This window comes from Actinoplanes hulinensis, assembly GCF_019429605.1.
In the GTDB taxonomy this organism is placed as follows: domain Bacteria; phylum Actinomycetota; class Actinomycetes; order Mycobacteriales; family Micromonosporaceae; genus Actinoplanes; species Actinoplanes campanulatus.
Genome location: NZ_JAHXZI010000002.1, coordinates 1 through 56867 on the forward strand (window position 1 = coordinate 1; position 56867 = coordinate 56867).

General features: G+C 71.3%; 53 protein-coding genes, 1 tRNA gene and 1 pseudogene (1 of these 55 running past the window's edge). 37 read left to right on the top strand and 18 right to left on the bottom strand.

All coding sequences use genetic code 11. The features are described 5' to 3' along the window. A pseudogene (locus KZ829_RS03645) lies at nt 1–351 on the top strand (hypothetical protein); the annotation flags it as partial. 4 nt (nt 352–355) lie between these two features. Here the strand turns inward: KZ829_RS03645 and KZ829_RS03650 are convergent. Together KZ829_RS03650 and KZ829_RS03655 are read right to left on the bottom strand one after the other, a co-directional pair. Next, nucleotides 356–1480, bottom strand: coding sequence for an NADH-quinone oxidoreductase subunit D (locus KZ829_RS03650; RefSeq protein WP_372453840.1), 1125 nt, complete (start codon nt 1478–1480; stop codon nt 356–358). Between the two features lie 17 nt (nt 1481–1497). Beyond that, entirely contained in the window at nt 1498–2478 is a 981-nt protein-coding gene (locus tag KZ829_RS03655; protein WP_220142440.1) for an SAM-dependent methyltransferase, read from the bottom strand. A gap of 312 nt (nt 2479–2790) precedes the next feature. On the opposite strand from KZ829_RS03655, the gene KZ829_RS03660 reads away from it, so the two are divergent. From KZ829_RS03660 to KZ829_RS03705, 10 genes are all read left to right on the top strand, one after another. Next, the gene (locus KZ829_RS03660; RefSeq protein ID WP_220142441.1) at nt 2791–3648 is read left to right on the top strand and encodes a Rossmann-like and DUF2520 domain-containing protein; all 858 of its coding nucleotides are present in this window, start codon (nt 2791–2793) and stop codon (nt 3646–3648) included. Between the two features lie 114 nt (nt 3649–3762). Beyond that, complete coding sequence (gene panC / locus KZ829_RS03665) at nt 3763–4596, top strand: pantoate--beta-alanine ligase (protein WP_220142442.1); 834 nt, start codon at nt 3763–3765, stop codon at nt 4594–4596. Beyond that, nucleotides 4596–5024 carry an aspartate 1-decarboxylase gene (panD, locus tag KZ829_RS03670; RefSeq protein WP_183224399.1) on the top strand — a complete coding sequence of 143 codons (429 nt, stop codon included), beginning with the start codon at nt 4596–4598 and terminating at the stop codon, nt 5022–5024. The genes panC and panD overlap by 1 nt, the downstream gene beginning before the upstream one ends. A gap of 92 nt (nt 5025–5116) precedes the next feature. Then, the gene (locus KZ829_RS03675) at nt 5117–6022 is read left to right on the top strand and encodes a septum formation family protein (RefSeq protein WP_220142443.1); all 906 of its coding nucleotides are present in this window, start codon (nt 5117–5119) and stop codon (nt 6020–6022) included. Nucleotides 6023–6084: 62 nt separating this feature from the next. Further along, nucleotides 6085–7734, top strand: a complete 1650-nt coding sequence (locus tag KZ829_RS03680; protein WP_220142444.1) for an L-aspartate oxidase — start codon at nt 6085–6087, stop codon at nt 7732–7734. Next, nucleotides 7731–8588 carry a carboxylating nicotinate-nucleotide diphosphorylase gene (nadC, locus tag KZ829_RS03685; protein WP_308285321.1) on the top strand — a complete coding sequence of 286 codons (858 nt, stop codon included), beginning with the start codon at nt 7731–7733 and terminating at the stop codon, nt 8586–8588. Before KZ829_RS03680 ends, nadC begins: the two co-directional genes overlap by 4 nt. A 64-nt stretch (nt 8589–8652) precedes the next feature. Beyond that, entirely contained in the window at nt 8653–9411 is a 759-nt protein-coding gene (locus tag KZ829_RS03690) for a type III pantothenate kinase (protein WP_183224407.1), read from the top strand. A gap of 55 nt (nt 9412–9466) precedes the next feature. After that, complete coding sequence (gene lysS, locus KZ829_RS03695; RefSeq protein ID WP_220142446.1) at nt 9467–10975, top strand: lysine--tRNA ligase; 1509 nt, start codon at nt 9467–9469, stop codon at nt 10973–10975. A 95-nt stretch (nt 10976–11070) separates the two neighbouring features. Beyond that, a complete protein-coding gene (locus KZ829_RS03700) occupies nt 11071–11427 on the top strand; it encodes a histone-like nucleoid-structuring protein Lsr2 (protein ID WP_183224411.1) in 357 nt (118 codons plus the stop codon). A 348-nt stretch (nt 11428–11775) separates the two neighbouring features. After that, on the top strand, nt 11776–14301 hold the full coding sequence (locus tag KZ829_RS03705; protein WP_220142447.1) for an ATP-dependent Clp protease ATP-binding subunit: 2526 nt from the start codon (nt 11776–11778) through the stop codon (nt 14299–14301). Between the two features lie 48 nt (nt 14302–14349). On the opposite strand, the gene KZ829_RS03710 is transcribed toward KZ829_RS03705, so the two are convergent. Next, nucleotides 14350–15234, bottom strand: coding sequence for an HhH-GPD family protein (locus KZ829_RS03710; protein ID WP_220142448.1), 885 nt, complete (start codon nt 15232–15234; stop codon nt 14350–14352). Between the two features lie 20 nt (nt 15235–15254). On the opposite strand from KZ829_RS03710, the gene KZ829_RS03715 reads away from it, so the two are divergent. The 4 genes from KZ829_RS03715 (at nt 15255) to KZ829_RS03730 (ending at nt 17596) form a co-directional block, all read left to right on the top strand. After that, on the top strand, nt 15255–15764 hold the full coding sequence (locus KZ829_RS03715; RefSeq protein ID WP_183222378.1) for a glycine cleavage system transcriptional repressor: 510 nt from the start codon (nt 15255–15257) through the stop codon (nt 15762–15764). Beyond that, nucleotides 15761–16258, top strand: coding sequence for a peptide deformylase (locus KZ829_RS03720; protein ID WP_220142449.1), 498 nt, complete (start codon nt 15761–15763; stop codon nt 16256–16258). Before KZ829_RS03715 ends, KZ829_RS03720 begins: the two co-directional genes overlap by 4 nt. 82 nt (nt 16259–16340) lie before the next feature. Further along, nucleotides 16341–17081: an adhesin gene (locus KZ829_RS03725; RefSeq protein WP_220142450.1), complete on the top strand. Its 741-nt coding sequence runs from the start codon at nt 16341–16343 to the stop codon at nt 17079–17081. A gap of 5 nt (nt 17082–17086) precedes the next feature. Then, the gene (locus KZ829_RS03730) at nt 17087–17596 is read left to right on the top strand and encodes a 2'-5' RNA ligase family protein (protein ID WP_220142451.1); all 510 of its coding nucleotides are present in this window, start codon (nt 17087–17089) and stop codon (nt 17594–17596) included. A gap of 552 nt (nt 17597–18148) precedes the next feature. On the opposite strand, the gene disA is transcribed toward KZ829_RS03730, so the two are convergent. From disA to KZ829_RS03750, 4 genes are all read right to left on the bottom strand, one after another. Then, nucleotides 18149–19330: a DNA integrity scanning diadenylate cyclase DisA gene (disA, locus tag KZ829_RS03735; protein WP_188120121.1), complete on the bottom strand. Its 1182-nt coding sequence runs from the start codon at nt 19328–19330 to the stop codon at nt 18149–18151. Between the two features lie 83 nt (nt 19331–19413). Continuing rightward, nucleotides 19414–20829 carry a DNA repair protein RadA gene (radA, locus tag KZ829_RS03740; RefSeq protein ID WP_220142452.1) on the bottom strand — a complete coding sequence of 472 codons (1416 nt, stop codon included), beginning with the start codon at nt 20827–20829 and terminating at the stop codon, nt 19414–19416. Between the two features lie 35 nt (nt 20830–20864). Then, a complete protein-coding gene (locus tag KZ829_RS03745) occupies nt 20865–21530 on the bottom strand; it encodes a hypothetical protein (protein ID WP_220142453.1) in 666 nt (221 codons plus the stop codon). Nucleotides 21531–21622: 92 nt separating this feature from the next. Then, a complete protein-coding gene (locus tag KZ829_RS03750) occupies nt 21623–22450 on the bottom strand; it encodes a UbiA family prenyltransferase (RefSeq protein ID WP_220142454.1) in 828 nt (275 codons plus the stop codon). A gap of 48 nt (nt 22451–22498) precedes the next feature. Here KZ829_RS03750 and KZ829_RS03755 point away from each other — a divergent pair, with 48 nt between their 5' ends. Genes KZ829_RS03755 through KZ829_RS03770 form a run of 4 tightly spaced genes read left to right on the top strand, consistent with a single transcriptional unit; the run spans nt 22499 to nt 25875 of the window. After that, nucleotides 22499–23206 carry a methyltransferase domain-containing protein gene (locus KZ829_RS03755; RefSeq protein WP_220142455.1) on the top strand — a complete coding sequence of 236 codons (708 nt, stop codon included), beginning with the start codon at nt 22499–22501 and terminating at the stop codon, nt 23204–23206. Next, nucleotides 23196–24350 (top strand): acyl-CoA dehydrogenase family protein, encoded by a 1155-nt coding sequence (locus tag KZ829_RS03760; RefSeq protein ID WP_220142456.1) that lies wholly within the window; start codon nt 23196–23198, stop codon nt 24348–24350. The genes KZ829_RS03755 and KZ829_RS03760 overlap by 11 nt, the downstream gene beginning before the upstream one ends. 11 nt (nt 24351–24361) lie before the next feature. Further along, a complete protein-coding gene (locus tag KZ829_RS03765) occupies nt 24362–25426 on the top strand; it encodes a type III polyketide synthase (RefSeq protein ID WP_220142457.1) in 1065 nt (354 codons plus the stop codon). After that, the gene (locus KZ829_RS03770; protein ID WP_220142458.1) at nt 25423–25875 is read left to right on the top strand and encodes a DUF6023 family protein; all 453 of its coding nucleotides are present in this window, start codon (nt 25423–25425) and stop codon (nt 25873–25875) included. The genes KZ829_RS03765 and KZ829_RS03770 overlap by 4 nt, the downstream gene beginning before the upstream one ends. Before the next feature lie 59 nt (nt 25876–25934). Here the strand turns inward: KZ829_RS03770 and KZ829_RS03775 are convergent, their stop codons facing one another. Further along, nucleotides 25935–26717: a hypothetical protein gene (locus tag KZ829_RS03775; RefSeq protein WP_220142459.1), complete on the bottom strand. Its 783-nt coding sequence runs from the start codon at nt 26715–26717 to the stop codon at nt 25935–25937. 350 nt (nt 26718–27067) lie between these two features. Here KZ829_RS03775 and KZ829_RS03780 point away from each other — a divergent pair, with 350 nt between their 5' ends. Genes KZ829_RS03780 through KZ829_RS03805 form a run of 6 tightly spaced genes read left to right on the top strand, consistent with a single transcriptional unit; the run spans nt 27068 to nt 31970 of the window. Next, complete coding sequence (locus KZ829_RS03780; RefSeq protein WP_183222390.1) at nt 27068–27553, top strand: CarD family transcriptional regulator; 486 nt, start codon at nt 27068–27070, stop codon at nt 27551–27553. Nucleotides 27554–27595: 42 nt separating this feature from the next. Beyond that, entirely contained in the window at nt 27596–28291 is a 696-nt protein-coding gene (gene ispD, locus KZ829_RS03785; RefSeq protein WP_220142863.1) for a 2-C-methyl-D-erythritol 4-phosphate cytidylyltransferase, read from the top strand. Beyond that, the gene (ispF, locus tag KZ829_RS03790) at nt 28288–28776 is read left to right on the top strand and encodes a 2-C-methyl-D-erythritol 2,4-cyclodiphosphate synthase (RefSeq protein WP_220142460.1); all 489 of its coding nucleotides are present in this window, start codon (nt 28288–28290) and stop codon (nt 28774–28776) included. Before ispD ends, ispF begins: the two co-directional genes overlap by 4 nt. A 30-nt stretch (nt 28777–28806) precedes the next feature. Next, nucleotides 28807–29907 carry a tetratricopeptide repeat protein gene (locus KZ829_RS03795; RefSeq protein ID WP_308285322.1) on the top strand — a complete coding sequence of 367 codons (1101 nt, stop codon included), beginning with the start codon at nt 28807–28809 and terminating at the stop codon, nt 29905–29907. 39 nt (nt 29908–29946) lie between these two features. Further along, nucleotides 29947–30789, top strand: a complete 843-nt coding sequence (locus tag KZ829_RS03800; protein ID WP_220142461.1) for a hypothetical protein — start codon at nt 29947–29949, stop codon at nt 30787–30789. A 29-nt stretch (nt 30790–30818) separates the two neighbouring features. Beyond that, nucleotides 30819–31970, top strand: coding sequence for an outer membrane protein assembly factor BamB family protein (locus tag KZ829_RS03805; protein ID WP_220142462.1), 1152 nt, complete (start codon nt 30819–30821; stop codon nt 31968–31970). Between the two features lie 13 nt (nt 31971–31983). Here the strand turns inward: KZ829_RS03805 and hisC are convergent, their stop codons facing one another. Both hisC and KZ829_RS03815 read right to left on the bottom strand, forming a co-directional pair. Next, complete coding sequence (hisC, locus tag KZ829_RS03810; RefSeq protein WP_220142463.1) at nt 31984–33072, bottom strand: histidinol-phosphate transaminase; 1089 nt, start codon at nt 33070–33072, stop codon at nt 31984–31986. Next, nucleotides 33069–34013 carry an RDD family protein gene (locus KZ829_RS03815; protein WP_220142464.1) on the bottom strand — a complete coding sequence of 315 codons (945 nt, stop codon included), beginning with the start codon at nt 34011–34013 and terminating at the stop codon, nt 33069–33071. The genes hisC and KZ829_RS03815 overlap by 4 nt, the downstream gene beginning before the upstream one ends. Before the next feature lie 222 nt (nt 34014–34235). Between KZ829_RS03815 and KZ829_RS03820 the strand changes: the two genes are divergently transcribed. From KZ829_RS03820 to KZ829_RS03830, 3 genes are all read left to right on the top strand, one after another. Next, the gene (locus KZ829_RS03820) at nt 34236–34730 is read left to right on the top strand and encodes an Lrp/AsnC family transcriptional regulator (RefSeq protein WP_220142465.1); all 495 of its coding nucleotides are present in this window, start codon (nt 34236–34238) and stop codon (nt 34728–34730) included. A 57-nt stretch (nt 34731–34787) separates the two neighbouring features. Continuing rightward, nucleotides 34788–36080: a PQQ-binding-like beta-propeller repeat protein gene (locus tag KZ829_RS03825; RefSeq protein ID WP_220142466.1), complete on the top strand. Its 1293-nt coding sequence runs from the start codon at nt 34788–34790 to the stop codon at nt 36078–36080. 62 nt (nt 36081–36142) lie between these two features. Beyond that, nucleotides 36143–37801, top strand: coding sequence for a fumarate hydratase (locus KZ829_RS03830; RefSeq protein ID WP_220142467.1), 1659 nt, complete (start codon nt 36143–36145; stop codon nt 37799–37801). A gap of 15 nt (nt 37802–37816) precedes the next feature. Here the strand turns inward: KZ829_RS03830 and KZ829_RS03835 are convergent, their stop codons facing one another. Continuing rightward, on the bottom strand, nt 37817–38341 hold the full coding sequence (locus tag KZ829_RS03835; RefSeq protein ID WP_220142468.1) for a hypothetical protein: 525 nt from the start codon (nt 38339–38341) through the stop codon (nt 37817–37819). 150 nt (nt 38342–38491) lie between these two features. On the opposite strand from KZ829_RS03835, the gene KZ829_RS03840 reads away from it, so the two are divergent. Genes KZ829_RS03840 through rlmB form a run of 3 tightly spaced genes read left to right on the top strand, consistent with a single transcriptional unit; the run spans nt 38492 to nt 42455 of the window. Continuing rightward, nucleotides 38492–39889, top strand: a complete 1398-nt coding sequence (locus tag KZ829_RS03840) for a class II fumarate hydratase (protein WP_220142469.1) — start codon at nt 38492–38494, stop codon at nt 39887–39889. Between the two features lie 23 nt (nt 39890–39912). After that, nucleotides 39913–41328: a cysteine--tRNA ligase gene (gene cysS / locus KZ829_RS03845; RefSeq protein ID WP_220142470.1), complete on the top strand. Its 1416-nt coding sequence runs from the start codon at nt 39913–39915 to the stop codon at nt 41326–41328. Beyond that, complete coding sequence (gene rlmB, locus KZ829_RS03850) at nt 41328–42455, top strand: 23S rRNA (guanosine(2251)-2'-O)-methyltransferase RlmB (RefSeq protein WP_220142471.1); 1128 nt, start codon at nt 41328–41330, stop codon at nt 42453–42455. Before cysS ends, rlmB begins: the two co-directional genes overlap by 1 nt. Before the next feature lie 6 nt (nt 42456–42461). Here the strand turns inward: rlmB and KZ829_RS03855 are convergent, their stop codons facing one another. After that, complete coding sequence (locus KZ829_RS03855; protein WP_220142472.1) at nt 42462–43577, bottom strand: outer membrane protein assembly factor BamB family protein; 1116 nt, start codon at nt 43575–43577, stop codon at nt 42462–42464. A 175-nt stretch (nt 43578–43752) separates the two neighbouring features. Here KZ829_RS03855 and KZ829_RS03860 point away from each other — a divergent pair, with 175 nt between their 5' ends. Beyond that, nucleotides 43753–45777 carry a YncE family protein gene (locus KZ829_RS03860; protein WP_220142473.1) on the top strand — a complete coding sequence of 675 codons (2025 nt, stop codon included), beginning with the start codon at nt 43753–43755 and terminating at the stop codon, nt 45775–45777. A 49-nt stretch (nt 45778–45826) separates the two neighbouring features. Here KZ829_RS03860 and KZ829_RS03865 read toward each other — a convergent pair. After that, nucleotides 45827–45900 (bottom strand) — tRNA-Thr (locus tag KZ829_RS03865). Nucleotides 45901–46038: 138 nt separating this feature from the next. Between KZ829_RS03865 and KZ829_RS03870 the strand changes: the two genes are divergently transcribed. Beyond that, nucleotides 46039–47127 (top strand): ABC transporter ATP-binding protein, encoded by a 1089-nt coding sequence (locus KZ829_RS03870; RefSeq protein ID WP_220142474.1) that lies wholly within the window; start codon nt 46039–46041, stop codon nt 47125–47127. A 52-nt stretch (nt 47128–47179) separates the two neighbouring features. Here KZ829_RS03870 and KZ829_RS03875 read toward each other — a convergent pair whose 3' ends face one another. Continuing rightward, nucleotides 47180–48700 carry an outer membrane protein assembly factor BamB family protein gene (locus KZ829_RS03875; RefSeq protein WP_220142475.1) on the bottom strand — a complete coding sequence of 507 codons (1521 nt, stop codon included), beginning with the start codon at nt 48698–48700 and terminating at the stop codon, nt 47180–47182. Nucleotides 48701–48802: 102 nt separating this feature from the next. Here KZ829_RS03875 and KZ829_RS03880 point away from each other — a divergent pair, with 102 nt between their 5' ends. Further along, a complete protein-coding gene (locus tag KZ829_RS03880; RefSeq protein WP_220142476.1) occupies nt 48803–49222 on the top strand; it encodes a GNAT family N-acetyltransferase in 420 nt (139 codons plus the stop codon). Between the two features lie 58 nt (nt 49223–49280). Here KZ829_RS03880 and KZ829_RS03885 read toward each other — a convergent pair whose 3' ends face one another. After that, nucleotides 49281–50246: a hypothetical protein gene (locus KZ829_RS03885; protein ID WP_220142477.1), complete on the bottom strand. Its 966-nt coding sequence runs from the start codon at nt 50244–50246 to the stop codon at nt 49281–49283. 123 nt (nt 50247–50369) lie between these two features. On the opposite strand from KZ829_RS03885, the gene KZ829_RS03890 reads away from it, so the two are divergent. Next, a complete protein-coding gene (locus KZ829_RS03890; RefSeq protein ID WP_308285323.1) occupies nt 50370–52133 on the top strand; it encodes an NAD-binding protein in 1764 nt (587 codons plus the stop codon). On the opposite strand, the gene KZ829_RS03895 is transcribed toward KZ829_RS03890, so the two are convergent. After that, nucleotides 52113–53333, bottom strand: coding sequence for a DUF4032 domain-containing protein (locus tag KZ829_RS03895; protein WP_220142478.1), 1221 nt, complete (start codon nt 53331–53333; stop codon nt 52113–52115). The two genes, KZ829_RS03890 and KZ829_RS03895, sit on opposite strands and share 21 nt — an antisense overlap. 423 nt (nt 53334–53756) lie before the next feature. Here KZ829_RS03895 and KZ829_RS03900 point away from each other — a divergent pair, with 423 nt between their 5' ends. Both KZ829_RS03900 and KZ829_RS03905 read left to right on the top strand, forming a co-directional pair. Then, on the top strand, nt 53757–54764 hold the full coding sequence (locus tag KZ829_RS03900) for a trypsin-like serine peptidase (RefSeq protein ID WP_308285324.1): 1008 nt from the start codon (nt 53757–53759) through the stop codon (nt 54762–54764). Nucleotides 54765–54773: 9 nt separating this feature from the next. Then, entirely contained in the window at nt 54774–55499 is a 726-nt protein-coding gene (locus KZ829_RS03905; RefSeq protein ID WP_308285325.1) for a phosphatase PAP2 family protein, read from the top strand. Here the strand turns inward: KZ829_RS03905 and nagA are convergent. After that, nucleotides 55425–56519, bottom strand: coding sequence for an N-acetylglucosamine-6-phosphate deacetylase (nagA, locus tag KZ829_RS03910; RefSeq protein WP_220142480.1), 1095 nt, complete (start codon nt 56517–56519; stop codon nt 55425–55427). The two genes, KZ829_RS03905 and nagA, sit on opposite strands and share 75 nt — an antisense overlap. Further along, a protein-coding gene (locus tag KZ829_RS03915; RefSeq protein ID WP_220142481.1) for an ROK family protein crosses the window boundary here: on the bottom strand, nt 56516–56867 show its 3' portion. The gene runs 581 nt beyond the window's last position; only the last 352 of its 933 coding nucleotides appear in the window; its start codon lies off the right edge, out of view; its stop codon occupies nt 56516–56518. Before KZ829_RS03915 ends, nagA begins: the two co-directional genes overlap by 4 nt.

Sequence of the window (56867 nt, forward strand, 5' to 3'; positions counted from 1 at the left end):
GCGGCCGCCGTCCCGATGCCCGGCACCGCGCCGGTCGCCGCCGCCGCGGTCGCGCCGCCGCAACGGCCCCGAGCCGCCGCCGCGGTCGTTCCACCCGGCCCGAACGGCATGATGGCGCCCCCGGCCGCCCGAGCCGCCGCCGCGGTCCGGCCCGGTCCGCAGTACGGCCGCCCCGAGGCCCCGGACGACGACTTCGGCGCCGCCGACGGCTACGCCGGAGCCAACGGCTACGAGGAGCCGACCGCCGACTACAAGGCCCGCCGCCACCGCCCGTCCGCGAACGACACCAACGTCGGCACCCTCGCCGATTTCGCGAACTACCCCGGCTACAGCAACCAGGACAGCTGGTAGACGGCTACTTGTCGATGTCGCCGACCACGAAGAACATCGACCCGAGGACGGCGATCAGGTCGGGGACCAGGCAGCCCGGGATGAGCGTGGCCAGCGCCTGCACGTTGGCGTAGGAGGCGGTCCGCAGCTTGAGCCGCCACGGCGTCTTCTCGCCCCGCGACACCAGGTAGTAGCCGTTCACCCCGAGCGGGTTCTCGGTCCACGCGTAGGTGTGCCCCTCCGGCGCCTTCACCACCTTGGGCAGCCGCACGTTGACCGGGCCGCCGATCCGCTCCACCCGGTCCAGGCAGGCGTCGATCAGATCGAGGGAGACGTACACCTGCTCCAGCAGCACCTCGAAGCGGGCGTGGCAGTCCCCGGCGGTCTTGGTCACCACCGGCACCCGCAACTCCTCATAGAAGAGGTAGGGCTCGTCCCGGCGTACGTCGAAATCAAGACCACTCGCCCGGGCGACCGGCCCGGAGGCGCCGTAGGCGGCCGCGTCCTCGGCGCTGAGCACGCCGACCCCGACCGTCCGGGCCATGAAGATGTCGTTGCGGTGGATGATGCCGTCGAGGTCGGGCATCCGCTTGCGGACCGCCGCGACGGCCTGCCGGGCCCGCTTGGTCCAGCCGGCCGGGACCTCCTCCTTCAGGCCGCCGACCCGGTTGAACATGTAGTGGATCCGGCCGCCGGAGACCTCCTCCATCACCGCCTGCAACGTCTCCCGCTCGCGGAAGGCGTAGAACATCGGCGTGATCGCGCCGATCTCCAGCGGGTAGGAGCCGAGGAACATCAGGTGGTTGAGCACCCGGTTCAGCTCGGCGAGGGCCATCCGCAGCCAGGTGGCCCGCTCCGGCACCTCGATGCCCATCAGCCGCTCCACGGCCAGGACCACGCCCAGCTCGTTGGAGAAGGCGGACAACCAGTCGTGCCGGTTCGCCAGCATGATGATCTGCCGGTAGTCGCGCACCTCGAACAGCTTCTCGGCGCCACGGTGCATGTAGCCGACGATCGGCTCGCAGGCGACCACCCGCTCGCCGTCCAGGGTCAGCTTCAGCCGCAGCACGCCGTGCGTGGAGGGGTGTTGCGGCCCGATGTTGAGCACCATGTCGGCGGTGTCGAGCCCAGAGCCGGTCCCGACGGTCATCTCCCGCAGCGTCTCGGTCACCAGAGCATCGTGCCATGGTCGCCGAGCCCGACACCGTGCCAGAGCCACCAGTGTCCGCCGAGTCCGGCCGGATCGGTCAACTCGGCCGCCGCCCCCGCCGCGGAGAGCGCCCGCAGATAGCCCGCCGGATCGGTCCGGGCCGTCTCCAGCGAGGGCCGGGCACCGTCCACACCGAGCGCCCGCAGCGCCTCCCGCTGCCGGACCATCCGATGGGGAACACCGGCCGCCGCGGCCACCGCGTCCATCGCCACGTGCGCCGTGACGTCACAGCCGCCGTCCGGCACCGGTGGGACCTGCCGCCCCCGCCGGAATCCGGTCAGCGTCCCGAACATCGGCCGCTCCGCTTTCACGTGCCCGTAGTCGATGCAGAGCGCGGCACCCCGCTCGATCGCGCTGACCGCTTCCGCCCACGCCTCGTCGCGGGGCCGGCCCACCTCGATCCGGCCGCCTCCCGGCCACCAGCGGCCGGCCCAGGAACGATCAGCCGGGTCCGCTTCCGGGCCGAGCGTCTCGGCGCCGGTCGCCCGGTCCACGAGAACCGTCCGCAGCCGCCCGTCGTCGTCCGTCTCGAGCACGTCGAGCGGCACGTTGTCCAGCCATTCCGTCGCCACCAGCAGGCCGGTGATCCGTTCCGGCAGCTCCTGCCGCCATCGAACCGCGGAATCCAGCCCCGCGGGCCGCGGCGCGATCTCCACCGCGGTGGCCCGCACCCGCCCGGCCAGATCCTCCGGCAGCGCCGCCGGCAGCGCGGTGATCAACTCCCCGCGCCCGGCCCCGACATCCACCAGATCGAACGCCTCCGGATGCCCCAGCGCCTCGTCCACCCGGGCGACCAGCCGGGCGATCGCCCCGGCGAACAGCGGCGACGAGTGCACGCTGGTCCGGAAGTGATCACGAGGTCCCTCACTCTCCCGCACGAAGAACCCGCCACTCCCATAGAGCGCCGCCTGCATGGCCGACCGCCACCCCAACCCCATGAAACCCATCCTTTCGTACGCCTACCCGTACCGCCGTGGGCGGTCGCGACCGCCTGCAACACCGGGCCGTAGCGCCCGCATCCGGGCGTGAGCGGGTGCTCGGGCTCAACCCGAGGACAGAGCCGCCGATCGACTTGTCAGTGGAAACGGCACACCGACCCTCAGTGGGGCGGCGGTGCACTCGACGTCCCCCGCAAAACGCCTGCCTCGACACCGGTGACAAGGCGTTTTGCCGCGGAGCGAAGCGGAGCCGGCCAGCCTGGCATACTGGCCGTCCGACCGGTACCCCGTACAAGAGGACTGGATCCGAAGATGAGAGCTTTGAGCGTCGGCGTCGTGGGCGCCGGCCGGGTCGGCGCCGTGCTCGGCGCAGCCCTGAACGCGGCCGGCCACCGGGTGGTCGCCGCCGCCGCGGTCTCCGCCGCCTCCCGTGAACGGGCCGCCCGCCTGCTGCCGGATGCCGCGATCCTCCCCGCCGACGAGGTGGCCCGCGCGGCCACCGACCTACTGCTGCTCGCCGTCCCGGACGACATGCTCGCCGGTGTGGTGGCCGGCCTCGACCGGACCGGGGCGCTGCACCGGGGCCCGGTGGTGGCGCACACCTCAGGGGCTCACGGGCTGGCCGTACTGGGCGATGTGAACGGCATGGCCCTGCACCCCGCGATGACCTTCACCGGCGCGGACACCGACCTGGACCGGCTTCCCGGCATCGCCTGGGGGGTGACCGCCCCGGACCGGGCCTTCGCCACCCGGCTGGTCGCCGACCTGGGCGGCGTGCCCGAGTGGATCGCCGAGGAGTCCCGCCCGGTCTACCACGCGGCCCTGGCGCACGGCGCGAACCACCTGGTCACCCTGGTCAACGAGGCGGCCGACGTGCTGCGAGCGGCCGGGGTCGGCGAGCCGGGCCGGGTGCTGGCCCCGCTGCTGACCGCGGCGCTGGAGAACGCGCTGCGGATGGGTGACGCCGCGCTGACCGGGCCGGTCTCCCGGGGCGACGCGGGCACGGTCGGCAAGCACCTGGACCGGATGCCGGCCGAGGCGGTCCCGGCCTACCTGGCGATGGCCCGGCGCACCGCCGACCGGGCGATCGCCTCCGGCCGGCTGCGCCCGCAGGACGCCACCGCCCTCCTCGACGTCCTGTCCCGTGCCGCGGTGGGGAGTAACGCGTGACCGACTGCACCGCAGCGAAGCAAGGGCCGGGAGGGCGCGCGAAATGGGGCACAGCGTGACCGACTGCACCGCAGCGAAGCAAGGGCCGGGAGGGCGCGCGAAATGGGGCACAGCGTGACGAAACTGGTGCACACCCGGGCCGAGCTGGCGGCCGCCCTGGACGCCGCGCCGGGGGAGATCGCCGTCGTGATGACCATGGGCGCCCTGCACGAGGGGCACCGGCGGCTGATGCGGGTGGCCCGGGAGCGGTCCCCGTTCGTGGTCGCGACGATCTTCGTCAACCCGTTGCAGTTCGGGCCGAACGAGGACTACGAGAGATACCCGCGCACCCTGGACGAGGACTTCGCCGCCTGCCGGGCCGAGGGCGCCGACCTGGTGTTCGCGCCGGGACGGGACGACGTCTACCCGTACGGGCAGCCGTTGATCACCATGCACCCGGGCCCGCTCGGCGAGATCCTGGAGGGCGCGAGCCGCCCCGGCCACTTCTCCGGGATGCTCACCGTGGTCGAGAAGCTGCTGATGCTCACCCGGGCCGGTGTCGCCTACTTCGGCGAGAAGGACTTCCAGCAGCTTGCGCTGATCCGGCGAATGGCGCGCGACCTGGAGTTGCCCGTCGAGATCGTGGGCGTCCCCACCGTACGCGAAGGGGATGGCCTGGCGCTCTCCAGCCGCAACCGGTATCTCTCGCCGGACCAGCGGCGATCCGCTCTGGCCCTGTCCCGCGCTCTGCGTGAGGGCGCCGCGCGGCGCGACCCCGCGTCGGTCCTGGCCGTCGCCCGCAAGATCTTGGCGGACGAGCCGGGGGTACGCGTGGACTACCTGGAACTGACCGGCCCGGATCTCGGTCCGGTCCCGGAGGAGGGCCCGGCCCGCCTGCTGGTGGCGGCCCGGGTCGGCACCACCCGGCTCATCGACAACGTCCCGTTGACCCTGGAGAAGAACGCCTGATGCTTCGGACCATGCTGAAGTCGAAGATCCACCGAGCCACCGTGACGCAGGCCGACCTGCACTACGTCGGCTCGGTCACCGTCGACCTCGACCTGCTCGAGGCGGCCGACCTGATCCCTGGTGAGCAGGTGGCGATCGTCGACGTGACCAACGGGGCGCGCCTGGAGACGTACGTGATCCCCGGCGAGCGGGGCAGCGGCGTGATCGGCATCAACGGGGCCGCCGCGCATCTGGTGCATCCGGGCGACCTGGTCATCCTGATCTCGTACGGGCAGATGGACGACGCCGAGGCGCGCGCCTACCAGCCGCGGGTCGTGCACGTGGACGCCGACAACAGGATTGTCGAGCTGGGCGCGGACCCGGCCGAGGCGGTCCCCGGAATGGTCGGTGACCTGGTGCGCGGCGACCTCACCCTGGCCGTGGGATAGCTCTTTCCCGATCCTTCCTCCCGAGCGGCACCGATGCCCATATAGTCGGCAAATCGGATAATGTCACCGAGCTGCTCGGGAGGCACGGGGTCATGCGATTCCGCCTGTGTGTCTCAGGAATCGCCGCCCTGCTCTGTGTGGCCGGCTGCGGCGCGGGCCGGGACATCGACGGCGATCTGACCAACGACTGGGGCGCGATGGCCCCGGCCACCGGGTTCGTGCCGGCCGCCGAGACGTGCCATCTCTCCAACTTCGCCGTCTCCGGGCCGCGCTCCACCTACGAAGAGGTCGACTGCGCCGTCGAGCACCGCACCGAGACCGTGCACGTCGGCGAGTACCCCGAGTCCGCCGCGGACGCCGCCCAGCCACCGGCCGGCACGTCGGCCGAAGCACAGGCGGCCTACAAGGAATGCGACCAGAAGACCTCCGCGTACGTCGGTGGCCCCTGGCGCGACGCCCGGCTCTGGATCGGCGTCACCCACCCCTCGCCCGCCGCGTGGAAGGGCGGCGCCCGCTGGTTCCGCTGCGAGCTGGTGGAACTCGACTCGATCGAGAACGACGGCGCCCTGGCCCGGCGGTCCGGCAGCCTCCGTGGCGCACTCGACTCCAAGACCTCCGATCTGCTGCTCGCCTGCTACGCCATCAAGCTGGACGACGCCGGGGCGATCAGCAGCATGCCGTCCAAGAAGTGCACGGACACGCACAACGCCGAGTTCGCCGGGATCTGGACCGCCCCGGCCGGGACCGCGTACCCCAAGGATGACGCCGCCTGGGAGAAGTTCCACGACGGCTGCCGCGAGGTGGCCGCGGAGTACGTGGGGGTGCCGGTCGACGCCAACCTGCAGTACCGGACCGGGGTGGTGTCGCTGCCCGGCAACGCCGACGTGTGGGCGCAGGGTGACCACGGGGTCCGCTGCTATCTGTGGCTGGAGGGGTCCGATCTGACCACCTCGCTCAAGGGCAAGGGGACGAAGGCCCTCCCGGTCCAGTACAAGTAACCATGACCACTGCGGGTGCCCCCGGCTCGACCGGTTCGTGGGGGCGGAGTGTACTGAAACACATGTCACCTCTCGCCGATCTTCCGGCGCTGCCCCGCCGGCTCGCGGCCGCCGAGCCCGGCTGGACCGAGACCACCGACGTCGTCGTGGTCGGCTCCGGTATCGCCGGGTTGACCGCGGCCCTCTACCTGCGTGAGCAGGGTCTGCACGTCACCGTCGTCACCAAGGTCAACATCGACGACGGCTCCACCCGGTGGGCGCAGGGCGGGATCGCGGCCGTGCTCGATCCGCTGGACACGCCGCAGGCGCACGCGTACGACACGGAGATCGCCGGGGTCGGGCTCTGCGACCCGGCGGCGGTCCGGGTGCTGGTGGAGGAGGGGCCGGCCCGGATCCGGGAGCTGATCCGCCGGGGCGCCGAGTTCGACCGGAACCCGGACGGCTCGCTCATGCTGACCCGCGAGGGCGGTCACCGCGCCGACCGGATCGTGCACGCCGGCGGCGACGCGACCGGCGCCGAGGTGCAGCGCGCCCTGCACGCCGCGGTCCGCCGCGACCCGTGGATCCGCCTGGTGGAGCACGCGCTCGTGCTCGACCTGATGCGCTCGGCCGACGGCCGGGCCTGCGGGATCACCCTGCACGTGCTCGGCGAGGGCACCGAGGACGGCGTCGGCGCGGTGCTGGCCCGGGCCGTGGTGCTGGCCACCGGCGGGATGGGGCAGATCTTCTCGTCCACCACGAACCCGTCGGTCTCCACCGGCGACGGCGTGGCGCTCGCGCTGCGGGCCGGCGCCGCGGTCACCGACGTCGAGTTCGTGCAGTTCCACCCCACGTCGTTCGTGACGTCACACACCGACTCGGTGCAGCGGCCGCTGATCTCCGAGGCGCTGCGCGGTGAGGGCGCCCACCTGGTCGACGAGTCCGGTGAGCGGTTCATGGTCGGGCAGCACGAGCTGGCCGAGCTGGCGCCCCGCGACGTGGTCGCCAAGGGCATCTACCGGGTGCTGCGGGCCACCGGCGCCGACCACGTCTACCTGGACGCCCGCCACCTCGGCAAGGAGTTCCTGGAGGGCCGCTTCCCGACGATCATGGCGTCCACCCGGGGCGCCGGCGTCGACCCGGCCACCGACCTGATCCCGGTCGCCCCGGCGGCCCACTATGCCTCCGGCGGCGTGCGCACCGACCTGCATGGCCGGACCAGCATCGACGGGCTGTACGCGTGCGGCGAGGTGGCCTGCACCGGCGTGCACGGCGCCAACCGCCTGGCCAGCAACTCGCTGCTGGAGGGCCTGGTCTTCGCCCGCCGGATCGCCGACGACATCGGCCGGGAGCTGCCCCCGCAGGCCGAGCCGGTCCGGGCCCCGACGTCCGGCCCGGCCTGGGTCGCCGACCCGGCGATCCGCGCCGAGCTGCAGCGCGCCATGACCCGCGGGGCCGGGGTGCTGCGCTCCGCCGACTCGCTGGCCACCGCGGCCAAGGAGCTGACCCGCCTCGCCGAGCAGCGGTCCCGGCCGAACACCGCGGCTTGGGAGGTCACCAACCTGCTCACCGTCGCCACCGCGCTGGTGGCGTCGGCCCGCACCCGCCGGGAGACCCGCGGCTGCCACTGGCGCGAGGACCACCCGGCCGCCGCCGACGAATGGCGCGGCCACCTGCTCGACGCCGTCGCCCCCGACGGCGTTGTTGCCCAGACCTTCGAGGAGATGGCGTGATCGACCCCAGTCTGGATCTTGTGGAGGTCGAGCGGATCGTCCTCAACGCCCTGGCCGAGGACCTCGGCACCCCGGCCCGGGACGTCACCAGCGAGGCCACCATCCCGGCCGCCCAGACCGACACCGCCGAGCTGGTGGCCCGCGCCGACGGTGTGGTGGCCGGCCTGCTCGTGGCGGCCGAGGTCTTCGCCGTCACGTCGGCCGGAGCGGCCACCTTCGAGGCGGTCGCGTCCGACGGCGACCGGGTCCGGCGCGGCGACGTGCTCGCCGTGGTCACCGGCCCCACCCGGGCGCTGCTGACCGCCGAGCGCACCGCCCTCAACCTGCTGTGCCGGATGTCCGGTGTCGCCACCCACACCCGGAAGTGGGCGGATCAGCTGGCGGGCACCAAGGCCACGGTGCTCGACACCCGCAAGACCACCCCGGGCCTGCGGGTGCTGGAGAAGTACGCGGTCCGGGCCGGCGGTGGCACCAACAAGCGCATGGGCCTGTACGACGTCGCCATGATCAAGGACAACCACAAGCTCGCGGCGGGCAGCATCACGGCGGCGTACGAGCTGGTCCGCGCCACCTTCCCGGACGTGGCGGTGCAGGTCGAGGTGACCACCCTGGCCGAGGCGGAGGAGGCGGTCGCGGCCGGCGCCGACTTCCTGCTCTGCGACAACATGACGCCCGAGCTGCTCACCGAGGTGGTCGGCGCGGTCGGGGACCGGGTGGAACTGGAGGCGACCGGCAACCTGACGCTGGCCACCGCGGCCGCCTACGCCGCCACCGGGGTGGACTATCTGTCGGTGGGCGGCCTGACCCACTCGTCGCCGATTCTCGACATCGCACTGGACCTCCGTCCCCGTTGACGCCGGCGCGAGTCGCTGCGCGTACAAAATAGGGGTCTTGATTTTGATTCTTTAGGGGCCTGGCGTGCTGCTCTGCATTGACATCGGCAACACCAACACCGTGCTGGCGACCTTCGACGGCGACAAGCTGGTGCACAACTGGCGGATCAAGACCGATGCCGCCTCGACCGCCGACGAGCTGGGCCTGATGTTCCGGGGCCTGCTCGCCGGCGACGCCGTCGAGATCACCGGGGTGGCCGCCTGCTCGACCGTGCCGGCCGCGCTGCGCAATCTGCGCACCATGCTGAAGCGGTACTACGGCGACGTGCCCAGTGTGATCGTCGAGCCGGGTGTGAAGACCGGGGTGCAGCTGGCCATCGACAACCCCAAGGAGGTCGGCGCCGACCGGGTCGTCAACACCCTGGCCGCGCACGCCCTCTACGGCGGACCGTCGATCGTGGTGGACTTCGGCACCACCACCAACTTCGACCTGATCAGCGCGAAGGGCGAGTTCCTCGGCGGCGCCTTCGCGCCGGGCATCGAGATCTCCTTCGACGCGCTCGCGGCCCGCGCCGCCCAGCTGCGCAAGGTGGAGCCGACCAAGCCGCGCTCGGTGATCGGCAAGAACACCGTGGAGTGCCTCCAGGCCGGGCTCTACTTCGGCTTCGCCGGCCAGGTGGACCGGATCGTCGAGCGGATGATCGAGGAGATCGGCCCGGTCCGCGCGGTCATCGCCACCGGCGGCCTGGCCTGGCTGGTGAAGGACGAATGCCGCACGATCACCGCGCACGAGCCGATGATCACGCTGATCGGGCTGCGGATGGTATATGAGCGGAACGTCTGATCCCCGCTGAGTAGGCTTTCAGGGCCCAGCACAGACCTACACAGGAAGTCTTGCCGTGACCGAGCAGAACACGCCAGCGATCGACCCCGCCGAGGACCTTCCCGAGCAGATGCGGGTCCGCCGGTCGAAGCGGGACCGGTTGCTCGCCGAGGGCGTGCCGCCCTACCCGGTCGAAGTCCCGCGGACCGCCGAGATCGCCGAGATCCGCGCGCGTTACGCGGACCTGCCCACCGACACCGCCTCCGGCGACACGGTGTCGATCACCGGCCGGGTGATCTTCGTGCGGACCGGCGGCAAGCTCTGCTTCGCCACGCTGCGCGCCGGGGACGGCACGGAGATCCAGGCGATGTTCTCGCTCGACAAGGTGGGGGAGAAGTCCCTCGCCGACTGGAAGGGCGTGGTCGACCTCGGCGACCTGGTCGCGGTCACCGGCGAGGTGATCACCAGCCGGCGGGGCGAGCTCTCCGTTCTCGCCGATTCCTGGTCGATGAGCGCGAAGGCTCTTCGGCCCCTTCCGGTCGCGCACAAGCCGCTTTCCGAGGAGACCCGGGTCCGGCAGCGTTATGTCGATCTCATCGTGCGCCCGCAGGCCCGCGATGTCGTGCGTACCCGGGCCACCGTGGTCCGCAGCCTGCGTGAGTCTCTGTTCCGCCGGAATTTCCTCGAGGTGGAAACTCCGATGCTCCAGTTGCTGCACGGCGGCGCCGCGGCACGCCCGTTTGTGACGCACAGCAACGCACTGGACACCGATCTTTATCTTCGGATCGCCCCGGAACTGTTTTTGAAGCGTGCGGTGGTCGGCGGCATCGACCGGGTCTTCGAGATCAACCGGAACTTCAGGAATGAGGGCATGGACTCCACGCACTCTCCGGAGTTCGCCATGCTGGAGGCCTATCAGGCCTATGCCGACTACAACGTGATGCAGGCGCAGGCGCGTGAGTGGATTCAGGAGGCCGCGGTCGCGGTGTCCGGATCGCACGTGGTGACCCACCAGGACGGCACCGAGGTCGACCTGGGCGGCGAGTGGGCCCAGATCACGCTTTTCGGCGCGATCTCCGAGGCTCTCGGCGAGGAGGTCACGATCGGGACCGACCTGGCCCAGTTGCAGCGGTACGCGGAGAAGGTCCAGCTCTCGGCCGATCCGAAGTGGGGCCCCGGCAAGCTCGCCGAGGAGTTGTTCGAGCATCTCGTGACGGACAGCCTCCAGGCGCCGACCTTCGTCCGGGACTTCCCGGAGGAGACCGCCCCGCTGACCGCCGGCCACCGCACCACCCCGGGCCTGACCGAGAAGTGGGACCTGTACGTCAGCGGATTCGAACTCGCGACCGCCTATTCCGAGTTGGTGGACCCGGTCGTCCAGCGCGAGCGCTTCCACGCGCAGTCGCTGCTCGCCGCCGGTGGCGACCCCGAGGCGATGCAGCTGGACGAGGATTTCCTGCGGGCCATGGAGTACGGAATGCCGCCGTCCGGTGGCATGGGAATGGGAATCGACCGGCTGTTGATGGCGCTCACCGGCCTGGGCATTCGGGAAACGATCCTCTTCCCGTTGGTCCGCCCGGAGTAACAATTACCCACCCGCCATTGACGGGTCATGCGCTCCTGGCGTTATTGTTCTCCCATTGCTGGGGAGAGAACCTGTGTTCGGGAGGATAACCGCGCGTGGCCAAGCAGATCATTCACAAGCTGGTCGATGACATCGACGGTGTTGACGCCGACGAGACCGTGAAGTTTGCGCTCGACGGCATTCAGTACGAGATCGACCTCTCGGAGAAGAACGCCGCGAAATTGCGGGAGGTCTTCGAGCCCTACGTGAAGGCCGGGACGAAGGTGGCCCGGGGCGGCGTCGTGGTGGGTGGTCGCGCCGCGCGTGGCCGTGGCGGGGCGACCGCCGACCGCGAGCAGAACAAGGCGATCCGCGAGTGGGCCAAGAAGTCGGGCAAGGACATCTCCGACCGCGGCCGCATCCCGCAGGAGATCGTCGACGAGTTCCACCAGAAGGGCCCCGGCCGGGCCTGATCACGGTTCCACCCCGGAGAGGGCGCCCCGACCACATGGTCGGCGCGCCCTCTCCGTGTTTTGCCCGTCGGGCCGCCCACAACCTCACTACGGTTATCCACAGGAGTGGACAGGGTTGTCCACAGGCTGTGGATCGGCAGGATTTCGCTGTACGCGTACACGTTCGGGTGGGGGAACAGCCGCTGAGCGTGCGAAGTTGGCTAAATCAACGTTGCGGATCGCTCCGAGGGGCTGTGGAGGCCCGGCGGAGACCGTCAGCGGCGATAGAGTTACAGCACGGGCATCACCGATGCCCGTGCGCTGGCCCCGCCAGTTCATGGGCGCACGGCACGTGAGGAGCACGAGGGCATGTTCGAGCGGTTCACCGACCGAGCGCGACGGGTTGTCGTCCTGGCCCAAGAAGAGGCCCGGATGCTCAACCACAACTACATCGGCACGGAGCACATCCTGCTCGGCCTGATCCACGAGGGTGAGGGCGTCGCCGCCAAGGCTCTGGAGAGCCTGGGCATCTCCCTGGAAGGGGTCCGCCAGCAGGTCGAGGAAATCATCGGCCAGGGGCAGCAGGCGCCGAGTGGGCACATCCCGTTCACGCCGCGGGCGAAGAAGGTCCTGGAGCTCTCGCTCCGGGAGGCCTTGCAGCTCGGCCACAACTACATCGGCACCGAGCACATCCTGCTCGGCCTGATCCGTGAGGGTGAGGGCGTCGCCGCCCAGGTGCTGGTCAAGCTCGGCGCCGACCTCAACCGGGTCCGCCAGCAGGTGATCCAGCTGCTCTCCGGCTACCAGGGCAAGGAGCCGGCCGCCGCGGGCACCGCGACCGGAGAGGCCGCGCCGTCCACGTCGCTCGTGCTGGACCAGTTCGGCCGCAACCTGACCCAGGCCGCCCGGGAGGGCAAGCTCGACCCGGTCATCGGCCGGGAGAAGGAAATCGAGCGGGTCATGCAGGTGCTGTCCCGGCGCACCAAGAACAACCCGGTCCTGATCGGCGAGCCCGGTGTGGGCAAGACCGCCGTGGTGGAGGGCCTGTCCCAGTCCATCGTCAAGGGCGAGGTGCCCGAGACGCTGAAGGACAAGCAGCTGTACACACTGGACCTGGGCGCGCTCGTCGCCGGCTCCCGCTACCGCGGTGACTTCGAGGAGCGCCTCAAGAAGGTGCTCAAGGAGATCCGCACCCGCGGCGACATCATCCTGTTCATCGACGAGATCCACACGCTGGTCGGCGCCGGCGCCGCCGAGGGCGCGATCGACGCGGCCAGCATCCTCAAGCCGATGCTCGCCCGCGGTGAGCTCCAGACCATCGGCGCCACCACCCTCGACGAGTACCGCAAGCACCTGGAGAAGGACGCCGCTCTCGAGCGCCGCTTCCAGCCCATCCAGGTCGGCGAGCCGTCGCTGGCGCACACCATCGAGATCCTCAAGGGTCTCCGCGACCGCTACGAGGCGCACCACCGGATCAGCATCACCGACGCCGCCCTGGTCGCGGCCGCGACGCTGGCCGACCGGTACATCTCGGACCGGTTCCTGCCGGACAAGGCGATCGACCTGATCGACGAGGCCGGCGCCCGGATGCGCATCCGCCGGATGACCGCGCCGCCGGACCTCCGCGACTTCGACGAGCGCATCGCCCAGGTGCGCCGCGACAAGGAGTCCGCGATCGACGCGCAGGACTTCGAGCGCGCCGCCCAGCTGCGTGACAAGGAGAAGACCCTCCTCGGTCAGAAGGCGCAGCGGGAGAAGGAGTGGAAGGCCGGCGACCTGGACGTGGTGTCCGAGGTCGACGACGAGCAGATCGCCGAGGTGCTGGGCAACTGGACCGGCATCCCGGTCTACAAGCTCACCGAGGAGGAGACCTCCCGCCTGCTGCGCATGGAGGACGAGCTGCACAAGCGCGTCATCGGCCAGGAGGACGCGGTGCAGGCCGTCTCCAAGGCGATCCGGCGCACGCGGGCCGGCCTCAAGGACCCGAAGCGGCCCTCCGGCTCGTTCATCTTCGCGGGCCCGTCCGGTGTCGGTAAGACGGAGCTGTCCAAGGCGCTGGCGGAGTTCCTGTTCGGTTCCGAGGACGCGCTGATCCAGCTGGACATGTCCGAGTTCCACGACCGGTACACGGTGTCCCGCCTCGTCGGTGCGCCTCCCGGTTACGTGGGTTACGACGAGGGTGGTCAGCTGACCGAGAAGGTGCGGCGTAAGCCGTTCTCGGTGGTGCTGTTCGACGAGATCGAGAAGGCGCACCCGGATGTGTTCAACACGCTTCTGCAGATCCTGGAGGACGGTCGGCTGACCGATGGTCAGGGCCGGATCGTGGACTTCAAGAACACGGTCATCATCCTGACCACCAACCTCGGCACGCGGGATGTGGCGAAGGCGGTGTCGCTGGGCTTCCAGGCGTCGGAGGCCGAGGAGTCGTCGTACGAGCGGATGAAGATCAAGGTCAACGACGAGCTGAAGCAGCACTTCCGCCCGGAGTTCCTGAACCGTATCGATGACACGATCGTCTTCCACCAGCTGCGGGAGAAAGAGATCCTCCAGATCGTCGACATCTTCACGGCGCGGATCGAGGGCCAGCTCAGGAACAAGGACATGGGTCTGGAGCTGACCGACGACGCCAAGAAGTATCTGGCGGCCAAGGGCTTCGACCCGGTGCTCGGCGCCCGTCCGCTGCGCCGGACCATCCAGCGCGAGCTGGAGGACACGCTGTCCGAGCAGATCCTCTTCAACGAGCTGCGCCCCGGCCAGATCGTCGTCGTGGACTGCGAGGGCGACCCGGCCAAGGTGGAGAAGTCCAAGCTGGTCTTCCGCGGCGCCGAGAAGGGCGTGACGGTGCCCGACGCGGTGCCGGCCGACCTCGACACGGCGACCACCACCGAGGAGTAAGAGCCACAAAGGGACGGCCCGGCCACTTTCGGCCGGGCCGTTCCGCGTTCAGGAAAGCGTCGCGGCGTCCCCGGCGAGCACGAAATCCTGCGGTCCCAGCCGCTCGACCAGCCCGTCCTCGACCAGGCCGGCGAGCGCCCGGGCCCGCTGCACCTCGTCCTGCCACACCATGTCGAGACGCTGCCGCGGCACCGGGCCGGTGGCGTGCCGCAGCACCTCCAGGAGCAGGCCGCGCACCTGGCGATCGGTCCCCGCGTACCGCTGCGGTTTGCGACTCGGGCCCTCCGGCAGCGGCTCGCCGCGCAGCCGCCACGCGCAGACGTCGTGGAACGGGCAGTCCACGCACCTCGGCGCCCGGGCCGTGCAGACGATCGCGCCCAGCTCCATGAAGGCGATGCTGGCCTTCGCGGCCCGCGCCTCGTCCTCGGGGAGCAGCTCCTCCATGGCGGTCAGGTCGGCGGCCGTCGTGGCGGGCCCGGCGTCCGGCTTGCCCTCGACCGCGCGGCAGACGACCCGCCGTACGTTGGTGTCGACCACGGGGTGCCGCTGGCCGTACGCGAACGTCGCCACCGCCCGCCCGGTGTAGGTCCCGACCCCCGGCAGCGCGAGCAGTTGATCGAGCGCGGACGGGACGGCGCCGCCGTGCCGCTCGACGATCGCCACGGCGCACGCGTGCAGCCGCATGGCCCGGCGCGGATAGCCGAGCCGCCCCCACATCCGGATCGCCTCCGACGGCGGGTCCTCGGCGAGCGCGGCCGGGGTGGGCCAGCGGGTCATCCAGGAGCGCCAGGCGGGCTCGACGCGGACGACCGGCGTCTGTTGCAGCATCACCTCACTGACCAGGACTCCCCAGGGGGTGGTGTCCGGCTGCCGCCAGGGCAGATCACGGGCGTTTACGGCGTACCAGGCGATGGCTTCGTCGGCGAGAGTCATATCCCGTTTACTGTAGGCGGGTGTACGAACTCGCCATCACCGTCATCGGCCCGGATCGCACCGGCATCGTGGCGGACGTCTCCGAGGCTCTCGCGGAGGTCGGCGCCAACCTGACCGACTCGACGATGACCCGGCTGCGCGGCCATTTCGCGATGACCCTGATCTGCACCGGACCGACCGAGGCCGAGGCGGCGCGGGCCCTGGAGCGGGTCACCGGGGGCGGCCTGCTGGCCACCGTCCGACGGGTGGAGCCGGAGGCCGACAGCGCGGCGGCCGGCGAGCCGTACCAGGTGAGCGTGCACGGCGCCGACCGGCTCGGCATCGTGGCCGCGGTGACCCGGGTGGTCGCGGCCGCCGGCGGCAACATCACCGACCTCACCACCCGGCTCACCGGGCCGCTCTATCTGCTGCTCGCCGAGGTGGACGTACCGGCCGGGGCGGGTGACGAGCTGGCCGAGCGTCTGGCCGTGGCCGCCGCCGAGCTGGATGTGGACGTGACACTGCGCCGGTCCGACACGGAGATCCTGTGAGATCGGTCGTCACCGCTCCGGCGAGTGTGCTCAGCACCTCCGGGGAGGTGGTCGACCCGACCGATCCGGAGGTCGTCCGGCTGGCGGAGGAACTGGTCGAGGTGATGCGGGTGTCACCCGGTTGTGTCGGCCTGGCCGCACCGCAGATCGGCGTGAGCGCCCAGGTGTTCTGCGTGGACGTGACCGGGCATCCGAAGGCGGCCATCACCCACGGCACGTTGGTGCTCTGCAACGCGAGGATCGTCGAGGCGAGCCGGTGGCGGCCGGGCCGGGAGGGCTGCATGTCGGTGCCGGACCTGACCGGCGACGTGAAACGGGCCGGGCGGATCGTGGTCGAGGCGGTCCTGCCCGGCACCGGCGAGCCGTTCACACTGACCACCGGCGCGTTCGAGGCCAGGGCCGTACAGCACGAGATCGATCACTGCGCGGGCAAGCTGTTCCTCGATCGGGTGGCCGGAGCGCACGCCGTCTACCAGCGCAAGGTCTATCTCTAACGAGCGATGCGCGAGTTGGTGTCGCATAACCGGCGCGTCGTGCACATAGCGAAGGCTGTCCGGGTCTACCGTGAGCGGCATCATGCGTGCGACGGTTGGTCCCCTCCCACCCGCGGTCTACTGGCGGCGGCGTGTGGTCGTGCTGAGCGCGGTCCTGCTCGGCGTCATCGTGCTGTTCGTGTCCTGCTCGGGCGAGGACGATCCGGGCAAGAAGAAGACGACGTCCTCCTCCCAGACGACGAGCTATCCGACCCCCGCCGCGGGGAAGGATGCGAGCGCGTTTCCGTCACCGTCGTTCGAGGAGACCGGTCCTGCCGTCGGCCCGGCCCTGCCCGACCCCAACGAGCTGCTGTCCCGGCAGCCCGACGACGGTGAGAAGCTGCCCCCGCCCGTGAACGGCGCCACCGCGACCGCCGCGCCCGGCTCCGGCGCCTGCTCCGACAGCGAGATGTCGGTGATCCCGGTCCCGGCGGACACCTCCCCGCAGCGCGGCACCCCGCTCAAGATCAAACTCAAGATCAAGAACATCGGTACGCGTACGTGCACCCGCGACCTGGGCGCCAGCGCACAGGAGCTCTACCTCGAACAGGGCGCCCAGAAGTACTGGTCCTCCGACCTGTGCACCACGTCGAAGGGCAACCAGGTCGAGACCCTGAACGCGGGGGCCGAGCGCGAGTACGAGGTCACCTGGAACGGCCGCTCCTCCACCCAGTGCGCCGACAACGTCGCGGCCGGCCCGATCCCCGAGACCGGCGCTTACGAGCTGCGCGGCCGCCTCGACACGCTCCGCAGCAACCCGGTCATCCTGACCATCGTCGCCTGACCTCGTTGGTAGCCGCTATCGAGCTGTACCTGGACGTCGACACGACGCGCCGGGTCCGCAACCTGTGGCGTGCCCTGGACGCGGAGGGCATCCCGTCCCTCGGCTCCCTGCACCAGAAGCACCGCCCGCACATCTCCCTGGCCGCCGCCCACCGCATCGACCCGCACGCCGTAGCGGAGGCGCTGTCCGGTTTCGAGGTGGCCCGCCCGCTCCCGCTGAGCATCGACTTCGTGGGCCAGTTCGTGGGCCGCGTCCTCTGGCTGGGCGTCACCATGACCGAGGATCTGCTGTCCCACCACCGCGCCGTACACGACCGCCTCTCCTCGGCCGGAGTGGAGATCTGGGACCACTACCGCCCGGGCCGGTGGGTCCCGCACTGCACCATCTCGCTACGCGTGCCCAATCCGGTGATGGCCCCGGCCGTCCGCCGTTGCCTGGAATACCTCCCCCTCCAGGCCACCATCACCGGCGCCGCGGTAGCCGACCACGCCAACGACATCAGCCACCCCCTCTGAGCCCATCCCCGCCGTCCCGGCCACCACCCACCGCCGTCTCGGATGGTCCCGGCCCGACGTCCGCCGCCGTCCCTGGTGCACCGCCCGAGGAAGTCGGCGATCACCTGCCACTTCCAGCCCCTGCCGCGCCGCCGGGCTGAGCTGCCCGCTCACCCTCACACCCCCATCCCGCCGGCCCGCCCGTCTCGGTCGAGGGATGGCCATGGCCGCCTGGCTCGCAGGTGGCCGCTTGCGGTAGGTGCGTGGTTGCGGAGGGGCTCGCCAGCACCCGATCTGCCCCGCTTACGGCCGTAGCGCCGGTCACGGTAGGCGTCGCTCGCCGGTGGGCCGGGCGGGTGCACACCATCACGGATGCGTGTTCGCGCGCGTGCCCTATGGGAGCGGTGAACGTACACGCGGCAGCTTCCGTGTGCCAGCCCTCGTCGGCTTCGGGTCGTGTGTGCGCCTGCCGCCCCGCTTGCACGCCCGGCGAGGTTGTTGATCTTGTGCGGCTCGAGGCTGTTCGGGCGTGAGGTGACTCCGCCGGCCGAGGTTCAGTCGGCTGGAGGCGGGTCAGACGTAGCGTTCGAGGATGGAGGCCTCGGCCAACCGGGAGAGCCCCTCCCGCACCCCACGAGCCCGGGCATCGCCGACACCCTCCACCGCCTGGAGATCCTCGACGGTGGCGCCGAGCAGACGCTGGAGGCTGCCGAAGTGGTCGACCAGCCGGTCGACGATCTGGGCGGGCAACCGCGGGACCTTGGCGAGCAGCCGGAACCCGCGCGGCGAGACGGCCACGTCGAGGGAGTCCGACGCGCCGGGGTAGCCGATCGCCTTGGCCACCGCCACCAGGTCGATCATCTCGGTGGCGGTCAGCAGGTCGAGTTCGACGAGCGCCTCGTCGAGGGTGCGGGCTTTGCGGCTGGTCGGCAGGTAGTCGCGGATGACCAGGGTGCGGTCGGCGTCGACGCCGGCCATCAGCTCGTCCAGCTGAAGGGCGAGGAGGCGGCCGTCGGTGCCCAGCTCGACCACGTAACCGGAGATCTCGTCGGCGATCCGGCGGACCATTTCGAGGCGCTGCACCACCGCCACGGCGTCACGCACCGTGACCAAGTCTTCGATCTCCAGGGCCGAGAGGGTGCCGGAGACCTCGTCGAGCCGGAGTTTGTACCTCTCCAGGGTGGCGAGGGCCTGGTTGGCACGGGACAGGATGGCGGCCGAGTCGTCGAGGACGTGGCGCTGACCGTTCACATACAGCCCGATGATGTGCATCGACTGGCTCACCGAGATCACCGGGAAGCCGGACTGCTTGGCGACCCGCTCGGCGGTGCGGTGCCGGGTGCCGGACTCCTCGGACGGGATCGACGGGTCGGGCATCAGGTGCACGGCGGCCCGGACGATGCGGGTGCCGTCGCTGGAGAGGACCACGGCGCCGTCCATCTTGCACAGCTCACGCAGCCGGGTGGCGGAGAACTCCACATCGAGCGGAAACCCGCCGGTGCAGATCGTCTCGACGACGGCGTCGTGTCCGAGGACGATGAGCGCCCCGGTGCGGCCGCGCAGGATGCGCTCGAGGCCGTCGCGCAGCGCCGTCCCGGGGGCCATCAGGGCGAGATTCGCCCGTAACGGATCACTTGCTCCGCCGGTCAGGCCGGCGCCCGCGGCCGGCGTCATCGCGCGATGCCCCACGCCGTTGACGCCGGGACGCGGCGTTGAACTGGCGGCGGGCTTGGAACCATCGCGGTCGAGCGGCACCCGGACATTCTACGGACTGTCATCCACGTCAACGAGGCGTGGTTCAATGAATGCTCCGTAGCGTGATGATTCATCACTCAGCGTTACTGTGTAGCCGCCGACGCACGGGCCGCGCTCTGGAGTGCCGCCTGGAGGTTGCCGACCTCGACGATCTCCATGCCCTTGGGCGCGCCACCAGTGCCGTCCGGCCCGCAGCCGGGCGGGACGAGCGCCACCTTGAAGCCGAGCCGGGCCGCCTCGGAGAGCCGCCGGCCGACCGCGCCGACCCGGCGGATCTCGCCGGTCAGGCCGACCTCGCCGATCGCCACCAGGTGCGGGGCCATGGCCAGGTCGAGGCCACCGGAGGCGACCGCGAGGGCCATCGCCAGGTCGGCGGACGGCTCGGTCAGCCGGATGCCGCCCACAGTGGCCGCGAAGACCTCTCGGTTGTAGAGCTTGAGCTGCTTGGTGCGCCGCTCCAGCACGGCCAGCACCATGGCGAGCCGGGCGCTGTCGAGACCGGACACCGTGCGCCGGGGCGAGCCCTGCACCTCCGCCCCGATCAGCGCCTGCACCTCGGTGACCAGCGCCCGCCGCCCCTCCATGGCGACCGTCACGCAGGTGCCCGGAACCGGCTCCAGATAGCGGGTGAGGAACAGCCCGGACGGGTCGGGCAGGCTGGTGATGCCGCCCTCGTGCATCTCGAAGCAGCCCACCTCGTCGGCCGCGCCGAACCGGTTCTTCACCCCGCGGACCAGGCGCAGCGAGGAGTGCTTGTCGCCCTCGAAGTGGAGCACCACGTCGACCAGGTGCTCCAGCACCCGGGGGCCGGCGACCTGCCCGTCCTTGGTGACGTGACCGACCAGGACGGTGGCGATGCCGCGCTCCTTGGCGATCGCGACGAGCGCCGCGGTGACCGCCCGGACCTGGGTGACACCGCCGGGCACCCCCTCGGTGCCGGGCGCCGAGACGGTCTGCACCGAGTCGAGCACGAGCAGGCCGGGCCGGACCGCGTCGAGGTGGCCGATGACCGTGCCCAGATCATTCTCCGAGGCGAGGTAGAGCTTCTCGTGCAGCGCGCCCAGCCGCTCGGCCCGCAGCCGCACCTGGCTGACCGACTCCTCACCGCTGACCACCAGCGACGGGGTGCCGGAGCCGACCGCCCACTGCTGGGCGACGTCGAGCAGCAGGGTGGATTTCCCGACGCCGGGCTCACCGGCGAGCAGCACCACGGCGCCGGGCACCAGGCCGCCGCCGAGCACCCGGTCCAGCTCGCCGACGCCGGTGGCGACGGCGCGGGCCGGGGCGGCGCTGATCTGCGCGATGGGGCGGGCCGGCTCGGCCGGCATGCGGGAGCTGACCACCCGGCCGGAGACCGGGACGGTGACCGTGGACTCGATGACCGAGCCCCACTCACCGCACTCGGAGCAGCGGCCCACCCATTTCGGTGGCTGATGACCGCAGGCGTCGCAGACGTATGCCGTCCGGGGGGCCTTGGCGGAGGATCGGGAGGTCGTCACACCGACAAGCTAGCTCGCCGGTATGACAATCCCGGTCAGTGACTCTCGAGGTCCGGGGCGTCCTCGCCGATCTCCGCCGAGCCGCGGGGCGCCGGGCTGAGCGGGGAGGCGACCGGCGCCTGGAGGACCAGCTTCTCCGAGCTGTTGCTGAACTCGAAGACCAGGTTGACCGAGGCGCCCGGGACGAGCGCGCCCTGGAGCCCGATGACCTGGAGCGGAATCAGGTCGGTCGAGCGGAACATCGCCGTCGACAGCGGGGCGACCTGGATCCGGGCCGGGCGGACCGTGGGGGCCGGCGCGGAGGCGCTCGGGGCGACGGACGGGCTGGCGGCGACCTCGCCCGGGGTGGTGACCGTGGCGGCGGCGCTCACGAAGCCGACCTGGTCCGCCCCGACGACCTGCGGGAGGTCCGGCGCGGCGCTGGTGATCGTGACGGTGACCGGCTCGGCGGTCTGGTTGAAGAGGCTCAGCTCGAGCGGAGCGTTCTCGCCCTTCTCGTAGCCCTCGATGCCGTTGTACTCCACCTGCAGGTTGCGGATGAACACGCTGCCATCGGCGGTTTCCGTGTCGACGCCCGCGATGGGCGTGTCCAGGATGGCGGTCTCGGCGACCTGACCGGCGGAGCAGCCACCCAGAGCCAGGGCGGCGACCGTGGCGGCACCCGCGACCAGAGCGGCGCGACGGGTTCCCAGGGGACGCATCACGATCCTCCAAATAGAGACACCAGGGTGTTCGATCAGCCTAATGGGCGGCGATCGGCGGTGTACGCCGACCCATCCATCATGTGGCCGGATCAGGTCAGCCGGCCGCTGAACACCAGCAGCAGGACGTCGATCAGGGCGACCACGATGACGGCCCGGAACAGCGCGACCGGCCGTCCGTCGGCGCGGCGCGCGGCGTACCAACCGAGGGGAAGGACCACGACGGCGGCCGCGCATGCCGCCACGCCGGTCCACGACGGCGGCCCGGGCGGCCCGAGGACCAGGGTGAGCGTCGCGCCCAGCAGGAGCCCCGCGGCGGCCAGCTGGGACCCGGCCGCGCCGATCCGGTGCGGCAGCCCGCGCACCCCGGTGGCCGCGTCGTCCTCCAGGTCCGGCAGCACGTTGGCGAAGTGCGCGCCGCCGCCGAGCAGCGCACCGGCCGCGAGCAGCCAGACCGGCGGCGCCGGATGCCCGGGCAGGGCGAGCACCACGAACGCCGGCAGCAGTCCGAAGGCGATCAGGTACGGCGCCACCGAGAACGCGGTGCTCTTCAGCGGCCAGTCGTAGAGAAGCGCGAACACCGTCGCCACCGAGATCGCCAGGAGAGCCGGAAGACCCAGATCAAAGGCCAGCAGGGGTACGGCCACAGCCGCCCCGATCCCGGCGGCGCCGACCGCCCGCGGCGACACCGCCCCGGCCGCCACCGGTTTGTCCCGCCGCCCGGCCCGCCGGTCGCGATCCGCGTCCAGCCGGTCGTTGACCCAGCCGACGGCGAGCTGGCTGGCCGCGACGGTGAGGGCGACGAGCACGAGCCGGGAGCCGCGATGCCCGGCGCCGACGGCCAGCAGTGTGATGGCGAGGGTGACCGCGGCACCCGGTTCCGGATGGGCCGATCTGAGCAGTGCGAGCGCACGGGACATGGCTTGCAAGTGTGGCCTCTGCGCACGGACCGTGCCAGGCTCGATCGCATGCTGTCGATGCAGCGCAATGATCCACGTCAGTACGACGACCTGGCCGGCGAGTGGTGGCGACCCGGCGGACCCTTCGAACTGCTGCACTGGCTGGCCGAGGCCCGGGCGGCACTGATCCCTCCGGCGGGAGCACCCGGCCGGATCCTGGTGGACGCGGGCTGCGGCGGTGGCCTGCTCGCGCCGCACGTCCGCGACAAGGGCTACCGGCACATCGGCGTCGACCTGCGCCGGACCGGGCTGGAGCGGGCCGTGCCGCGCGGGATGACCGCGGTGAACGGGGATGTGACCGCCCTGCCGCTGGCCGACCGCAGCGCCGATGTGGTGGTGGCCGGCGAGATCCTGGAGCACGTCACCGACCTGTCCGGCACGGTGGCCGAGCTGTGCCGGGTGCTGCGTCCCGGCGGTCTCGTGGTGCTGGACACGGTGAACGACACCCGCCTCAGCCGCCTGGTCACGGTGACGCTGGGCGAGCGGCTCGGGATCGCCCCGGCCGGCCTGCACGATCCGGCGCTGTTCGTGCCACCGAGGCGCCTGGTGACCGAGTTCACGCGGCACGGGGTGGAGCTGGAGATCCGGGGGGTCCGCCCGAGCCTGCCGGGACTGTTCCGCTGGCTGGTGCTGGGCCGGGCCGCGGGCGGGCGCATCGTCCCCAGCATCTCGGCGGCGATCCTCTATCAGGGCATCGGGAGACGACATGCTGGATGACGCACGACGGCTCGCCCCACGGTTCGCGGCCCGCGCGGCCGACAGCGACCGGGACGGGTCCTTCCCCGAACGGGACTTCGCCGAGCTGCGGGAGGCCGGCTTCTTCGGTCTGATGGTCCCGGCCCGGCTGGGCGGCGCGGGCGCGGGCTTCGCGGAGTACGCGGACATCGCCTACGAGCTGGCCCGGGGCAACGGCTCGACGGCCCTGGTCTTCAACATGCACGCCTCGGTGACCGGTGCGATCGCCGGCGTCACCGACGAGCTGGCCGAGTTGCTGGGGCTGCCGGCGGAGGCGCTGGAGGCCCGGGACGGCTTCCTCAAGGCGGCCGCCGGCGGCGCCTGGTACGCCGTGGCGATGAGCGAACGCGGCGCCGGCTCCCGGCTGTCCGAGCTGTCCACCAGCTACCGGCGGGTGGACGGCGGCTACCGGATCACCGGCGCCAAGACGTTCTGCTCGGGCGCCGGTCACGCGGACGCCTACCTGATCGCCGCCCGCAGCGCCGACGACCCCGCCCAGGTGTCGCAGTTCCTGGTCCCGGCGGGCGAGGGCCTCCGGGTCGAACCCACCTGGGACGCCCTCGGCATGCGCGCCACCGGTTCGCACGACCTGCACGTGGACGTGACGGTCCCGGCGCCGGCGCTGCTCGGCGGCGTGGAAGGGCTCGCCCTGGTGGCCGCCCAGCTGGCCCCGCACTGGATGGTGGCCAGTTACGCCGCGGTCTACGTGGGCGTGGCCCGGGCCGCGGTGGACGCCGCGGTCGAGCACGTCAACGCCCGCGGCCTGGGCCGGCTGCCCGCGGTTCGGGCCCGGATCGGCCGTGCCGACGCCGCGGTGTCGGCCGCGTGCCTGGTGGTCCGGGAGGCGGCCCGCCGGGTCGACGAGGCGCCCGGCGAACCGGAGACGAACCGCTGGGTGTGGCGGGCCAAGCTGCTCGCCGGGACGACCGCGGCGGACGTGGCGGCGGCGATGCTGGAGGCGGCCGGCACCTCGGCGATGCGGCGGGGCCATCCGCTGGAGCGGCTCTACCGGGACGCCCGGGCGGGTTCGCTGCAACCGGCCACCAGCGACGTCTGTGCCGACTGGCTGGGTGTGGACGCGCTCGGCGGCGACCCGGACGCCGACGGCGTCGCCCCGCGCTGGTGACGGGCCACCGGATGGACGCGGTGATCAGCGGCATCGGGGTGGCGCTGCCGCCCGCGACCGCACAGGACGACATTTGGGACGGCTATTTCGCCCACCACTACACCGGCGCCCGGCACGGCCTGGCCCGGCGGATCTTCGCGAACGCCGGGGTCCGTACCCGGCAGGCCGTGGTGAGCCCGCTGCTGGAGGACGTCGCGAACTGGTCCACCGAGCGCCGGATGCGCCGCTACCAGGCCGAGGCGATTCCACTGGGCAAGGCCGCGGTGGACCGGGCGCTGGCCGACGCCGGGGTGGCGGCCGGCGATCTGGGGCTCTTCGCGGTCTGCTCGTGCACCGGCTACGCCACCCCCGGACTGGACATTCTGCTCGCCCGGGATCTGGGTATGTCACCCAACGTGCAAAGGCTCTTCGTGGGACACATGGGGTGTTACGCGGCGCTGCCGGGCCTTGGCACGGTGAGTGACTTCGTGGTGGCCCGCGGCCGTCCCGCGCTGCTGCTCTGTGCCGAGCTGACCAGCCTGCACCTGCAACCGCCCGGCGCCCGCGCGGACATCCAGCAGATGGTCTCGCACGCCCTCTTCTCGGACGCCGCGGCCGCCGTCGTGGTCACCCCTCGAGATCAAGGCCATCCGGGGTACGCCGTCCGCGAGCTCGCCGCGATCACCGACACCTCGACCGCCGACCACATGACATGGGAGGTCACCGATCTGGGGTTCCGGATGGGCCTGTCGCCGAAGGTGCCGGCGGTCCTCGCCGCGCACGTCCGCGGCCTGGTCGAACAGGTCCTGTCGAAGCGCGGCCGGAGCATCGCGGACGTGGACGGCTGGGCCGTGCACCCGGGCGGCCCGAAGATCCTCGACGTGGTCCAGGAGCGTCTGGGCCTGCCCGCCGCCGCGCTCGCCGAGTCCCGTGCCGTCCTCGCCGCCCACGGCAACTGCTCGTCACCGACCGTGCTCCTGGTCCTGAACGAGCTACGCCGTCGCCCGGTCCCGCCGCAGCGGATCGTGATGCTCGCCTTCGGTCCGGGGCTCACGCTCTACGTCACTCTTCTGGAGGGCTCTACTCTCGCAGCGTGAGCAGCGAACGGGGACGCGGCGTCGTGCTGCACGCGCTGGCGGCATTGATCTTGGTGATTGGACTGGTGTGGTGGTGGCGTGCCGCACCCGACGGCGCGGGTGACGGCCGGCTGGCGCACTGGCGGCTGACCGCCGAGCAGCTGCTGCCCGACATCGGCGAGCAGGAGGTGGCGAACACCCTGGTCCTGGAGCCGGGCACGGGCTACGACGAGATCGTCGAGGTGGAGCGGGGCGACTTCCTGGTGTCGGTGGTGTGCGCCGGGGACGACGGCGCCCGGGTGCGGGTCAGCCTCGGCGGCACCGACTCCGGCCGGGGTCTGCGCTGCTCCGGCGCCCGCACCCCGGACATCTTCAGCGTCGGCCTCACCCGGCAACTGCGTATGCACGTCAGCGTCGACGCATCCGGCCCGGTCGTCTTCCGTTACGCCCTTCAGCGCTCGTCCGGCTGATCGCGGCGCCGATTCATGCCGGTACCGGCCGCCTCGTACCCCATTATGGGTTTTAGTCGTTAGAGGCGGGACAGGTCGGGCCGGAACGTCTCGACCGAGGCGGTCCGTGGATGAACCCGGACGATCTTGCCGAGCCGGTCGACGAGGACCACCGCGGCCGTCCCGTCCGGCGCCCCGATTCCGAGCTGTCGCCGCAGCGTGTCGGTGGGGTCCTGCAACGCGGTGACCATCTTGCCGTCGGCCCGCGGGGTCCGCGTGGTCGGCAGCAGGTTCTGCCCGGCCGCGGGTGCGCTGGCGGACGCCCGCACCTTACTCACCGTGAGGATCGCGATGTCACTCCGAACCGCGGCGATCGTGTCCCGGACAAGTGCCGCGCAGTCGCAGCCCTCAGTGAGCATCAACACGGCCGGCAGTCGCTCCAGAATCGAAACGCTCTGCCCGTCGCTGTCGATGAGGTCCAGCGCCGGGAGCTGGTCGGATCGGCTCTCGGTGGCGCCGGAGGTCCGCTGGGTGGCCGGCTGCCGGGGCGGCCCGGGCCATGCCGAGGCGAACAGACTGGCGACCGTGACGAGGATGGCGAGGGTGATGATCAGGGCCGGGGTGTGGGTCAACAGACCGCTGAGGCGGCGCAGCCGGCGGACCGTGGGCCGGTCGGCGAGGCGCTGCCACCGGTTGAGCGGCGCGGCCGTGTGCAGCTCGGCGCGGACCGCCGCGACCTCGTCGGCGAGCTCGGAGAGGTCGTCCGGGATGACGATGACGCCCCACTCCTCGGGGAACTCCGGGAGATCGTCGGAGGGCCCGCCGCCGGGCGGCCTGTCGCCGTTGTCGCTCGCGCCAGCCATGACTCAACCTCCCCCCTGGCCGACCAGATCTTGCTTCGGTCGGGGAACTTCCGTCCAGCCTCCCGCACGTGGGGCCGCATCGCCAGTGGTGCGGCGATGCGGACCTTAGCGATAAGCTTGATCTCACAAAGCCATCAGGTCCGGAATTCCCGACTTGGTTTACGCGACCTCGTTGGCGGGGGTCGTAACAGTCTGGTCACTTTGCGTTACTTAGGCAGCTTCTCGCTTCGCTGTCAAGCGGTAGAAAGCCCCATCACAGGGCCTCTGAGCTGCACTAACAGTGACCGACAGGGCAAGACACGGCCGTCTGGGCGTGTTACCCTAGACACAGCGAAAGGGGTTTCGAACCTATGGTTTTCAGTGTCGGCGAGACCGTTGTTTACCCCCACCACGGGGCCGCACTCATCGAGGCAATCGAGACTAGGGTCATCAAGGGCGTTGAAAGGCAGTATCTCGTTCTGCGTGTCGCCCAGGGCGATCTGACTGTTCGGGTGCCCGCTGAGAATGCCGAAGAAGTCGGCGTGCGCGAAGTGGTTGGCGAGGAAGGCCTTGGAAAGGTCTTCGATGTCCTCCGTGCTCCGCACACCGAGGAGCCGACCAACTGGTCGCGGCGTTACAAGGCGAACCTCGAGAAGCTTGCTTCCGGTAACCCGCTGAAGGTTGCCGAGGTTGTTCGTGACCTCTGGCGCCGTGAGCGTGAGCGTGGCCTTTCCGCGGGTGAGAAGCGCATGCTCGCCAAGGCTCGCGACATTCTGGTCGGCGAGGTGGCCCTCGCTGAGAAGAGCAGCAAGGATGAGGCTGAGGTCCTGCTCGACAAGGTCCTCACCGAGGCCTGATCCGTCCAACGCATCCCTCACACCTTGACCGACGACCGCGACGTGACCGCGCAGCTCAATGCTCGCGGTGACGTCGCGGTCGTCGTTCCGGCCGCGGGCGCCGGTGTGCGCCTCGGCCCGGGTGCCCCCAAGGCCCTGCGCCTGCTCGAGGGGGAGCCACTCCTGGTCCACGCGATCCGCCGGACGGCCTCCGCGCCGTCGGTCCGCATGATCGTCGTGGCCGCTCCGCCGGCCGAGGTCGAGGCCGTGCACGATCTGCTCGCTCCGGTGGCCCCGGTCACCGTGGTGGCGGGTGGCGCCGAGCGGCAGGACTCCGTCGCCGCCGCGCTCGCGGTCGTTCCCGATGACGTCGGCATCGTCCTGGTGCACGACGCGGCCCGCTGCCTCGCGCCCGCCGAGTTGTTCGAACGGGTCGCCGCCGCGGTGCGGGACGGGGCCGACGCCGTGATCCCCGCGCTTCCGGTGGTGGACACGATCAAAGAGGTCGCCGCCGACGGCACGGTCCTCGGGACGGTCGACCGGTCGGCGCTGCGGGCCGTGCAGACCCCCCAGGGCTTCCGCGCCGGCACGCTCCGTGCCGCCCATGCCGCGGCCGCCGACTCGCACACCGACGACGCCGGTGCGGTGGAGAAGCTCGGACGGCCGGTGCTGTGCGTTCCCGGCTCGGACTTCGCTCTGAAGATCACCCGGCCCATCGACCTGGCCCTCGCCACCCACCTGCTTAAGCTCTCCGAGTGATCATTCCGCGGGTCGGCATCGGTACCGACGTCCACGCCTTCGACCCCGAGCGGCCCTGCTGGGTGGCCGGGCTGCACTGGCCCGGCGAGACCGGGCTGGCCGGGCACTCCGACGCCGACGTGGCGGCCCACGCCGCCTGTGACGCGCTGCTGTCCGCGGCCGGGCTCGGTGACCTGGGCAGCAACTTCGGCACGAGCCGGCCGGAGTGGGCGGGCGCGGCCGGGATCACCCTGCTCGGCGAGACGGCCCGGCGGGTCCGGGCGGCCGGCTTCGAGATCGGGAACGTGTCGATCCAGGTGGTCGGGAACCATCCCAAGATCGGGAAGCGCCGGGCCGAGGCGGAGAAGGTGCTCTCCGAGGCGGCCGGAGCACCGGTCACGGTGGCCGGCACCACCACCGACGGGCTCGGGCTCACCGGGCGCGGCGAGGGCCTGGCCGGGATCGCCGTCGCGGTGGTCTACCCCGGGTCACCCCGACTCGACTGATTCCCAGGCGGACGGCCTACGCTCGGCAGCGTGCCCGCCCCCATGGAGCCCGACACCACCCCTGAGGAGCACCGCGAGCGTGCCCTCCTGCTGGCCGATCTCGGCCGCTACGACGAGGCCGCCGACGAGATCGCGGCCGGTCTGACCGCCGCGCCGCGGGAGGCCGGCCTCCTCGCCACCCTGGCCCGCATTCACCTCGCCGCCGATCAGCCCGCCGAGGCGCTCGCCGCCGCCGAGCGTGCCGCCGTCGCTGAGCCCGGGAACCTGGCCGTCCTCGTGGTCCGGTCGATGGCGCTCACCGACAGCCGGCGGTTCGCGGACGCCGCCGGAGTCGCCGCCGAGATCCTGACCGGGTGGCCGGACGACGCGTACGCGCAGCGCACCGGGGCCGCCCTGCTCAGCGAGTCACGCAACGGCCAGGAGGCGCTGAACGCCGCGTGGAACGGCGTCCGGATCGCACCCACCGACGCCGAGGCGCACCTGGTGCTGGCCGTGGTCGCCGCCCGGTTGCGGTTGTTCGACCTGGCGCAGCGGGCGTACGGGGAGGCGCTGGAACTGGACCCGGTGATCGGTGACGCGGGCCGGGACACCGGGATCGTCCGGTTCGAGCGCCGCCGCTGGGCCCGTGCCATCGAGGACCTGGCGGAGGAGGCGTCGCTGGGCGTGCCACCCGGCGCGGACATCCCGGCTCCGGGGGCGTTCGCGAGCCCGTCCCCGCCGGTCGTGGTGCCCGCCCACCCGGTTCTCGACGTGTCCGGGGAGACCACGGACGCGGTGGGCGAGACGGCCCGGTACGGCTCCGGCGGCACCATCGTGGCAGCCGTGCTGGCGGCCGCCATGACCCTGATCAACGTCGGGATCTCCCGGGTCTGGGCGGGGTTCATCGGCGTACTGATCTTCGGTGCCGTGGTGTTCTGGTTCCGTGGCCGGTTGCCGGAGCCGGCCGGGGTGGTGATGCGCCGCCTGCGCTCCGGGGACCGGCGTCTCGCGGCGGCCGTCTACCTCACCTTCGCGGCGCCGCTGTTCCTGCTGGGGTACGCGGTGGTCGGCGGGCCGGCGCCACTGGTCGCCGGAATGGTGGCGGGCGCCGTCGCCGAGCTCCTGGTGCTGGCGGGCCGCCGTAGGCGCTGAGGCTGTCCGTTTAGGGCGGCGTCTACTAGGTTCGAATTCGTGTCGACTATGGTGCCTCCGCTCTATGCCGGGCTGGTCGATGACGCGTGCCTGCTGCCGCCCAGCCCGGTCGGCCTGGACGACGCGGTGCTCAAGCACCAGGAGCACACCACTTCGTGGTACAGCGACCTGATCGGCTCGCTGCTGATGCCGGCCTCGCTCCTCGGGACCGAGCAGGTGCCCCGGCTCACCGCCGCGCTGATCGGCGACGTGCCGGCCGCGGCCCTGCCCAACACCGTGGAGAAGCTTCGCTCCGCCGGTGTCGTGGTGAAGCATCTCGAGGCGGCGGTGGCCCGCCGGGGCGAGGACCCGCAACCCGGCCTGGCCACCCTCCGCACCTTCGCGGCCGCCGGCACCGGGCTCCCGCTGTACGCCGAGATCCCGCTGAGCTGGGGCCTGCTGGCGGCGCTGGACTCGGTGGCCGAGGCCCGGGCCGGCGGTGTGCCGATCGCCCCCAAGTTCCGGGTCGGCGGGCTGGCTGCGGAGCTGTTCCCGACCCCGGTCGAGCTGGCCGCGGTGATCTGCGCCTGCCGGGACCGGGAGCTGCCGTTCAAGCTGGCCGCCGGGATGCGCCACGCCACCCGGCACACCGATCCGGAGACCGGGTTCACCCACCACGGCTTCCTGAACGTGCTGGTCGCGACGGTGATCGCGGCCGGTGGCGGTGAGGTGGCCGAGGTGGCCGAGGCGCTGGCCGCGACCCACCCGGTGCCGCTGGTCGAGCCGGCCCGCACGTACCGGGACGGGCCGCGGCCGCTGTTCGTCGGATTCGGTGCGGCGAACGTGGTCGAACCGCTCACCGAACTGGTCCGGCTCGGCCTGATCAACGGTGGGTTCGAGTGACCTCGCCCTGACCTGTAATACTTTCGCCCGTGACCCGGGTGCTGCTGCGAATCCTGGCGGCCGTGCTTCTGCTGGTCGCGAGTGCGGCGATCGGGTGGCGGGTGCTGGCCCCGGCTGAGCAGGCCGCGAGCGCCATCACGCCGTACCCTCCCGAGCCGACGCCCACCTTCGGTGTCACCGGGCGGCTCAATCAGGCGCCGCTGATCGTGGACCGCAGGCTGCGCGTCTACGCGGCGAAACACCAGGTCCGGGCCGACGGGCCGGTCACCGCGCGGACCATGTACACCGCCCGCTGGTCGTTCCGGCGCTGGCCGGCACAGGTGAGCGCGGTGGTCGCGAGCGGCGCCACGGTGGTCACCCGGTGGTCCGACGGGCGGTTGATCGCGCTCGACGCCCGTACCGGAAAGGTGTCCTGGCGGGCGGACGGCCCGGACGCGCCCGGCTATGCCGGACACCGCACCGGGGCCGCGACGGTCTGGACCCCGCCGGGTCTGCGTCTGGCCGGCGGCGCCGTCGTGGTCACGCAAGGGCAGGATCTTTCGGGGTACGCGCTGAGCACCGGCGAGCGACTGTGGAGCATCACGGTCCCGGCCGGATGCGCCGACGGGTTCACCACGGAGGGCGGCGCGTACGTGTGCGCGACCGGCGTCTACGACGCGGTGACCGGCCGTCCCGTGAGCGGCTGGCCGGCCGGGCCCTACGAGCCGGTCGGCTGCGTCTCGTTCGTCTGCCCGGCGTTCCGGGACGGCTCCGGGCACGGCTGGATCGCCGACGGCGCCGTCCCGCGCCGGGTGGCCGCCCTGGACGCGCCCGGATCGACGTTCGCGGCCGGGGTGGTGGTCGCCACCACGGACGCCGGGATCAGCGTGGCGTCCGTGGACGGTACGCGGCTCTGGGAGCGCCCCGGGATGGCGCGGGTGCTCGGCGGCACCCCGGCGACGGTGTTGCTGCTCACGCCGGCGAACACGCTCGAAGGGCTGGACGCGCGGACCGGGGTGCTGCGCTACACCTACCCGATGGCCTACGGGACCGACGACACCCACTGGAAGCCGGGGTTGTACCAGGTCTTCGACGGCTACCTGGCGATGGAGCGGCTGAGCCCCGAGGCCCCGGAGGACCCGGAGTCGCCGATCTACTACCTCACCCTCGACACCGTGCTGGTCACCGTCCTCCCGTACTGATCGCCGTTCTCGATCAGGCCGTTTCGGTGAGCGTGGCCTCGGCGACCACGAGGAACTTGTCGTTCTCCTCCGGGGTGCCGATGGTCACCCGGATGCCCTCGGGGTGGAAACCGCGAACGATCACGCCGCGGTTCTCGCAGGCGGCGGTGAAGGCGGCGGTCCGGTCGCCGAGCGGCAGCCAGACGAAGTTGGCCTGACTGTCCGGCACGTCGAGGGAGAGCTTGCGCAGCGCCTCGGTCACCCGCGACCGCTCGGCGACCACCTCGGCGCACCGGCGGCGGACCTCCGCCTCCTGGTCGAGAGCGGCGAGAGCGGCCGCCTGCGCGACCAGGCTGGTGGAGAACGGGGTGACCACCTTGCGGATGGTGGCGGCGATCTCCGGCTGGGCGACCAGGTAGCCCATCCGCAGACCGGCCAGGCCCCACGCCTTGCTCATGGTGCGCAGGACCACGACGTTGGGGCGGTCCCCGTACGTCTCCAGGCCGTCCGGGACGTCCGGGTCGGTGACGAACTCCCGGTACGCCTCGTCGAGCACCACGAGCACGTCCGACGGCAACTCGCCGAGGAACCGGTCCAGCTCCGCCCTGCGCAGGCTGGTGCCGGTCGGGTTGTTCGGGTTGCAGACGAAGACGAGCCGGGTCCGGTCGGTGATCGCCTCGGCGATCGCGGTCAGGTCGTGCCCGTGCGCCGCGGTGTTCGGCACCCGGACGCTGGTGGCGCCGCCGCCGGCCGCGATGATCGGGTACGCCTCGAAGGACCGCCACGAGTAGACGATCTCGTCGCCCGGCAGACAGGTCGCCTTCACCAGGATCTCGGCCAGCGCCACCGACCCGCAGCCGGTGACCACCCGCTCCGGGGCGACGCCGAACCGCTCGCCGATCCGGTCGCGCAACTGGACCACGCCCATGTCCGGGTACCGGTGGACGGTCCGGGCGGCGTCGGTGATCGCCTCCACGACCCCGGGCAGCGGACCGTACGGCACCTCGTTGCTGGCCAGCTTGATCGCCTCGGCGATGCCCAGCTCCCGGGCGAGGTCGGCGACGTTGCGGCCGGGCACGTAGTCGGGCAGCGCGTCCAGGTCGGCACGGGTGAGCCGGGTCATTGCGGTCCTCCGGGGTTGTCGTCGCGGGTGGCGGCGTCGATGGTCGGTTGTGCCCCGGCCGGCACGGCGACCACGACGGTGGCCGCGGCCTTGTCGTGCCACGCCTGCCGCAGCCGGGTGTCGAAGACGGGCGAGAGCGCGGCCACGAACTGGATGACCAGGCCGATGCCGCACCACCAGAAGAGGGTCCACATACCGAGCCGGGCCCAGCGGGTGAAGGCCCGGCCGAACCCGATCGGGCCGGTCTTCTCCACCGGGACGACCTTGATCCCCAGAAGCCGCTTGCCCAGGGTCTGCCCGGTGCTGGCGATCGACGGCGCCTCGTAGAGCAGCCACAGCAACGTGGCGATCATGACGATGGCCACCGACAGCGTCTGCATCCGCTCCGGGGGCTGCTGGACCACCGGGGCCGCGACGCCGGCCTCGATCTGGTCCATGTAGTCGTTGAGGATCGGCCGGAAGTCCTGCCAGTACATGTACACGAAGTAGCCGTTGACCAGGATGTTGAGCAGCAGCACCGCGGCGATGTCGACGAGCCGGGCGGTGAGGCGCCGGCCGAGCCCGGCCAGCACCATGCCGTGCGGCCGCACCTCGGGCAACGGGTAGAGGTAGGGGTGCATCGGCTGCGCGCCGGCCGTCTGCTGCCAGCCCGGCGGCGGCTGCATGCCGGGCGGGGGCTGCCATCCCGGTGGCGGCGGCGGTTGCGGGCCCCAGCCGGGCGGCGGACCCGGCTGCGGGCCGGGGGCCGGGGCGGGGGTCACGACGGTGGGCTCGGCCGGCGTGACCGGGGCGGGCGGCTCCGGCTCCTCCGTGGGCGGCGGGCCGTCCGGTGGCACCGCGTCCGCCGGGATGGCCTTGCCCACCCAGCCCTCACCGTCCCAGTAGCGCTGGGTGCTGGTGTCGGCGGGATCCTTGTACCAACCCGCGGGAACGGAACTCATGCGCAACCTTTACCACGACAGCTTGACGATTCCCTGCGGGCTGACCGGTCGGCCCGGCGCGCGGGGTCTGCTCACAGTGTCACAGGTCATCATCGGCCGGTTATCAGTGCTGTCCCGGCCGCAGCCGGTTTCTCCGCTAAACGGTGTCCCAGTCCGCGGGGCTGGGCAACAGGTGTGTTCATGGCTGATCAACATGCGCAATCGGTGCGGTAGCTTCACGCCATGGGTGAGCAGACTGTCCAGCTGGATCCGCTAGACGCGCGGCTCATCTCGCTGCTCGCGGCCGAGCCGCGGATCGGTGTGCTGGAACTCTCCCGGCGGCTCGCGGTGGCCCGTGGCACGGTCCAGGCGCGACTGGACAAGCTGATCGCGCGGGGCGCGATCAAGGGCTTCGGGCCCGAGGTGGCACCGGCCGCGATCGGCTTCGGGGTCACCAGCTTCGTGACATTGGAGATCATTCAGAGGTACGGGCACGACGCCGTCGCCGAGCACCTGGCCGAGATCCCCGAGGTCCTGGAGGCGCACACGATCACCGGCGGCGGGGACATCCTGTGCCGGATCGTGGCCCGCTCCAACGCCGACCTGCAACGGGTGATCGACCAGATCGTCGGCTACGCGGGCATCGGCCGGGCCCACACGATCATCGCGCTCGCCGAGCTGATCCCGTACCGGACCGTGCCGCTGGTGCGGTCGGCGACAAATACGCGGATAGCCTGACGACACGGACTTTCCGTGCTGTCCGCTTCCTGGATCGAAGGTCATTACCCTGCCCGCATGGCCTCCGGAGGCGGTTCCTGGAAGGGATACACGCTGGTCGCCGCCACGGTCGTCGTCACCGTGCTGGCCGCGACCGGCGTGTGGAACCCGTTCCCGCAGCTCTGGTCGTGGATCAGCACGACCGGGCCGATCGCGCCCGGGGCCCGCTGGCAGCAGCAACTGGGCGGGTCGCCGCAGAGCATCTCGATCGCCGGGGACTCGGTGATCGTCGAGTACCGGACATCGGTGGAGGCGTACGGCCTGACCGCCGCCGTCAAGCTCTGGTCCTCGGACGCCGACTGGGCCTCGATCGCCGGCAAGGGCGCCAACGCCGTCGTGGTGACCGGCCGCCTGCTGACCAAGGGCTACCAGGTCCTCGACCCGTCCACCGGCACGGTACGGCGCTCCGACACCAGCGCCACGGCGGTCTGGACCTACCAGGACGCGATCGTCGACCTGAGCTGTTCCGGCGGCGACGACTGCCGGCTCACCGCCTGGGACCCGCGCTCCGGTGAACAGCTCTGGACGGTCGGCACCGGAGGCATCGGGTTCGTCCTGGACGCCGCCAACCCCGACCTGCCGGACACCCGGCGGCTCTCCTCCAACCGGGTGGACGACGACGTGGCCGGGCCGCCCGTCCTGCCCGGGCTCCTCGGGCTGCCGCACGACGGGCAGATCCGGGTGATCGACACGGCGAGCGGCCGGCTCGTGCAGACCGTGCGGCCCGACCGGCAGCAGCGGGTCGCGGTGGTCGGCGGCCGGGTCCTGACGATCACCGGCACCGCCAAGGACGGCACCTGCTACTACGACGTGGTAGCCCGGAACCCGCCGGGCGGCCAGGTGGTGTGGCGGCGGGACGGGCTGAACCTGCGTACCGCCGACAACGGGTCGGCCTGCGACCAGGAGCGCGACCCGGCCGGCGGCTACAACGTGGTGCTCGGCGTCGACCCGTACGGGCGGGAAGTGCTGATCAACGGCTACGACGGGCGCACCCTGTGGTACGGCGACAAGGAGTCGACCGTGCTCACCCTCAACGACACCTACGCCGTCATCCGCAAGGGCGATCAGGTACGCGGGTACTCGTTCGCCAAGGACAAGGCGGTCTGGCGGCTGGACGGGCGGGGTGAGGTGGGTGCGGCGCTCACCCCGTACGCCGTGATCGTCGTCTCGAAGGACAGGGTGACCGCGCTGACCCCGTCGAACGGGGCGGTTCGTGCCGATGTGCGTACCGATGCGAAGGTCTTCGCGGTCGGCCCGGACGGGATGATCGCGGCGTCCGGACGGGACATGGCCTACCTGCCGTTCTCCTGATGTGGCGAAGCTCCGGGGAGTGGTTCGCGCGGCACGGCCTCGCTGGCCTAGGCTTGCCGCTCATGAGCAGAGGCGCCGATTTCAGCTACTCGCCGCTCCTCCCGACCGGTGCGGACATGACCGAGTACCGCCTGGTCACCGACGAGGGCGTGGATGTCGTCGAGGGTCCGGGCGGCCGACGGTTCCTGACCGTCGATCCGGCGGCGCTCACCCAGCTCACCGCGGAGGCGATGCACGACATCGCGCACTACCTGCGGCCCGCCCACCTGGCCCAGCTGCGCTCGATCATCGACGACCCGAAGGCGTCGCCGAACGACCGGTTCGTCGCGATGGACCTGCTGCGCAACGCGAACATCGCGGCCGGCGGGGTGCTGCCGATGTGCCAGGACACCGGCACCGCGATCGTGATGGGCAAGCGCGGCCGGCACGTGCTCACCGACGGCACCGACGAGGCGGCCATCGCCCTCGGTGTCTACCAGGCGTACACCCGGCTCAACCTGCGGTACTCGCAGCTCGCCCCGATCACCATGTGGGACGAGAAGAACACCGGGACCAACCTGCCGGCCCAGATCGAGCTGTACGCCGAGGACCCGGGTGGTCAGCCGGACGCGTACAAGTTCCTGTTCATGGCCAAGGGCGGCGGCTCGGCCAACAAGTCGTACCTGTACCAGGAGACGAAGGCGCTGCTGAACCCGCAGCGGATGATGCAGTTCCTGGACGAGAAGCTGCGCCTCATCGGGACGTCCGCGTGCCCGCCGTACCACCTGGCCGTGGTCGTCGGCGGCACCAGCGCCGAGCACGCGCTGAAGACCGCGAAGCTGGCCTCCGCGAAGTACCTGGACAACCTGCCCACCTCGGGCACCATGCTGGCGCACGGCTTCCGTGACCTGGAGCTGGAGGCCGCGGTCCTGGAGCTGACCCGGGACTTCGGCATCGGCGCGCAGTTCGGCGGACGGTACTTCTGCCACGACGTCCGGGTGATCCGCCTGCCCCGGCACGGCGCGTCCTGCCCGGTCGCGATCGCGGTCTCCTGCTCGGCGGACCGCCAGGCGGTCGCCAAGATCACCCCGTCCGGCGTGTGGCTGGAGCGCCTGGAGACCGACCCGGCCCGCTACCTGCCCGACGTCGACCTGGACGAGTCGCCCGTCGTCAACATCGACCTGAACAGGCCGATGGCCGAGATCCGCGCGGAACTGAGCAAGTACCCGGTGAAGACCCGGCTGTCGCTGACCGGCCCGCTGGTGGTGGCCCGGGACATCGCGCACGCCAAGATCGCCGAGCGGCTCGACGCCGGCCAGCCGATGCCGGACTACATGCGCGACCACGCGGTCTACTACGCCGGACCGGCCAAGACCCCCGAGGGGTACGCTTCCGGCTCCTTCGGGCCGACCACGGCCGGCCGGATGGACTCCTACGTCGAGAAGTTCCAGGCGGCCGGCGGGTCGATGGTGATGCTCGCCAAGGGCAACCGGTCCAAGCAGGTCACCGACGCCTGCCAGACCCACGGCGGGTTCTACCTCGGCTCGATCGGCGGCCCGGCGGCCCGCCTCGCCCAGGACTGCATCCGTCACGTCGAGGTGCTGGAGTTCCCGGAGCTCGGCATGGAGGCGGTCTGGAAGATCGAGGTCGAGGACTTCCCGGCCTTCATCGTGGTCGACGACAAGGGCAACGACTTCTTCGAAGCGGTGACGAAGCCGGTCCTGGGCATCGGCCGGCGCTGACGGGCCTACCGGTGGTCAGCTGATCGCGCAGTAGCCGGCCACCGGGCTCAGCCACTCGGCGATCTGGTTCTTGAGGTTCTTGTCCAGATCCTTCGTGGTCTTGATCTTCTCGATGTAGTCCCGGTTCTTCGCGCTGGTCTCGATCTTCCCGACCGAGACGATGGCGGACGCCTTGAGATCCGGGTTCTTCGCGGTGGCGACCTGCTTGCGGATCTCGGTGGCCACCGCCTGCAACTCGGCGGCGGCGGTCTTCTCGGCCGCGGCGGCGCCGGCCTTGTCCTTGGCCTCCTTGTAGGCGATCATCTTGCCGATCGCCTTGCCGAAGTCGCCGAACCCCGAGGTGAAGGCCTTGTCGAGGCGGCGGCACACGACGTCGTTGTCAGCCGAGTAATCCGGCGCCGACGGCGAGGCGGCCGGGGTGGCCTCGGTCCGTGCCGAGGTGACGGGCTGCGGGGCGCTGCTCGGCTTCGGATCGCTGCCGCAGGCGGCGCTGCCGAGCAGCATGCCACCGGTGAGCACGGCCAGGATGGCGCGTCGCATCAGAGGTTCCTCTTCGTCGGGGTCATCCAAACCCGCCCGAGGTTACGTAACGAAGACAACGACCGCCAACTCTGTGTGATCACCGAATGACGAACGGCCCGCGGTGGCCGATCGGCTGCGGCTCGCCGAGGGTCGAGAGAGGATGGTCCGGTGACGATCGACGAGAGTGGTTTCCGGACCGAGCGCGACACGATGGGCGAGGTGCGAGTCCCGGTCGCGGCCCTGTGGCGTGCGCAGACCCAGCGGGCGGTGGAGAATTTCCCGATCTCCGGCCGGGGGCTGGAGGCGTCGCACATCCGGGCGCTGGCCCGGATCAAGGGCGCCGCGGCGCGGGCCAACGCGAGCCTCGGCGTGCTGGAGAAGGACCTGGCCGAGTCGATCGCGACCGCCGCGGCGCACGTGGCCGACGGCGGCTACGACGACCAGTTCCCGGTCGACGTCTTCCAGACCGGTTCGGGCACCTCGTCCAACATGAACGCGAACGAGGTGATCGCCACCCTGGCGAGCCGTGACCTGGGCCGTCCGGTGCACCCGAACGACCACGTCAACGCCTCCCAGTCGTCCAACGACGTCTTCCCCTCGTCGATCCACCTGGCCGCGACCGAGGCGATCAGCCAGGACCTGATCCCCGCGCTCGCGCATCTCGCGACCGCGCTGACCGCGAAATCCGCGGATTTCGCGCAGATCGTCAAGAGCGGCCGAACGCATCTCATGGACGCCACCCCGGTCACCCTGGGACAGGAGTTCTCCGGGTACGCGCGACAGGTCACCAACGGCGTCGAGCGTCTCCAGGCCACCCTGCCCAGGCTCGGTGAGCTGCCGCTCGGCGGCACCGCGGTGGGCACCGGGGTGAACACGCCGCCCGGGTTCGCGCAGGCGGTGATCCGGCTGCTCGCCGACGAGACCGGCCTGCCGTTGACCGAGGCCCGTGACCACTTCGAGGCGCAGGGCGCCCGGGACGCGCTGGTCGAGGCGTCCGGCCAGCTGCGCGTGGTGGCGGCCGGCCTTTACAAGATCGCCAACGACATCCGCTGGATGGGCTCCGGGCCCCGGGCCGGGCTGCGCGAGCTGCGCCTGCCCGACCTCCAGCCCGGCTCGTCGATCATGCCGGGCAAGGTGAACCCGGTGGTCCCCGAGGCGGTCCGCCAGGTCGCCGCCCAGGTGATCGGCAACGACGCGACGGTCGCCTTCGCCGGCACCCAGGGCGACTTCGAGCTCAACGTGATGCTGCCGGTGATGGCCCGCAACCTGCTGGAGTCGATCCGGCTGCTGGCCGCCGTGTCCCGCCTCTTCGCCGACCGCTGCGTGGTGGGCCTGGAGGCGAACGAGGAGATCGCCCGGGGGTACGCGGAGGGTTCGCCGTCGATCGTCACGCCGCTCAACCGGTACCTCGGCTACGACGAGGCGGCCGCGATCGCCAAGGAGGCGCTCGCCACCGGACGGACCATCCGCGAGGTGGTGATCGGGCGCGGCCACGTCGGGGCGGGCAAGCTCACCGAGGCGCAGCTCGACGAAGCGCTCGACGTGCTCCGGATGACGCGTCCCTGACGTCCGGCCGGTACCCTTGTACGGTGACTCTGCGCTTGTATGACACCGCGACCCGATCGGTCCGGGACTTCGTCCCGTTGACGCCCGGTCAGGCGGGGATCTACCTGTGTGGTGTCACCGTGCAGTCCTCGCCCCACATCGGTCATCTGCGTTCCGCCGTCAACTACGACGTGCTGCGGCGATGGATGCTGCACGAGGGGCTGGAGGTCACCTTCGTCCGCAACGTCACCGACGTGGACGACAAGATCCTCCAGAAGTCGCTGGAGCACAAGCGGCCGTGGTGGGCCATCGCCTACGAGAACCGGCTGCTGCTGGAGCGCGACTACCGCGCCCTCAACGTGCTGCCGCCGACGTACGAGCCGTTGGCCACCGGCCACATCACCGAGATGCACGATCTGATCGGGACACTGATCGAGCGTGGACACGCCTACCCGGGCGGCGGCGACTGCGCCGACGTCTACTTCGACGTGCTCTCCTACCGTGAGTACGGCGCACTCTCCGGTCAGCGGCCGGACGACATGCGCGACGCCGGCGACGCCCCGGTGCGCGACAAGCGTGACCACCGTGACTTCGCCCTGTGGAAGGGCGTGAAGGCGGACGAACCGCAGGACGCGTACTGGCCGTCGCCCTGGGGTCGCGGCCGGCCCGGCTGGCACATCGAGTGCTCGGCCATGGCCCAGCGCTACCTCGGTGACGAGTTCGACATCCACGGCGGCGGTCTCGACCTCACCTTCCCGCACCACGAGAACGAGGTGGCCCAGTCCAAGGCGGCCGGTCTCGGCTTCGCCCGCTACTGGGTGCACCACGCGCTGCTCAACCTCGGCGACTCCAAGATGAGCAAGTCGCTGGGCAACGTGATCGATCTGAACTCGGTGGCCGAGGCCGGCATCCGCCCGGTCGAGCTGCGCTACTACCTGGGCAGCCCGCACTACCGCTCGCGGATCGACTACTCCGACGAGGCGCTGCGGGATGCCGCGGTCGCCTACCGGCGGATCGAGGGCTTCGTGCAGCGCGCGGCCGAGGTGGTCGGCAACGGCCGGCCCAAGGCGGTGCCGCCGGCCTTCGCCGACGCGATGAACGACGACCTGAACACCTCGGCGGCGCTCGCGGTCGTGCACGACACCATCCGGGAGGGCAACACCGCCCTTGCCGCCGGTGACGAGCCGGCCATCCGCGGCGCGCTGACCGCGGTCCGGGCCATGCTCGGGGTGCTCGGCCTCGACCCGTTCGACGGCGCCTGGAGTGGCGGCGAGGGCGGCAACGATCTCAAGCCGGTGGTCGACTCCCTGGTCGCCCTGGCGTTGGAACAGCGGGCCCAGGCCCGCGCACGTAAGGACTGGGCGGCCGCCGACTCGGTGCGGGACCAGCTCAAGAACGCGGGTATTCAGGTGGAGGACACTCCGACCGGGCCGCGCTGGACGGTAGGAGAACAACACTGATGGCCGGCAATTCGTTCAATGCGAGCAAGCGCTCCACCTCCAAGAAGGGGGCGAGCATGGGGTCCGGCGGCAAGAACCGCGCCGGGCTCAAGGGCCGGGGCAAGACCCTGCCGGCCGACGAGCGCCCCTGGCACAAGGGCTACTCGGGCACCGAGAAGCTGCCCGAGAAGACCGCTCGTAAGCAGGACAAGGAGCGCCGGGCAGCGGCCGCCGAGGGCCGTGCGCCCAAGGTCGGCGTCCCCGGCAGCAAGGACACCACCTGGGGTCGCGGCGGTGGCCGGGCGACCGGGCTCACCCGGACCCAGTCGTCTCGTGGCGGCGTGCGTGGCGGCGGTCCGCGGGGGCCGCGGATCGCTCCGGGGCGCCGGTCCAACCCGACCAAGGAAGGTCCCGAGCTGCTGCTCGGCCGCAACCCGGTGGTCGAGGCGCTGCGGGCCGCGGTGCCCGCCACCGCGCTTTACGTGGCGCAGGGCATCGACATCGACGAGCGGGTCACCGAGATCGTCCGGACCTCCGGCGACCGGGGCATCCCGATCCTGGAGATCAGCCGCAACGAGCTGGACCGGATGACCGGTGGCGTGCTGCACCAGGGCGTCGGGCTCCAGGTGCCGCCGTTCGCGTACGAGGACTTCGACGACCTGGTCAACGCGGCGCTGGAGCAGACCGCCCCGCTGCTGGTGGCCCTGGACGGCATCACCGACCCGCGCAACCTGGGCGCCGTGATCCGGTCCGTGGCCGCCTTCGGGGGGCACGGCGTCTTCATGACCGAGCGGCGGGCCGCCGGCATCACCGCGACAGCCTGGCGCACCAGCGCCGGGGCGGCCGCACGGGTGCCGGTGTCGCAGGTGGTCAACCTGACCCGGGCGATCAAGTCGGCGCAGAAGGCCGGTTTCACCGCCATCGGGCTGGACGCGGACGGCGAGACCGACCTCTACCAGTTGGAGGCCGCGGTCGGGCCGCTGCTCGTGGTGGTCGGCTCCGAGGGCCGTGGTCTGTCCCGCCTCGTCGGCGAGACCTGTGACCTGCGGGTGAGCATCCCGATGGCCTCCGACGTGGAGTCCCTCAACGCCAGCGTGGCGGCGGCCGTGACCCTCGCCGAGGTGAGCCGCCGCCGATCCCAGGGCTGAGCCCGGCTAGAAGTAGGCACGCAGGCGGTCGCCGTCCGTGAGGAAAAGGCGGCCGTCTGCGACGACCGGCGGGTGGCTCTCGTCGCTCGGCATGCCGCCCTTGCGCGGCTTACCGGTCTCCGCCTCGACGATCGACAGCTTCGCGCCGATGCCGGCCGGGCTGTAGAGCAGCGCGCCGGCCCGGACCGGCTGCCCGGCCCCGTCCTCCAGAGGCACCGACCAGAGCTTCCGGCCGTTGCCGGCGTCCACGCAATAGATGCTGTGGTTCCACGGGAAGTAGAGATGCCGCTCATCGGCGGTCACCCCGGACGGATGCCAGGTCGACTCCCAGATCTTCCGGCCGTCGGCGGCGTCGACCGCGGTCAGGCCGACGTTGTGGCTCGAGACGTAGAACCGGGTGCCGGCCGGGTCGCTGCCCACGGCGTACCAGTTCTCCTTGGTCTCCCAGATGGTCGCGCCCGTGGTGATCAGGACGGCGCGAGAGCCCTGGCCCTCCTGCCGCAGCAGCAGCCGTCCGCCGGCTGAGAGCAGCCCGTCGGCCCGGGTTCCGCCCAGTCTCCACAGGCGGGCGCCGGTGGCCAGCCGGTGGGCGATGGTGGAGGCGCCGAAATCCGGCCGGACGTCCACCACGACCACACCCTGGTCGATGATCATGTCCTGGCTGGGAGCGCCGAGGGGAAGCTCCCAGAGCCGGGAACCGGACGAGGCGCGATAGGCGGTCAGGAAGTTGCGCTGGCCGGTGCAGGCGTAGCTGAGAACGGCCAGGATCCCGTCCGACATGGCTATCCGCATGACGCCCCGGCCGTGCAGGTCGGCATGCCAGCGGCGTTTCCCGGTGGCCGGGTCGTAGGCGCCGACGCCGCCCGGATCGCTGGTGTAGAGGTGATCGCCCCCGACGATCGGTTCCCGGCCGATCTCGCATTCCGGGGCGGCGTGCGTGGGGATGTCCCATCGCTTGCTGATGTCGGCGACCGATGCCGGGGTGAGCCGGCGCTCATGCGGGTTGTAGTAGGTGGCGCCTGGGCCGTATCCGGTCTGGGACCACTCCGAAGCCGGTGCGGGCGTGGGCGGGCCGGGCAGACTGAGTGTTGCGGCGAGCGCGGCGGTCAGAAAAAGGTTCACGCAAGATCAACGACTCGGACGGGATCGATGATGCGGTGGGCTTCCGGCCGGACGACGACATGCCGCCGCGTCGCGACGATCCGGTTCCGACTCGTCCTTTCGGATGATCAACTCTTCCACGATCTCGCGTAGGCTGCCCCGGCGCGTACTCCGCCCTGGTCGATGTGAGGTATCCATGCGTCTCTCCCGGACCGCCCTCGCGGCGGCGGTTCTCGCCGGCTCCTCGGCGGTGGCCTTCGTCGTGTCACAGGGCTCCGCGTCCGCGGCGGAGATCGAGGCGGTTCCGGCCGCCGAAGCCCGGCTACTTCCCGTGACGAGCGTCGACGATGTGCTCGTCGACCCGGTGCACCGGCACATCCTGATCAGTGACCACGAGTCCGGCCGTCTCGTGGTGACCAACTACGGGGGTACGGTCCTCGCGCGCCGTGAGGGCCTGCCCGGCATTCGCGGGCTCGTACTCTCCGGCGACGCGTCCACGATCTACGCGGCTCGTACCGATGCGCACGCGGTGGTCGCCTTCGACGCCGTCACCGTCACGCAGAAAGCCAGCTACCCGCTCGGCGACTCGGTGTATCCGTACGACGTGGCGGTGGCCGGCGGCAAGGTGTGGTTCGGCTACATGGGGCAGTGGGGCGAGGGCGGTTTCGACGGCAACTTCGGCTCCCTCGACCTCTCCGGCACCGAACCGGTGGTGCGCCTTCACGACAAGAGTTCCGACGGCAGCGCGTTCTACCTGGCCCCGCTGGTCGTCTCCGCGCCGACCGCGCCGAACACGCTCGTCGTCGCCGATTCCTCGATCAACGGCGAGACCTCCGGGAAGGCCGTCTCCTACGACGTCTCCGGCGGCGCCGAGTCGCGCATCAGCGCCGGCGCGGTCGTCGGCAGCCGTGACCGTACCCACCAGGCGGTCCTCAGCCCGGACGGGAAGGCGCTGATCAGCGCTGCCTGGGGAGCCTGGCGTAGCCCGCTGGACGACCTCGCCGCCCGCGACATGCTGACCGCCGACACCGCCCCGGTGACCACGCTCGATGTCGCCACCGACGGGCGCATCGCGGTAGGCCTCCCGAACAGCACCTCCACCGAGCCGAACGTCGCCGTCTACCCGGCCGGATCCAGGACGCCGGCGGCCGGCTTCCAGGTCGCCAAGGTCGAGCAGTACGCGATGCCGCTGCCGCACCGGGTCTTCTGGGAGCCCGAAGGACGGCTGTTCTACATCTCGCGGGGTGACCAGTACCACTTCTGGCAGCTCAGCGGCCCGGAGTTCCCGGCGCCCACGATCACCGTGGACGCCCCGGCGACCGGCGTCCGTGGCCAGGCCCTCACCGTGACCGGAACGATCAGTGGCGCGGCCGGCCTGCCGGACGGTACCGAACTGAACGTCATCCGTACCGACGTGGAATCGCCCAACGGCAAGGCCCTCACGACGGCGAGGGTCGAGGCGGGACGCTTCGGGTTCAACGACGTGCCGCCGGCGGGTGGCCCGGTCAAGTACACGGTCTCGTTCGCCGGGAGCACGGTCGCCGACGCCGCCACCGGCGGTGACACCGTCGAGATTCCGAGGGCGACGCCCGCGCTCTCGCTGACCGGCGACAAGGCGGTGTACACCGACGGGCAGACGGTGACGGTCACCGCGACGCTGGGCACCACCCACACCAACCGGACCGTCGAGTTCTACACGCGGCGGGCGGGAGACAGGGTGAACCCCTACCCGGTCCAGACGGTGAAGGTGAACAGCGCGGGCAAGGCGTCACTCAAGCTGGAGCTGAGCCGGAACACCACGGTGACGGTCAAGTTCGCCGGTGACGGGCGGTACACGCCGCGTTCGGTGGCCTCGGTGCTCTACGCCAAGGTCAAGATCGGGACCGGGGTCTACAACGACTACCGGACGGGGAAGATCGGTTCCCGGACGTACGAGTACTTCCGTACCAGCGCGGACCCGAAGTTCATCCACACCGTGGCGCCGTACCCGAACCGGACGCTCCGGACCGTCGTGCAGTACTACTCCGGCGGTAAGTGGAAGACGTGGCGCACCGTGACCACGAAGGTCAGCGCGAAGGGCTACGCCACCCTCACCGTCGCGGGCACCTACAAGGCCGGCGTGAAGTGGCGTGCCCGCGCCGAGTACCTCTACGGCACCTCGGGCGACAACGTCAACTACACCACCGCCGGTACCTGGCGGTACTACACCTTCACCAAGTGATCCGCTGCTGCGGCCCGCGGTCGTGTTCGCGCAGGTCGGGCAGGGAAAGAGCCCCCGGTCGGGATCGAACCGACGACCTCCCGTTTACAAGACGGGTGCTCTGGCCAGCTGAGCTACAGGGGCGAACGGCCTCAGCATAACGTCCTGTGATGTGAACGCCATCTTGGCAGGTCGCAAGAAAACAAATACGGTGGCGCTCGCAGTTCCTTCTACTCGGATCGTCCGGCACGTTCCTGCCGGTGGAAAGGAAGTCGATTCACCATGGCTACCGTCACCTATGACAAGGCCTCCCGGATCTACCCGGGTACCGAGCGCCCCGCCGTCAACGAGCTGAACCTCGAGATCGGCGACGGAGAGTTCCTCGTTCTGGTCGGCCCCTCCGGTTGTGGCAAGTCCACCAGCCTGCGCATGCTCGCCGGCCTGGAGGACGTGGACCGCGGCCGCATCCTCATCAACGACAAGGACGTCACGCACCTCCCGCCGAAGTCCCGTGACATCGCGATGGTGTTCCAGAACTACGCGCTCTACCCGCACATGACGGTGTACGAGAACATGGCGTTCGCCCTGAAGCTGCGCAAGACCCCGAAGGCGGAGATCGACCGCGCCGTCAAGGAGGCCGCCGCGCTGCTCCAGCTCGAGGAGTACCTGTCGCGTAAGCCGAAGGCGCTCTCCGGTGGTCAGCGTCAGCGTGTCGCCATGGGCCGCGCCATCGTGCGCCAGCCGCAGGTGTTCCTCATGGACGAGCCGCTGTCGAACCTCGACGCCAAGCTCCGCGTCCAGACCCGTTCGCAGATCGCCACGCTCCAGGCCAAGCTCGGCGTCACCACCGTCTACGTCACCCACGACCAGGTCGAGGCCATGACCATGGGTCACCGGGTCGCGGTCATGCTGGACGGCGTGCTCCAGCAGGTGGACACCCCGCGGGCGCTCTACGACGCCCCCGGCAACGTCTTCGTCGCCGGCTTCATGGGCTCCCCGGCCATGAACATCAAGACCGTTCCGCTGACCGAGACCGGCGCCACCTTCGGCTCGCTGTCCATCCCGCTGACCCGCGAGCAGGTCGCCGCGGCCCAGCAGGGTGGCGAGGGCAAGGTCACCATCGGCTTCCGCCCCGAGGCCGCCGACGTGGTCGGCGAGTCGGCCGGCGCGCTGCCGATCGTGGTCGACCTGGTCGAGGACCTCGGCTCGGACGCCAACGTCTACGGTCACGCCGACCTGGCCCACGGCTCGGAGCGGTTCGTCGTCCGGACCGAGCGCCGCAACATGCCGCACATGGGTGAGACGGTCTTCATCCAGCCGCACACCAACGCGCTGCATGTCTTCAACGCCGGCTCGGGCATCCGCATCTGACGCACGGATCCACGGAGAAGGGCGGTTCCCCTCGGGGAGCCGCCCTTTCCCGTCAGTCGGTGAACCGGTAGACGACGTAGTCCTCCTCGGCGGCGCAGGCGATCACCGAGGTGTTCCACGAGCAGCTCGCCGACCGTACGTCCGCGAGCTGCCCCAACGGCACGGCGCTCTCGCCGAGCGGGATGCCCCAGGCCGCCCGGTCGCTCACCGAGGTGGTCAGGCCGTCGGAGAAGCGCAGCATGTTGCCGGCGTCCAGGCGTACCGTGACGCCCTGCTCGGTCTGGCCCTTCCGGCCGGACGCGTCGATCAGCGTGGTGGTCTCGTCGCCGACCGCCAGCACCGCGTCGCCGACCGGGACCAGGGCCTCCACCTCCGGCACGTCCACCGGCTCCGGCCAGCCGTCCTTGCCGAGCGCGAAGACCCGGTCCTTCGTCCGGTCGTAGCTCTCCGTCTGTACGAAGCAGAGCCGCTCACCGCACGGGGCCAGCTTGCTGAGTGAGGAGTTCGGCGGGGCGGTGTGCACGATGACCGGGTTCTCGGCGAGCCGGCCCAGGTCGTACGAGAGGATCCGTTGCGGGGCGGCGGAACCCCGTACGTACAGCCGGCCGTTGTGCGCCACGATCTCGTCGCTGGTCGACGCCACGCTGGGCAGTGGGTCGCCGACGACCTTCCCGGTGTTCAGGTCGCGGACCGTGGCCGTCTGGTCGGCGTCGATCTGGACGAACCGTTCGTCGTCGGTGAAGTCGGGGGAGAAGGGCCGCCCGGCGGTGCCCGCCGGACCGGCGAGGTCCTCGATCGTCGTGGCCGGGTGGATCGCCGACGAGTCCGGGTCGGCCTGTGTCCACTTCTCGGCACCGTCGGACAGCCCGATCCCGACGAGCCGTTTCGTCTCCCGGTCCGTCCACAGCGCGGTCTTCGAGCCGGGGTGGACCTCGTCGTACGAGCCGATCCGCTTGTCCCAGAGACGCTTGCCGTCCTCGGCGTCGAGCGCCACCACCCGGCTCGTGCTGGTCGCCGAGTCCGGACCCGAGTAGAGCAGCACCACGCCGGGCAGCGCGAGCATCGACTTCCACGTGGTGGCCTGACCGGCGCCGTCGCTCTCCCACAGCTTCGACCCGTCCGTCGTGTCGGCGGCCACCACCCGCAGCGTGCCGTCGTCGTCGGCGCTCGCGAGGTAGGCCCGGTCCCCGAGCACCTCGGTGTCGGCGAACGCCGAGGTGACCGGCACGTTCGGGGTCACCCGCCGGGGCTCCGCCAGTGGGACGAAGTCGATCGGGGACACGCCCGGCCAGAGGATCACCGCGGCGGCGGTGACGACAGTGGCCACCACGACCGTCGCGCCACCGGCCCACAGCCAGGCGCGCCGCCGCTTCCACGCCGGTTCCTCCTCCGCGGTCGCCTCGACCGCGCCCGGGATGGTCCAGGTGCCGCCGGGGTACGGGTGCGGCGTGTAACCGCCCGGCTGTCCACCGGCGGCGATCGCGGCGGCCTCGGCGGTCGCCCACGGGTCGACCGGATCGGAGTACTCGATCTCCGGAGCCGTCGGTCGATCCTTGTCCCCCGGACCCGCCATGTCCCCGCCCTTCTCGGTCACCCCCGTCGGCCCGTCATGCTACCGAGTCGACCATCGATGACCATCCTGTCGAGCTTCCGGCCGGCTGGTTATCGTGGCGGCATGCGCATCGAACGGGTCACCGCCGAGGCCGAGGTCCATCGCGCGGCCGATCTCTTCGACGCGCCGCCGATCGAGGCCGCCACCCGCCGCTTCCTCACCGACCCCACCCACCACCTGCTGCTGGCCTACGACGACGCCGACCGGCCGGTCGGCATGATCACCGGGGTCGAGACCACCCATCCGGACAAGGGCACCGAGATGCTCGTCTACGAGCTCGGGGTGGCGCCGGTGGCCCGGCTCCAGGGGATCGGCGCGGCACTCGTCGACGCGCTGGCCCAACTGGCCCGCGACAGGGGCTGCTACGGCATGTGGGTGGCCACCGAGAACGACAACAACGCGGCCCTGGCCACCTACCGCCGGGCCGGTGCGCTCGAGGAGATGACGTTCACCCTGCTCAGCTGGGATCTGAATCAGGACTGAAGGCGCGAGAGCGCGCGCCGCTGGACGTTGGCGGCGCGCGCTCTCGCTGGAGTGACGTCTAGTCGGTGCCGCGGTCGACGAAGCCGTCGACCGGCTCCTCGTGCAGGCGGGGGTCGTCGATGGCCGGGTCGCCGGGGATCGCCTTCGGGCGGCTGGGCGCCGCGATTCCGCCGGGCACCTCGTTCGAGCCGGCGGCCGGCCCGGATCCGGCGCCGGGGGTCTCGGTGGCGGACTTCGGGTCGTCCGCCTTCTGGTCACCGACCTTGGGCTCGTCCGCCTTCGAGGCGCGGGCCTTCTTGTCGGCCGGGTTCGGTTCGGTCAGCTCGCCGCCGAGCGGCAGGCCGGCCACGTCGTTGGGGAGGTCGGTGATGTCGCGGTCGAGCATGCTCACCGGGTTGGCGCCGGCCAGGCCGCCGAGCAGCGAGTAGTCGGCCTGGTCGTGCTCCAGGCGCGGCGCGAACGGGCGCTCGTCGGGGGCGGGCCTACGGACTCTGGTGTTCGGGGGCGGCGCGGCCGGCGTGGACGGCGACACCCCGGCGGGGCCGAGCCCGCCGATCGAGGGGAAGTTCTGGGACAGGAGCCCGCTGAGGGTCACCGGAATCGGGAGGCTCGAGGACCGGGAGCCGCTGTACCGCCGGGTCGCCGCCGGCACGGTGCCGCGGATGACGTCCGCGGCGGGCAGGAGCCGCCGGCCGCTCCTGGCGTTCTTGGCGGTCCCGCGGCCGTCCGGGTGGTCCTCGAGGGCGGGCGCGTTACGGGCCGTGCCGGGCTCCACCTGAACGAGGGGCTGGCCGCTGAGCGGGTCGGCGGCGAATCGCCAGGCGTTGGCGGGGTCCAGCGCGTAGCCGAGGGCGTTCCGCAGTGAGGTCCGGGCGGCTCCGAGACCGGCCGCGGGATCCTGTCCGATCGCCGGGGCGGCGGCGCCGGCGTCGGCTGCGGGGGCGAGAGTGTCGTCGGCCCACGCGGGGGTCGCCCCGAGCAGGATTCCACCGGCGAGGGCGCCGGCACACCACAACTTGCGCACTGATCTTCTCCTGGCCACATCGGACGATTGGTTTGGTCGATACCCACCAAGTCGGACATAAGGTGTCGGATGGGGCAACGACCGGCCCCACGGGCAGGTTCCGGCTGACTACGATTCGTGAACGTGAGTGCCGTGCCGCCGATAAAGATCCACAAGCATCCTGAGTCCGATGAGGACACGCGCCCCCACCTGGTGCTGTGCGGCGCGGACGCGCTGGTCTTCACCCTGGCCGAGGAGCTCGCCAACTCCCGGCGCCGGATCCGGATCACGGTGGTCACTCCGCACCGGATCCGGGCCGACGTCCCCGACCTCGCCTCGCTCGCCGACCGCGGGGTGGAGTGGCGCAAGGCCGACCGGCTGGACGAGTGGACCTTCCGCGAGGCCGGGCTCACCGGCGCCACCGGGCTCGCCCTGGTCATGCCGGACGACATGGTCAACCTGCACGCCGCGCTGTGTGCCCGCGAGGTCGAGGAGGACCTGCGGGTCGTGGTGCGGATGTTCAACCGGGAGCTGGGGCACAGCGTGCTCCGGCTCTTCCCGGACTGCGCGGTGCTGTCCGACGCCGAGATGGCCGCGCCGGCCTTCGTCGCGGCGGCGCTGGGCGAGGTGGCTCCGACGCATTTCCGGCACTCCGGCCGTACCCTCTATGTCGCTCACCGGGAGGACGTCGCGGAGCGACAGGTGGTCCTCACCCTGACCACCGCCGGCGACCGGGGTGAGGTGAGCGTCCTGCCGGAGGACCCGCCGCCCGGTTCGGCGCGGCCGGGAGACCTGGTGCTGGCCGAGGCGCTCGGCCGCCCGGCCGGGGAGGACGTGACCCGCCGCCTGCTCACCCGGGCCGGCCGCCGCGGTCGCCCGCTGCGTGCCGTCCGCCGGGTGCTGCGCGCCGCGCTCAGCCGCAAGCTCGGCATCGCGGTCCTGATCACGCTGGCCACCACGGTGGTGGCCGGTCTGGTCCTGGCCAATTTCGACAAGGGTGGGCACGGGCTGTGGGAATCGGTCTACGTGACCCTGCTGACCGCGGTCGGATCATCCGATGTGGAGGTCGACCGCGATCCGGTGGCGCAGGCCGCGCAGCTCGTGCTGACCATCGCCGGACTCGCGCTGATCCCGCTGATCACCGCGGCCGTGGTCGACGGCATGGTCAACGCCCGGCTCGCGCTGGCCCAGGGCCGGGTGGCCGGGCAGCTGCGGGACCACATCGTCCTGGTCGGGCTCGGCAACGTCGGCACGCAGGTGCTGCGCCAGCTCACCGACCTGGGGGTCCGGGTCGTCGCGATCGACCGCACCGCCGACGCCCGGGGCGCGAAGAGCGCACAGCGGCGCGGGGTGCCGGTGATCGTGGGCGACGCGTCCGCCGAGGCCACGCTGCGGGCCGCCTCGATCGACACGTGCCGGGCGCTGGTCGTGCTCTCCACCGACGACGTGGTGAACCTCCAGGCCGCGTTGCAGTCGCGGTCGGCCCGGCCGGACCTGCGGGTGGTGCTGCGGCTCCTCGACGACGACTTCGCGCAGCGGGTCGAGTCGGCCTTCCAGATCAACACGTCCCGCAGCGTCTCCCGGCTGTGCGCCCCGGTCTTCGCGGCCGCGCTGCTGGAACGGGACGTGCACGCCACCATCCCGGTCGACCGGCACGCCGTGATGGTCGCGACGGTGACCGTGTCGGCCGGGTCCCTTCTGGACGGCGCCCCGCTGGACCATGCCGACCATCCCGGTGAGGCGCGGGTGATCGGCATGTCGGCGGCCGGCCAGGGCTGGGTCGACTGGGTGCCGGACCGGCGCCGGGTGCTGGCCGAGGGCGACGAGATCCTGGTGGTGGCCCGCCGGGGCGGGCTGCGTGCGCTCGCCGAGCTGGCCGGCCCGCCGCTACAGGGTGCCGCTCAGTGAGTCCGCCTCGACACCCAGCACGGCCTGCTCGTCCGGCTTGTTGACCAGCACGTCGGTCAGGTAGCTCTGCACCGCCGGGCCCATGCCGACGTCCCGTCCGGCCTTCTCGGAGAGCAGCCACTTGTGCTGGATGATCTGCGAGAAGATCTCCTGCGGCTCCAGTTTGCGGCGCAGGTGGGCGGGGACCGCGCGGACCACCGGCTCGAACACCTCGGTGAGCCAGCGGTGCGCGGCCTGCTGCTCGTCGGTGAGGTGGCTCTCCGCCCGGTACGCGTCCAGGTCGTTGAGGAGCTGGCGGGCCTGGTTCTCCTCGGCGTCCAGGCCGGTCAGGCGCATCAGCCGCCTGGTGTGGTAGCCGGCGTCGACGGCCTTGGGGCGGACCAGGTAGCCGCCGTCGTTCGACGTGGACATGGACACCTCGGCGACGTCGAAGCCCATCTCGTTGAGCCGCCGGATGCGCCGCTCGATGTGGTGCCGGGAGTCCTTCGACACCTCCTGCTCGTACGTCACCTCGTGCCACAACCGCTCGTAGCGCGCCACGATGTCGTCGACCACCTTCTCCGGGTCGATCGACTCGTGCAGCAGCTCGGCGGCCTCCAGGTCGAGGCACTCGCCGAAGATGTTGAGCCGGAGGATCTCGATGTCCTCGCTGCGCTGCCCCTCGGACAGTTTCGGGTACAGATTGCCGGTCTCGGCGTCCACCAGGTAGGCGGCGAAGGCCCCCGCGTCCCGCCGGAACAGCGTGTTGGACAGCGAGCAGTCACCCCAGGAGAAGCCGGTCAGGTGCATCCGCACCACGAGGGCGGCCAGCGCGTCGAGCAGACGGTTCATGGTGTCCGGCCGCAGCACCCGGGAGAACAGCGCACGGTACGGCAGCGAGAACTGGAGATGCCGGGTGACCAGGACGGTCTCCAGCGGCTCGCCCTCCTTGGTCTGCCGGTCGGTGGCGATGGCGACCGCCTGCACGGCCGGGAAGTCGATCCGCTCCAGGGCGCGGAGCAGGTCGTACTCCTTCTCGGCGATCCGTTCCCGGGTCTCCTTCATGGCGTAGACCACGTCGTTCAGCTTCACGAACCGGACGATGTGCCGCGAGATGCCCTGTGGCAGCGCGACCAGGTGATCGGCCGGCCAGTCCTCGAGCGGAATGTGCCACGGCAGATCCAGCAGCGCGGGGTCGATGAGGGCGGAGGTGATGCGCACGGTGACAAGTGTGCCGGGTCGCGCGGCGCGTCGTGCTTGCACGTGGCTCGTTACACAGGTGCGAAACCGCCGACGACGTACGGGAGTGGCATGCGACGTAGGACTGGAATCGTCATCGGGACGTGCACCGCGCTGGCCCTGATCGGCACGGCCGGGTCGGTCGTGTCGGCGGGCGCCGGCGAGCGGCCGTCCGAACCCCGGCTTTCCGCGGCCCGGCCCTCCACGGTCGAACGCAACCCGGCCGCGGTGAAGAGGCGGGCTGTCCCACAGGTTACACCGACAACAGCGACTCCTGGTGTTAAATCGGACATTTCGTCTTCCGCTTCGGCTCCGGCTTCGGCTGTCGCTTCGGCTGGAGCCCGCCGCCAGGAATCGACCACCACCCGGTCCGCCGGCCGTCAGCGGATCGGCGAACTGCTCCGGGTGGACCGCCTGCTCGGCAACGTGGGCGGCCCGAAACGGGAGGAGTTCGCCTATCCCGGCGCCTCCTACGTCAAGGTGCACTTCGACCGCCTGACCATGCTGCCCGGCGACTACGTGACCGTGTCGAACCCGGAGCGCACCGAGTCCTACCGGTACGACGAGAGCGACCCGGACGGCCGCTGGGCCATGTCGATCACCGGGGACACCGCGGTCGTCGAGGTGCACCGGGAGATCAACCCGCTCGGGCTCCGTGACGTCACCGGTGACCTCGGGATCGGCATCGACCGGGTGGCCCGCGGCGAGTCCCGCCCGCCGCCGGCGCGGCCGGGCCGGGAGGAGTCGGTCTGCGGCACCGACACCTCCAGCGACGCGGTCTGCTACGAGTCGAAGGACCCGGTGGCCTACACCAAGTCGAAGGCGACCGCCCGGCTGCTGATCAACGGCACCGAGCTGTGCACCGGCTGGCGGGTCGGCCCCAAGAACCGCATGATCACCAACAATCACTGCCTCACCACGTCCGGGGAGGCGTACGACACCGAGGTCTGGTTCAACTACCAGTGCGCCAAGTGTGGCGGCTACGACGTGTTCAAGCCGACCAAGGTGTGGGGCGATCAGGTGCTCGCCACCGACAAGACGTACGACTACACGCTCTTCACGGTCGACGGCTTCCCGTCGATCGAGAAGTTCGGCTACCTCACCCTGGACACCGTCCGGCCCGGCAAGGGCCAGGAGCTGTACGTGCCACAGCATCCGTCCGGTGAGCCTGCCAAGATCGCCGGCAACAAGGGCGAGGCGGCCGGCAACTGCGAGGTCGACAATCCCGACTACACCGGGTATGCGGCGCATTCGGATGTCTCGTACTTCTGCGACACGGCCGGTGGCTCGTCCGGCAGCCCGGTCATCTCCCGCGCCACCAACCGGGTGGTGGCGCTGCACCACTTCGGCGGCTGCCCGAACTCCGGCGTGCGGGGCGATCTGCTGGCCGGGAGGTTGCGCACGTACCTCTAGTTTGTAGAGGTGAGCGAGAAGATCGGTAAGACCTGGTGGCCCGACGTGGCGGCGCTGGTGGCGTTCGCCGCGCTGACCCTGGCGTTGATGAACGGCTACCTGCTCGACCTGGACGAGCGGATCGCCGAGTGGTCGCTGACCCATCAGCCGGCGCCGGTGTACTGGACCGCACGGGTGTTCAACTACCTGGGCCAGGGCGGTCAGGTGCTGATGCCGGTCACGCTGATCCTGACCGGGGTGCTGTTCTGGCGTACCCGATCGGTCCGTGCCCTATTGCCGTTCGTGGTCACCTTCGCGCTCACCTACTGCACCATCGGCCCGGCGAAGATCTTCTTCGACCGGGCCGCCCCTCGCTTCACCGGCCCGGACGCGGTGATGCTGTTCAACCCGAGCGCGGCCGGCGACAAGGCGATGAGCTACCCGTCCGGGCACGTCGCCAACACGCTGGTCTGGTTCGGGGTGATCGCCCTGCTCCTGACCGTTCTGATGAAGCGGGACCTGTCCCGGCGGGAGTGGCTGCTGCTGCGGGTGGCGCCGGTCGTGATCGTCTTCGTGACCACGGTCTACACCGGGTTCCACTGGCTCACCGACTCGATCGCGGCGCTCTTCCTGGGCTTCGTCCTGGTCCGCCTGCTGGGCCGGATCCCGTGGGGACTCCGGTCAGATCCAGGCGCCGGAGCGCATCACCCGGCGCGGGGTCAGGTCGGCGGAGAGGACCACCAGGTCGGCGCGTAGGCCCGGGACCAGGGCGCCCAGGGTCTCGGACAGGCCGAGCAGCCGGGCCGGGGTGGTGGCGGCCATCGCGGCGGCGTCCACCAGCGGCAGGCCGGCGGCCACCGCGTTGCGCAGCGCCACGTCCATGGTCAGGGTGCTGCCGGCGATCGAGCCGTTGTGGGCCAGCCGGGCCACCCGGTCGGCGACCAGGACCTCCTGGCCGCCCAGTTCGTACCGGCCGTCCGGCATGCCGGTGGCGTCCATCGCGTCGGTGACCAGCACGGCCCGTTCGGGGCCGGCGCTGCGGGCCGCGAACGCCAGCATCCCCGGGTGCAGGTGGATGTTGTCGGCGATCAGCTCGCACGCCGTGGCCGAGGAGAGCAGGCCGACCACCGGGCCCGGCTCGCGGTGGTGCGGCGGCCGCATCCCGTTGAACAGGTGGGTGGCGACGGTCGCGCCGGCGGCCACTCCGGCGTGCGTCTGGTCGTACGTGGCGTCGGTGTGCCCGATCGCCGCGAGGACACCGGACGACCGCAGCAGGCCGATCGCCTCCAGAGCGCCGGGCAGTTCGGGGGCGACGGTCATCATGCGTACCGCGCCGTCGCCCACCTCGATCAGCTCGGCGATCTCGGACAGTGACGGATCCCGCAGGAACGCCGGGTTCTGCGCCCCGCAGCGGGCGTGCGACAGGTAGGGCCCCTCGAAGTGGATCCCGGCGAGCACCCCCTCGGCGACCAGCGGCCGGTAGTCGACCGTGGCCGACCGCATCAGCTCGAACGGCGAGCTGACCAGGCTGGCCAGGACCGTGGTGGTGCCGTGGCCCAGGTGGAAGGCGGCCGCCTTCCGGGCCGCCTCCGCGTCACCGGTGGTGAACGTGTGCCCACCGCCGCCGTGACAGTGCAGGTCCACGAAGCCGGGCACGATCACGTCGTCGCCCACCGCGTCGTCCGGGACGATCGCCACGATCGCCCCGCCGTCCAGGTCGAGATGTCCGGGGACGACCGCGCCGGGGGTGACGATCCGGCCGGAGATGCGGGTCACGGTGTCTCTTTCAGTGAGTCGAGGGCCAGCAGGGCGGAACCCAGGCAGCCGGCGGTGTCGCCGAGCTCGGCGCGGACGATCTCGGGGGAGCGGTGGAAGGTGACCCGCTGGGCGACCGCGGCGCGGACCGGGCCGAGCAGCTCGTCACCGGCCTCGGCCAGCCCGCCGCCCAGGACCACGATGCCGACGTCGTAGAGCGCCTGAGCGGTGATCAGGCCGTCCGCCAGGGCTTCCACGGCGTCCTGCCAGACCCGGCGGGCCAGCTCCTCGCCACGGGCCGCCCGGGTGGCGACGTCGAAGGCGGTGGCGGTGGGTTCGCCGGACAGTTCCGCGTACCGTCGCCCGACC

What these genes read in the sequence shown, in the direction of transcription:
- KZ829_RS03650 (WP_372453840.1), bottom strand. Translation starts at nt 1,480, where the DNA reads ATGACCGTCGGGACCGGCTCTGGGCTCGACACCGCCGACATGGTGCTC.
- KZ829_RS03655 (WP_220142440.1), bottom strand. Translation starts at nt 2,478, where the DNA reads ATGGGGTTGGGGTGGCGGTCGGCCATGCAGGCGGCGCTCTATGGGAGT.
- KZ829_RS03660 (WP_220142441.1), top strand. Translation starts at nt 2,791, where the DNA reads ATGAGAGCTTTGAGCGTCGGCGTCGTGGGCGCCGGCCGGGTCGGCGCC.
- panD (WP_183224399.1), top strand. Translation starts at nt 4,596, where the DNA reads ATGCTTCGGACCATGCTGAAGTCGAAGATCCACCGAGCCACCGTGACG.
- KZ829_RS03675 (WP_220142443.1), top strand. Translation starts at nt 5,117, where the DNA reads ATGCGATTCCGCCTGTGTGTCTCAGGAATCGCCGCCCTGCTCTGTGTG.
- KZ829_RS03680 (WP_220142444.1), top strand. Translation starts at nt 6,085, where the DNA reads ATGTCACCTCTCGCCGATCTTCCGGCGCTGCCCCGCCGGCTCGCGGCC.
- KZ829_RS03705 (WP_220142447.1), top strand. Translation starts at nt 11,776, where the DNA reads ATGTTCGAGCGGTTCACCGACCGAGCGCGACGGGTTGTCGTCCTGGCC.
- KZ829_RS03710 (WP_220142448.1), bottom strand. Translation starts at nt 15,234, where the DNA reads ATGACTCTCGCCGACGAAGCCATCGCCTGGTACGCCGTAAACGCCCGT.
- KZ829_RS03725 (WP_220142450.1), top strand. Translation starts at nt 16,341, where the DNA reads ATGCGTGCGACGGTTGGTCCCCTCCCACCCGCGGTCTACTGGCGGCGG.
- KZ829_RS03745 (WP_220142453.1), bottom strand. Translation starts at nt 21,530, where the DNA reads ATGCGTCCCCTGGGAACCCGTCGCGCCGCTCTGGTCGCGGGTGCCGCC.
- KZ829_RS03750 (WP_220142454.1), bottom strand. Translation starts at nt 22,450, where the DNA reads ATGTCCCGTGCGCTCGCACTGCTCAGATCGGCCCATCCGGAACCGGGT.
- KZ829_RS03755 (WP_220142455.1), top strand. Translation starts at nt 22,499, where the DNA reads ATGCTGTCGATGCAGCGCAATGATCCACGTCAGTACGACGACCTGGCC.
- KZ829_RS03760 (WP_220142456.1), top strand. Translation starts at nt 23,196, where the DNA reads ATGCTGGATGACGCACGACGGCTCGCCCCACGGTTCGCGGCCCGCGCG.
- KZ829_RS03765 (WP_220142457.1), top strand. Translation starts at nt 24,362, where the DNA reads ATGGACGCGGTGATCAGCGGCATCGGGGTGGCGCTGCCGCCCGCGACC.
- KZ829_RS03775 (WP_220142459.1), bottom strand. Translation starts at nt 26,717, where the DNA reads ATGGCTGGCGCGAGCGACAACGGCGACAGGCCGCCCGGCGGCGGGCCC.
- KZ829_RS03780 (WP_183222390.1), top strand. Translation starts at nt 27,068, where the DNA reads ATGGTTTTCAGTGTCGGCGAGACCGTTGTTTACCCCCACCACGGGGCC.
- hisC (WP_220142463.1), bottom strand. Translation starts at nt 33,072, where the DNA reads ATGACCCGGCTCACCCGTGCCGACCTGGACGCGCTGCCCGACTACGTG.
- KZ829_RS03815 (WP_220142464.1), bottom strand. Translation starts at nt 34,013, where the DNA reads ATGAGTTCCGTTCCCGCGGGTTGGTACAAGGATCCCGCCGACACCAGC.
- KZ829_RS03820 (WP_220142465.1), top strand. Translation starts at nt 34,236, where the DNA reads ATGGGTGAGCAGACTGTCCAGCTGGATCCGCTAGACGCGCGGCTCATC.
- KZ829_RS03825 (WP_220142466.1), top strand. Translation starts at nt 34,788, where the DNA reads ATGGCCTCCGGAGGCGGTTCCTGGAAGGGATACACGCTGGTCGCCGCC.
- KZ829_RS03830 (WP_220142467.1), top strand. Translation starts at nt 36,143, where the DNA reads ATGAGCAGAGGCGCCGATTTCAGCTACTCGCCGCTCCTCCCGACCGGT.
- KZ829_RS03835 (WP_220142468.1), bottom strand. Translation starts at nt 38,341, where the DNA reads ATGCGACGCGCCATCCTGGCCGTGCTCACCGGTGGCATGCTGCTCGGC.
- rlmB (WP_220142471.1), top strand. Translation starts at nt 41,328, where the DNA reads ATGGCCGGCAATTCGTTCAATGCGAGCAAGCGCTCCACCTCCAAGAAG.
- KZ829_RS03860 (WP_220142473.1), top strand. Translation starts at nt 43,753, where the DNA reads ATGCGTCTCTCCCGGACCGCCCTCGCGGCGGCGGTTCTCGCCGGCTCC.
- KZ829_RS03870 (WP_220142474.1), top strand. Translation starts at nt 46,039, where the DNA reads ATGGCTACCGTCACCTATGACAAGGCCTCCCGGATCTACCCGGGTACC.
- KZ829_RS03875 (WP_220142475.1), bottom strand. Translation starts at nt 48,700, where the DNA reads ATGGCGGGTCCGGGGGACAAGGATCGACCGACGGCTCCGGAGATCGAG.
- KZ829_RS03880 (WP_220142476.1), top strand. Translation starts at nt 48,803, where the DNA reads ATGCGCATCGAACGGGTCACCGCCGAGGCCGAGGTCCATCGCGCGGCC.